The sequence below is a fragment of the Alphaproteobacteria bacterium genome (genome assembly GCA_024244705.1).
In the GTDB taxonomy this organism is placed as follows: domain Bacteria; phylum Pseudomonadota; class Alphaproteobacteria; order JAAEOK01; family JAAEOK01; genus JAAEOK01.
In genome coordinates, this window is sequence record JAAEOK010000052.1 from 55,894 (window position 1) to 113,564 (window position 57,671).

52 protein-coding genes, 1 tRNA gene and 1 pseudogene (2 of these 54 only partly in view) are annotated in these 57,671 nt (G+C 62.0%); 15 read left to right on the forward strand and 39 right to left on the reverse strand.

All coding sequences use genetic code 11. The features are described 5' to 3' along the window. On the forward strand, positions 1 to 51 hold the final stretch of the coding sequence (locus GY791_08755) for a hypothetical protein (GenBank protein MCP4328510.1). 282 nt of this gene lie to the left of the window's left edge; 51 of the gene's 333 nt are visible here — the last part of the coding sequence; its start codon lies beyond the left edge, outside the window; its stop codon occupies positions 49 to 51. Positions 52 to 57: 6 nt separating this feature from the next. Here GY791_08755 and GY791_08760 read toward each other — a convergent pair whose 3' ends face one another. The 5 genes from GY791_08760 to GY791_08780 form a co-directional block, all read right to left on the reverse strand. Next, entirely contained in the window at positions 58 to 1,095 is a 1,038-nt protein-coding gene (locus tag GY791_08760) for a TPM domain-containing protein (GenBank protein MCP4328511.1), read from the reverse strand. Then, complete coding sequence (locus tag GY791_08765; protein MCP4328512.1) at positions 1,070 to 1,396, reverse strand: LemA family protein; 327 nt, start codon at positions 1,394 to 1,396, stop codon at positions 1,070 to 1,072. The genes GY791_08760 and GY791_08765 overlap by 26 nt, the downstream gene beginning before the upstream one ends. Then, on the reverse strand, positions 1,393 to 2,529 hold the full coding sequence (locus tag GY791_08770) for a glycosyltransferase (protein MCP4328513.1): 1,137 nt from the start codon (positions 2,527 to 2,529) through the stop codon (positions 1,393 to 1,395). Before GY791_08770 ends, GY791_08765 begins: the two co-directional genes overlap by 4 nt. A gap of 67 nt (positions 2,530 to 2,596) precedes the next feature. Further along, positions 2,597 to 3,358, reverse strand: a complete 762-nt coding sequence (locus GY791_08775) for a methyltransferase (protein ID MCP4328514.1) — start codon at positions 3,356 to 3,358, stop codon at positions 2,597 to 2,599. Next, a complete protein-coding gene (locus GY791_08780; GenBank protein ID MCP4328515.1) occupies positions 3,351 to 3,569 on the reverse strand; it encodes a DUF2007 domain-containing protein in 219 nt (72 codons plus the stop codon). The genes GY791_08775 and GY791_08780 overlap by 8 nt, the downstream gene beginning before the upstream one ends. A 108-nt stretch (positions 3,570 to 3,677) precedes the next feature. Between GY791_08780 and GY791_08785 the strand changes: the two genes are divergently transcribed. Both GY791_08785 and GY791_08790 read left to right on the forward strand, forming a co-directional pair. Next, a complete protein-coding gene (locus tag GY791_08785; protein ID MCP4328516.1) occupies positions 3,678 to 4,700 on the forward strand; it encodes a polyprenyl synthetase family protein in 1,023 nt (340 codons plus the stop codon). 78 nt (positions 4,701 to 4,778) lie between these two features. Next, positions 4,779 to 4,855 (forward strand) — tRNA-Pro (locus GY791_08790). A gap of 796 nt (positions 4,856 to 5,651) precedes the next feature. On the opposite strand, the gene GY791_08795 is transcribed toward GY791_08790, so the two are convergent. Both GY791_08795 and GY791_08800 read right to left on the reverse strand, forming a co-directional pair. Continuing rightward, positions 5,652 to 7,037, reverse strand: a complete 1,386-nt coding sequence (locus tag GY791_08795) for a tryptophanase (protein MCP4328517.1) — start codon at positions 7,035 to 7,037, stop codon at positions 5,652 to 5,654. Positions 7,038 to 7,218: 181 nt separating this feature from the next. Then, positions 7,219 to 7,431 (reverse strand): annotated as a pseudogene (locus tag GY791_08800) (hypothetical protein). Between the two features lie 397 nt (positions 7,432 to 7,828). Here GY791_08800 and GY791_08805 point away from each other — a divergent pair. Next, positions 7,829 to 9,160, forward strand: a complete 1,332-nt coding sequence (locus tag GY791_08805) for a sodium-dependent transporter (protein MCP4328518.1) — start codon at positions 7,829 to 7,831, stop codon at positions 9,158 to 9,160. A 15-nt stretch (positions 9,161 to 9,175) separates the two neighbouring features. Here GY791_08805 and GY791_08810 read toward each other — a convergent pair whose 3' ends face one another. From GY791_08810 to GY791_08840, 7 genes are all read right to left on the reverse strand, one after another. After that, the gene (locus GY791_08810) at positions 9,176 to 9,949 is read right to left on the reverse strand and encodes a hypothetical protein (GenBank protein ID MCP4328519.1); all 774 of its coding nucleotides are present in this window, start codon (positions 9,947 to 9,949) and stop codon (positions 9,176 to 9,178) included. Positions 9,950 to 10,213: 264 nt separating this feature from the next. Further along, positions 10,214 to 11,164: a pyridoxal-phosphate dependent enzyme gene (locus GY791_08815; protein ID MCP4328520.1), complete on the reverse strand. Its 951-nt coding sequence runs from the start codon at positions 11,162 to 11,164 to the stop codon at positions 10,214 to 10,216. A gap of 117 nt (positions 11,165 to 11,281) precedes the next feature. After that, positions 11,282 to 12,202, reverse strand: coding sequence for an NAD-dependent epimerase/dehydratase family protein (locus GY791_08820; protein MCP4328521.1), 921 nt, complete (start codon positions 12,200 to 12,202; stop codon positions 11,282 to 11,284). Then, positions 12,175 to 12,990, reverse strand: a complete 816-nt coding sequence (locus tag GY791_08825; protein ID MCP4328522.1) for a DUF547 domain-containing protein — start codon at positions 12,988 to 12,990, stop codon at positions 12,175 to 12,177. The genes GY791_08820 and GY791_08825 overlap by 28 nt, the downstream gene beginning before the upstream one ends. A gap of 56 nt (positions 12,991 to 13,046) precedes the next feature. Continuing rightward, positions 13,047 to 13,754: a glycosyltransferase family 2 protein gene (locus GY791_08830; GenBank protein ID MCP4328523.1), complete on the reverse strand. Its 708-nt coding sequence runs from the start codon at positions 13,752 to 13,754 to the stop codon at positions 13,047 to 13,049. A gap of 33 nt (positions 13,755 to 13,787) precedes the next feature. Beyond that, on the reverse strand, positions 13,788 to 14,558 hold the full coding sequence (locus tag GY791_08835) for a ferritin-like domain-containing protein (protein ID MCP4328524.1): 771 nt from the start codon (positions 14,556 to 14,558) through the stop codon (positions 13,788 to 13,790). Positions 14,559 to 14,562: 4 nt separating this feature from the next. Further along, entirely contained in the window at positions 14,563 to 15,267 is a 705-nt protein-coding gene (locus GY791_08840; GenBank protein MCP4328525.1) for a DUF3047 domain-containing protein, read from the reverse strand. A gap of 277 nt (positions 15,268 to 15,544) precedes the next feature. Here GY791_08840 and GY791_08845 point away from each other — a divergent pair, with 277 nt between their 5' ends. Then, the gene (locus GY791_08845) at positions 15,545 to 16,177 is read left to right on the forward strand and encodes a hypothetical protein (GenBank protein ID MCP4328526.1); all 633 of its coding nucleotides are present in this window, start codon (positions 15,545 to 15,547) and stop codon (positions 16,175 to 16,177) included. Positions 16,178 to 16,212: 35 nt separating this feature from the next. Here GY791_08845 and GY791_08850 read toward each other — a convergent pair whose 3' ends face one another. Further along, on the reverse strand, positions 16,213 to 16,854 hold the full coding sequence (locus GY791_08850; protein ID MCP4328527.1) for a protein-L-isoaspartate(D-aspartate) O-methyltransferase: 642 nt from the start codon (positions 16,852 to 16,854) through the stop codon (positions 16,213 to 16,215). Between the two features lie 300 nt (positions 16,855 to 17,154). Here GY791_08850 and GY791_08855 point away from each other — a divergent pair, with 300 nt between their 5' ends. Further along, on the forward strand, positions 17,155 to 19,806 hold the full coding sequence (locus GY791_08855) for an MMPL family transporter (protein ID MCP4328528.1): 2,652 nt from the start codon (positions 17,155 to 17,157) through the stop codon (positions 19,804 to 19,806). Here the strand turns inward: GY791_08855 and GY791_08860 are convergent. The 6 genes from GY791_08860 to GY791_08885 form a co-directional block, all read right to left on the reverse strand. Then, complete coding sequence (locus GY791_08860; GenBank protein ID MCP4328529.1) at positions 19,798 to 20,790, reverse strand: NAD-dependent epimerase/dehydratase family protein; 993 nt, start codon at positions 20,788 to 20,790, stop codon at positions 19,798 to 19,800. The genes GY791_08855 and GY791_08860 overlap by 9 nt on opposite strands. Before the next feature lie 40 nt (positions 20,791 to 20,830). Continuing rightward, positions 20,831 to 22,600, reverse strand: coding sequence for a hypothetical protein (locus tag GY791_08865; protein ID MCP4328530.1), 1,770 nt, complete (start codon positions 22,598 to 22,600; stop codon positions 20,831 to 20,833). A gap of 18 nt (positions 22,601 to 22,618) precedes the next feature. Next, positions 22,619 to 23,587, reverse strand: a complete 969-nt coding sequence (locus tag GY791_08870; protein ID MCP4328531.1) for a flippase-like domain-containing protein — start codon at positions 23,585 to 23,587, stop codon at positions 22,619 to 22,621. Beyond that, positions 23,588 to 25,171, reverse strand: a complete 1,584-nt coding sequence (locus GY791_08875; GenBank protein MCP4328532.1) for a hypothetical protein — start codon at positions 25,169 to 25,171, stop codon at positions 23,588 to 23,590. Next, entirely contained in the window at positions 25,168 to 26,142 is a 975-nt protein-coding gene (locus GY791_08880) for a glycosyltransferase family 2 protein (GenBank protein MCP4328533.1), read from the reverse strand. The genes GY791_08875 and GY791_08880 overlap by 4 nt, the downstream gene beginning before the upstream one ends. 107 nt (positions 26,143 to 26,249) lie before the next feature. Then, a complete protein-coding gene (locus GY791_08885; GenBank protein ID MCP4328534.1) occupies positions 26,250 to 26,675 on the reverse strand; it encodes an acyl-CoA thioesterase in 426 nt (141 codons plus the stop codon). 136 nt (positions 26,676 to 26,811) lie between these two features. Between GY791_08885 and GY791_08890 the strand changes: the two genes are divergently transcribed. Further along, complete coding sequence (locus tag GY791_08890) at positions 26,812 to 27,270, forward strand: rhodanese-like domain-containing protein (protein ID MCP4328535.1); 459 nt, start codon at positions 26,812 to 26,814, stop codon at positions 27,268 to 27,270. Positions 27,271 to 27,444: 174 nt separating this feature from the next. Beyond that, entirely contained in the window at positions 27,445 to 28,365 is a 921-nt protein-coding gene (locus tag GY791_08895) for a DMT family transporter (protein ID MCP4328536.1), read from the forward strand. Between the two features lie 72 nt (positions 28,366 to 28,437). Here the strand turns inward: GY791_08895 and GY791_08900 are convergent, their stop codons facing one another. The 9 genes from GY791_08900 to GY791_08940 form a co-directional block, all read right to left on the reverse strand. Beyond that, positions 28,438 to 29,157, reverse strand: a complete 720-nt coding sequence (locus GY791_08900) for a hypothetical protein (protein MCP4328537.1) — start codon at positions 29,155 to 29,157, stop codon at positions 28,438 to 28,440. Between the two features lie 58 nt (positions 29,158 to 29,215). Further along, positions 29,216 to 30,073, reverse strand: coding sequence for a formylglycine-generating enzyme family protein (locus GY791_08905; GenBank protein ID MCP4328538.1), 858 nt, complete (start codon positions 30,071 to 30,073; stop codon positions 29,216 to 29,218). A gap of 1,450 nt (positions 30,074 to 31,523) precedes the next feature. Next, positions 31,524 to 31,961 (reverse strand): universal stress protein, encoded by a 438-nt coding sequence (locus GY791_08910; protein ID MCP4328539.1) that lies wholly within the window; start codon positions 31,959 to 31,961, stop codon positions 31,524 to 31,526. A gap of 11 nt (positions 31,962 to 31,972) precedes the next feature. After that, entirely contained in the window at positions 31,973 to 34,573 is a 2,601-nt protein-coding gene (locus tag GY791_08915) for a TRAP transporter permease (protein MCP4328540.1), read from the reverse strand. 91 nt (positions 34,574 to 34,664) lie between these two features. Then, complete coding sequence (locus GY791_08920) at positions 34,665 to 35,633, reverse strand: TAXI family TRAP transporter solute-binding subunit (protein ID MCP4328541.1); 969 nt, start codon at positions 35,631 to 35,633, stop codon at positions 34,665 to 34,667. A gap of 141 nt (positions 35,634 to 35,774) precedes the next feature. Continuing rightward, on the reverse strand, positions 35,775 to 36,752 hold the full coding sequence (locus tag GY791_08925; protein ID MCP4328542.1) for a TAXI family TRAP transporter solute-binding subunit: 978 nt from the start codon (positions 36,750 to 36,752) through the stop codon (positions 35,775 to 35,777). Between the two features lie 111 nt (positions 36,753 to 36,863). After that, entirely contained in the window at positions 36,864 to 37,715 is an 852-nt protein-coding gene (locus GY791_08930; GenBank protein MCP4328543.1) for a 3-keto-5-aminohexanoate cleavage protein, read from the reverse strand. Beyond that, positions 37,712 to 39,049, reverse strand: coding sequence for an aspartate aminotransferase family protein (locus GY791_08935; GenBank protein ID MCP4328544.1), 1,338 nt, complete (start codon positions 39,047 to 39,049; stop codon positions 37,712 to 37,714). Before GY791_08935 ends, GY791_08930 begins: the two co-directional genes overlap by 4 nt. Next, entirely contained in the window at positions 39,046 to 39,927 is an 882-nt protein-coding gene (locus GY791_08940) for a MurR/RpiR family transcriptional regulator (protein ID MCP4328545.1), read from the reverse strand. The genes GY791_08935 and GY791_08940 overlap by 4 nt, the downstream gene beginning before the upstream one ends. 209 nt (positions 39,928 to 40,136) lie before the next feature. On the opposite strand from GY791_08940, the gene GY791_08945 reads away from it, so the two are divergent. Continuing rightward, a complete protein-coding gene (locus GY791_08945; protein MCP4328546.1) occupies positions 40,137 to 40,652 on the forward strand; it encodes an adenine phosphoribosyltransferase in 516 nt (171 codons plus the stop codon). A gap of 30 nt (positions 40,653 to 40,682) precedes the next feature. Further along, the gene (locus tag GY791_08950) at positions 40,683 to 42,785 is read left to right on the forward strand and encodes a tetratricopeptide repeat protein (protein ID MCP4328547.1); all 2,103 of its coding nucleotides are present in this window, start codon (positions 40,683 to 40,685) and stop codon (positions 42,783 to 42,785) included. 23 nt (positions 42,786 to 42,808) lie between these two features. On the opposite strand, the gene GY791_08955 is transcribed toward GY791_08950, so the two are convergent. From GY791_08955 to GY791_08965, 3 genes are read right to left on the reverse strand one after another with little or no spacing between them, the layout of a single operon-like run. Then, entirely contained in the window at positions 42,809 to 43,609 is an 801-nt protein-coding gene (locus GY791_08955) for a creatininase family protein (GenBank protein MCP4328548.1), read from the reverse strand. After that, positions 43,606 to 44,553: an EamA family transporter gene (locus GY791_08960; GenBank protein MCP4328549.1), complete on the reverse strand. Its 948-nt coding sequence runs from the start codon at positions 44,551 to 44,553 to the stop codon at positions 43,606 to 43,608. Before GY791_08960 ends, GY791_08955 begins: the two co-directional genes overlap by 4 nt. A gap of 54 nt (positions 44,554 to 44,607) precedes the next feature. Beyond that, positions 44,608 to 46,869, reverse strand: coding sequence for an AsmA family protein (locus GY791_08965; protein MCP4328550.1), 2,262 nt, complete (start codon positions 46,867 to 46,869; stop codon positions 44,608 to 44,610). 234 nt (positions 46,870 to 47,103) lie between these two features. On the opposite strand from GY791_08965, the gene GY791_08970 reads away from it, so the two are divergent. From GY791_08970 to GY791_08980, 3 genes are all read left to right on the forward strand, one after another. Continuing rightward, complete coding sequence (locus GY791_08970; protein ID MCP4328551.1) at positions 47,104 to 47,940, forward strand: trypsin-like peptidase domain-containing protein; 837 nt, start codon at positions 47,104 to 47,106, stop codon at positions 47,938 to 47,940. Positions 47,941 to 48,435: 495 nt separating this feature from the next. Continuing rightward, positions 48,436 to 49,425: an alpha/beta hydrolase gene (locus tag GY791_08975; GenBank protein MCP4328552.1), complete on the forward strand. Its 990-nt coding sequence runs from the start codon at positions 48,436 to 48,438 to the stop codon at positions 49,423 to 49,425. Between the two features lie 130 nt (positions 49,426 to 49,555). After that, on the forward strand, positions 49,556 to 50,062 hold the full coding sequence (locus GY791_08980; GenBank protein MCP4328553.1) for a hypothetical protein: 507 nt from the start codon (positions 49,556 to 49,558) through the stop codon (positions 50,060 to 50,062). A 146-nt stretch (positions 50,063 to 50,208) separates the two neighbouring features. On the opposite strand, the gene GY791_08985 is transcribed toward GY791_08980, so the two are convergent. The 4 genes from GY791_08985 to GY791_09000 all read right to left on the reverse strand — a co-directional run bounded on the left by GY791_08985 (position 50,209) and on the right by GY791_09000 (position 53,676). Then, entirely contained in the window at positions 50,209 to 50,703 is a 495-nt protein-coding gene (locus tag GY791_08985) for a hypothetical protein (protein ID MCP4328554.1), read from the reverse strand. Between the two features lie 110 nt (positions 50,704 to 50,813). Beyond that, the gene (locus tag GY791_08990; protein MCP4328555.1) at positions 50,814 to 52,427 is read right to left on the reverse strand and encodes a HAMP domain-containing histidine kinase; all 1,614 of its coding nucleotides are present in this window, start codon (positions 52,425 to 52,427) and stop codon (positions 50,814 to 50,816) included. Next, positions 52,363 to 53,103, reverse strand: a complete 741-nt coding sequence (locus GY791_08995; GenBank protein MCP4328556.1) for a response regulator transcription factor — start codon at positions 53,101 to 53,103, stop codon at positions 52,363 to 52,365. Before GY791_08995 ends, GY791_08990 begins: the two co-directional genes overlap by 65 nt. A 3-nt stretch (positions 53,104 to 53,106) precedes the next feature. Beyond that, positions 53,107 to 53,676, reverse strand: a complete 570-nt coding sequence (locus tag GY791_09000) for a hypothetical protein (protein ID MCP4328557.1) — start codon at positions 53,674 to 53,676, stop codon at positions 53,107 to 53,109. 349 nt (positions 53,677 to 54,025) lie between these two features. On the opposite strand from GY791_09000, the gene GY791_09005 reads away from it, so the two are divergent. Next, positions 54,026 to 54,340, forward strand: a complete 315-nt coding sequence (locus GY791_09005) for a hypothetical protein (protein ID MCP4328558.1) — start codon at positions 54,026 to 54,028, stop codon at positions 54,338 to 54,340. On the opposite strand, the gene GY791_09010 is transcribed toward GY791_09005, so the two are convergent. Next, entirely contained in the window at positions 54,309 to 55,454 is a 1,146-nt protein-coding gene (locus GY791_09010; protein MCP4328559.1) for a DegT/DnrJ/EryC1/StrS family aminotransferase, read from the reverse strand. The two genes, GY791_09005 and GY791_09010, sit on opposite strands and share 32 nt — an antisense overlap. A gap of 237 nt (positions 55,455 to 55,691) precedes the next feature. Between GY791_09010 and GY791_09015 the strand changes: the two genes are divergently transcribed. Then, the gene (locus tag GY791_09015) at positions 55,692 to 56,843 is read left to right on the forward strand and encodes a cyclic nucleotide-binding domain-containing protein (protein MCP4328560.1); all 1,152 of its coding nucleotides are present in this window, start codon (positions 55,692 to 55,694) and stop codon (positions 56,841 to 56,843) included. A gap of 72 nt (positions 56,844 to 56,915) precedes the next feature. On the opposite strand, the gene GY791_09020 is transcribed toward GY791_09015, so the two are convergent. After that, positions 56,916 to 57,671: the 3' portion of a tetratricopeptide repeat protein gene (locus GY791_09020; GenBank protein ID MCP4328561.1), read on the reverse strand. It continues 2,601 nt past the right edge of the window; the window shows 756 of its 3,357 coding nt (coding positions 2,602-3,357); its start codon lies beyond the right edge, outside the window — the gene reads right to left on this strand; the stop codon is at positions 56,916 to 56,918.

The following is a 57,671-nucleotide window of genomic DNA, read 5'->3' on the forward strand; positions in this document are numbered from 1 at the left end:
CCGCCGAGCGATCCCGACTGGGCCGAGGAACCGGAGTCCGACGCTTCCTGAGAGGCTCTAATTGGCGGCCTTCGGAAAACCGTGGCGGTCGAAACGCCAGTCATCGAACGCAAACATGTAAGGGTGTTCGGCGTCCAGATCGAAGCGCCAGGCATTGGTGCGGCCGAAGCGGATCGCGCGCTGCATCATGGTGAGATCGAGCGCCCAGGAATCGTCGACCCGCTCGAAGAAGAACGGCGCGCATGCGCGTTCACCGGGCGGATAGCGAACCACCGCGTAACGGCCGTCATCGGAGTAACGCAACGCTTCGGCCGGACAGCGCCGGTAGATGCGGGCCACATTGTCCATCTGCGCCGGGGTCATGACCCAGTCGTTCAACATGCGCCGGGTCGCCTCTGTGTAGATGTCGAGGCCGGGGTCGTCGTTGCGCGCCGCCATGGCGTCGAAATAGACCTGAAGCGTCGCCGACGGTGTTCGCCCCGCCTCGGCCGAAGCCTGCTGCGCATCCTCGGGCGCCGCTCGGGCCCCCGCGCCGAGGCGCGCCGCGGTGGTCGCACCGCCACCACCGCTGCCGACTATCCAGGCCTCGCCTTCGAACCCTGCGTTATCGGCGGCACGCTGGGCGCGGGTGATGACGAGCTCGGTGGTTGCCAGGATTCCGTCGGCGACCCGGCCGCGTTCGAAAAACGGCACCATCTGCCGGTGTTCGACATAGGCGGCAAAAGCGTCCGGAAACACGCCTTCCAGCGCATAGCCGATTTCCAAGCGAAGGACGTCCTGATCGGCGTCGACGATCAACAGCAGCGCGCGGCCGCTCTCGCTTCGGATCGTCTCCGCCAGTTCCTCGAAATGGGCCACGGCGCTGCGGTTGATATCGCCTAGGCCGTTCGCGGTGACGACCCGATAATCGATATCGTGATCCTTGAGCAGGTAGTCGTGATATTCGGCGACGCGGGCCCGTTGATCGGCCGACATGAGAGCCGCGTCGTCGCGAATCAGCTCGGATGACGTGGCCGGCCACAGCCACCAGAAGACGGCCGCGAGCGCCAGCAGCGCACCGAGCGCGACGCTAATCGAAATCGAGATCCGGCGCATTCCGCGCCTCTTCCTCGGATCTGAAATAGGCCTTGCGCTGGAAGCTGCCGAGGGAAGCGACGAGATTCCATGGCAACATGCGCAGGGTCGAATTGTAGTCGCGGACCGCGTCGTTGAACCGCATACGAGTGATGTTGATACGGTTTTCGGAACCTTCGAGTTGGGCCTGCAATTCGAGGAACTGATCGGAGGAGCGCAATTCGGGATAGGATTCGACGACCGCGAACACGTTGGCCATGCCGCGTCCGACCGCGGTCTGAGCCTCGTAAAGCCGCCGTAGCAGCGTCTCGTCTTCGATCACCGGCGGTCCCCTCTTGGCCCAGGATCTCCGAGGATTCCTGCTGCGCCGTGATGAGTTCCTCCGAAATGTTCGACGATGCGGCTCCGCGCACCCGCCGAGCGTGCCGCCTTGTGAGCCGGCGTCAGTGCCAGCGTGAGAGCAAAAGCGCGGACCAGCGACTCGACATTGCCGGGCGGCGTCACCTCCCCGTACGCACCAACAAGCATCGCAGCGTCACCGACGTCCGAAACAATGCACGGTAAGGCGCAGGCCATCGCCTCGGCCACCGCATTGGGCATGCCTTCGCCGTAGCGCGACGGCAGGCAGAAGATATCGAAGGCGTTGTAGACATCCGTCATGTCTTCGCGGGGGCCCGCCCAGATCAATGCCGGCGTGACACCGAGACCATCGGCTTGGTGGGCGAGTTTGTTCTTGAGGGCGGGGTCGCCGTCGCCGACGAAAGCCAACCGTAGCCTCGGTTCCCCGCTAATCAGCCGGGCCGCGGCATTCAGAATTACGTCATGGCCCTTCATCGGGTCCAGGCGGGCGACGACGCCGATAACGATGTCCTCGTCGGACAGGTCCCACTGCGCGCGCGTTCGAGATCGGGCGTCACGATCGGGATGAAACCAGTCGGTGTCGATACCGTTCGGAACGACGCTAATTCGATCGGCGGGAAATCCGCGCCTTATGGCGTCGTCGCGCCCGACAAACGAGTTTGAAATAATCGCGTCCGGCATGAACGACAGCCAACCTTCGGCGCGCCGGAATATGGCGCCAACCCGGCCATAGGCGCGCGACGGCATGTCCGAAATGAGCAGTGCCCAGATCAGCCGCATGCGCGGACGAAAACACCGAACAAACGCCCCCAACACGTTGGGCACGTCGAGATGGGTATAGAGGATCGTGGGATTTTCTCTGATCATGGTGCGAATGAAGCGGAAGGAGAACCCGATAACGTCGAGGCGCCCCTTTTTGTCGAGAGAAACGACTTTGATACCCGATGCCGCAAGCGTCGTGAAAAACGGCCCGCCCGGATAGAACGTTACGACCGTGACCCGCGAGCCAGATTCGGCTAGGGCCTGGGCGAGCTGGGTCACCTGCCGTTCAGCCCCGCCGATGCCGAGGCTGCGGATCAGAATGACAATGCGCATCGATCGGAACTTCGGCAGCGAAAGCGCGATTGTCGGCCCTGAAACGAAGCGCCCACGATTCCGCCCGTTACAGGATCAACGCGGCGGCGTCGCTCAAAACGGCGGCGGCGGCGGCGGTATATCCGTCCCCGTCATCGTGCAGCACCAAACCGGCGGCCAGCCGGGTCGGCGTCCGGATGTCCTTTCGACCGCGCACGATGACGCGACGCGCAGCCGGCGCGGCGGCCTTGGGCCACAGCGGAAAGACGACGATTTCGCCGAGTTTCCCGTGCATGGCGGCGAGCAGATCGTCGAGGCGGTCGGCGCGGTGGATCACCGTGATGCTGCCGCCCGACCGCGCCATCAAAATGCAGAACCGGAGCCATCGTTCGAGGTCGGCCGCGCCTTCGACGTTGGCCTCGCGGCGCCCGGCATAGGGCGAGGCGGTGACCTTCCCGGCCTCGAGATAGGGCGGATTGGACAAAACATGGCCGAACGTGCCCGGCGCCAGGCGGGGCGGCGGCCGCGTTAGGTCGCCAAGCACGGCATCGACGCGGTCCCGCGCATTGTTCAGCAGAATATTATCGGAGGCGAGGCGGAGAATATCGGGGTCGATCTCGAGCCCGGTGACGCGGCAGGCCGGCACCCGGTGAGCCAGGCACAGCGCGGCGGCACCGACGCCGCAACCGACATCGAGCACGCGGTCGCCGGCACCGGCCTCGATCGACGCCGCCAGCAGGACCGGGTCGATCGCTACCCGATAGCCATCGCGCGGCTGGCGCAGGCGCACGCGCCCGCCGATCAGCGTATCTTCTGTAAGAACCGGCCGGCCGCCGCCCGGCTTAGACATCTTGCCCATCGGGGCGAGCGTCTTCGAGGATGTGCCGGGCTCGTGTGAAATCGTCGTCGCCGACCATGGTCCGCCGCGGCAGCGCATTGACGCTGCCCTCGAGAATGCTGGTATGGGTGTCCAGTACGATGGCCTCGATGTTCTCCGCCGACAGCGTGGCGACGACCCAGGACAGCAAGACAGGATCGTTGGCGCGAATAATTTCCTTCATTTGGGCCCTTTCGGCAGGTGGCGGTACGGAGGATGGGCGCTTGACCGACTACGGCGACGCTTTATGCTCCTTGCGAGGGCTCGGCGCGTCAAGGCGGGGAATACGGATTTGGCGGTTATCGTAAAATTCGACGGCGAACGCAATAAGGACCAGCGGCCCAGCTTGGACGCTTTGACCACGTTGACCGAAGCCGACCTGGTGCGGGTCAACGAAATCATCCTCCGCCGCATGCACAGCCAGGTCGAGCTGATCCCGCAACTCGCCGGTCATATCATCGCCGCCGGCGGCAAGCGCCTGCGGCCGATGCTGACGATTGCCGCCGCCCGGCTTTGCGGCTACGACGGCGACCGCCATCTCGGCCTCGCCGCGGTGGTCGAGTTCATCCATACCGCGACCCTGCTGCACGACGATGTGGTCGACGAGAGCGACCTGCGCCGCGGTCTCGCCTCGGCCAATGCGGTGTGGGGCAACAAGGCCAGCGTGCTGGTCGGCGACTTCCTGTTCAGCCGCACGTTCCAGCTCATGGTCGAGGACGGCTCGCTCAAGATTTTGGAAATCCTGTCGAGCGCGTCGGCGATCATCGCCGAAGGCGAAGTGGCGCAAATGATCACCGCCAACGATACCGAGACCAGCGAGGCCGCCTATCTCGACGTCATCAGGGCGAAGACGGCGACCCTGTTCGCCGCCGCCTGCCGGGTCGGCGCGGTCGTTGCCGAGCGCCCCAAGGTCGAAGAGGAAGCACTCGAAATCTACGGCCTCAATCTCGGCATCGCGTTCCAGCTCATCGACGACGTCATCGACTTCTCATCGTCGCGGGCGGCGATGGGCAAGGATATCGGCGACGATTTCCGCGAGGGCAAGATCACGCTGCCGGTGGTGCTCGCGTTTCGCCGCGGCAGCGACGAGGAACGCAAGTTTTGGCGGCGGACTCTCGAGGACCTCGACCAGACCGAGGACGATTTGGCCCATGCGATCGCCTTGATGGAGGGCCACAACGCACTCAAGGACACGGTCGAGCGCGCCACCCATTACGGCGCCATCGCCCGCGACGCCCTCGGCATCTTCCCCGACAGCGAGATCAAACAGGCGCTGCTCGACGCCATCGACTTCTCCATCGACCGCGCCTATTAGGCCGACGACAATCGGTCACCGCGACGGGGTGACGAGCCTTGCGGCGCCATCGCCGCGGCGCTATAACCCGGGCCCGGTCGGAGTGTAGCTCAGCCTGGTAGAGCACCGTCTTCGGGAGGCGGGGGCCGGAGGTTCAAATCCTCTCACTCCGACCAAAATTTCCTCGAGTTCTAATATTATTATCAATTGGTTAGGTCTAGGTGCAGATATTCAATCAGGCCAAAGCCACCAATAAGCAACCAGCAATGCGTGAATTGGCGAACGCTCTTGGGGTCGCTTGTCGCTATTGAGCCGAGGAATGGGGAAGCCTGAGGGCGAGCGGATCCGAAGTGAAAAATGAACACTAAGGACTTTGCCCGCTGAATTGCGGCAAGCCATCGAAGAAATTGAGGCAGACGGTGCCGAGGCGATTACCTGCGACAACTTAATTGCCTATCTTGAGAATGTTCAAGATTCCGAGCACGTCGATCCATCTCCGGCCAAAAGTGAGCAGTACAAGGCTCGCCTTCGACAGTGGATAGAGTATGCATGAGCCGACTTACTATGCGAGCTGTAGCGGCCTGCGCGTTGACACGACATATGGCACTATACAATCGCCGTCCATCGCAATCGACCTGAGTTCATTTGGCACTGTCGCTGGGCTACCAACGCAAATACGGGCGCTAACCAGTTCCACTATTCCTTTCGGTTGTATTCGAGTCTTTCTCATTGGACTGAGATCGAAGATCAAGGACCGCTCGCCAGAAGAAACCAAGGGAACGTCCACCCACGGCGGCCATAATGTAACCCGATATGATCGGCGGCTATCTGCCTTGGGCGTCGATCGTCGCAGGTGGCATTGTGAGAATGTTTCCAGTTCCCGCGTTATGGGCTGAAATCTCTGCCTACGTAGTCGGGTTCGATATTCTCATGCTCGCAGGCGGCTACATTCTTAAGATCATCCTATCCGTCTCATTGGTCTGCTTGAACCGGCCTCAGGTTGGCCGTGAAATGCCGCAGCGATGCCGGTTCCCAAGTAATTTCCAGTCCCGGAACATTGCCGATGTTGTTCCTCAGTTCCTCGAAACATTCCACGATGTAATCGGCCTGGGCCTGCGTGTAGACGCGGCGCGGCATGGCCAGCCTGACCAGTTCCATCGGCGCCGGTCGTTCACTGCCGTCCGGTTGGCGGCCAAACATGAAGGACCCGATTTCCACCGCACGGATGCCGCCCTGGATGTAGAGTGCAACAGCCAGGGACTGCCCAGGATATTGAAGCGCCGGGATATGCGGTAACATCTTTTTCGCGTCGATGAAAATGGCGTGGCCGCCCGGGGGTTTCATTACTGGCACGCCCAGTGCCTCCAGCCCTTCGTTGATGTACTGGATGGAGCGGATCCGGTACTGCAGATAGTCCTCATCGATGATTTCCTGCAACCCGATGGCCAGGCACTCCATGTCGCGGCCTGACAGGCCGCCATAGGTCGGGAAGCCCTCGGTCATGATCAGACGCGTGCGGGCCCGCTCAGCCCACTCGTCGTTGTTGAGTGCCAGCCAGCCGCCCATGTTGGAAAAGGTGTCCTTCTTGGCGCTCATGGTCATGCCGTCGGCATAGGAAAACATTTCACGCACGATTTCCTTGACCGGTTTGTCCTGGTAGCCCTCCTCGCGCAGCTTGATGAAGTAGGCGTTTTCCGCGAAGCGTGCGCTGTCGATAATCAGCGGCTTGTCGTACTTGTCGCAGATAGCCTTCGCGCCGCGGATATTGGCCATGGAGACCGGCTGCCCCCCGCCCGCGTTGTTGGTGATGGTTATCTCGATCATCGGGACGCGGTCCGCCTCGGCCGCCAGCAGGCGTTCCAGCCTGTCGAGATCCATGTTGCCCTTGAACGGATGTTCCAGCCCCGGATCCAGCCCTTCTTCGATCACGAGATCCCGCGCGTCAATGCCGGCATCCTCGAAATTGGCCCGCGTGGTGTCGAAATGCGTATTATTGGGAACGATCTTTCCCTCGCCGTGCCCCTCGGCGATGATGGAGGTAAGAATATGCTCGGCGGCCCGTCCCTGGTGGGTCGGGATCACGTGCTTGAACGGCATCAGATCCTTTACCGCTGCTTCGAAGCGGTAGTACGACGGTGATCCCGCGTAGGACTCGTCACCCCGCATCAGCGCCGACCATTGCATGGTACTCATTGCCGAGGTCCCTGAATCGGTAAGCAGATCGATCAGAACGTCCTCGGACTTCAGGGAGAACAGGTTGTAGTCCGCTTTCCGGATGAGTTTCCTGCGCTCCTCGACCGTGGTCATCCTTATCGGCTCGACGGTCTTGATCCGGAACGGTTCGATTATGGTCTTCATTGCATGCTCCTCTGAAAATGCAACGGTATTTCGCACGCTTTTCATGTAAACGGCGGTGACAAATTAGTCCACGGAAGTGGCGGGAGCTGGCCAGCCGCGGGCCGAGTAAGACTCTGCCACCTATAGCCTTCACTCCTCTTGGGGATGGTGATCTGCCCCCACGTTAAGTCCCACTCACTAGTTTAGACCAGTCCCGGTTATAGAACAGGTGGTGGGCGACCAAATCCGCCGGCAGCGGGATATCGATCAGAATGTTGCCGAAATTGTCGGATTGCGGATCGACGTTGATAATGGCGATCCCTTCGCGGCGCGGCTGGGGGACGATCGCGTTCTTGAGCGCCTTCAGCGATTCCGGCGATTTGGTTTCGTAGTTCATCATTGCGAGTATCTCGGCGTCCGAAGTCGCAGACAGCGTCAGACCCGCGGCGCATGTCGCGACGCCGAGAAATCTAGTGATATTCATAATTCCTCCAAGTCTTCGATTGAACCAATCCGCCACAACTCATGCGATGAATGCGGCGGCATTCTCCGTGGCCGACCCTCCATTTAGGCATAGCGCCTAGAAAACCGGCTCTCAATGCGTCCTGCTCATCGGCTTCGCTTGGTGGGATGTCCCGCCGCACCCGCTGATTTGGGCTCAAATGCTTGCATGTGGGTGAGCCTAACGGATGACGCCCTAGGCTGAATCGACATTCAACGCATTCATAGCATTGCCATAGCTCACTGTGGGCTGCTAGCCTCGTTGCGGGGAACGCGTGGATGTGACGCCGTATAATACAGGGAGACGAGCTATGGCGGCACGACGCGAACATTTCGGCTCACGGCTCGGCTTCATACTCGCCGCCGCGGGGTCCGCGGTCGGCTTGGGCAATATCTGGAAATTCCCTTACACGACCGGCGCCAATGGCGGCGCCGCATTTCTCGTTCTCTACCTCGCCCTCACCTTTTCGATCGGCCTCAGCATCATGCTCGCCGAATTCGCCGTCGGCCGGGCGGCCGAGCGCAATCCGGTCGGTGCCTTCGCCAAACTCAAGGGCGGCGCCTGGCCGGTCGTCGGCTATCTCGGGGTCGCCGCGGGATTCATCATCCTCTCTTTCTATGGCGTGGTCGCCGGGTGGACCATCGCCTATATCGTCAAGACAATCACCGGCGAGCTCAGCTCGAGCGATCCCGAGCATCTCGGCAATATCTTCGGCGGGTTCATCTCCAACCCGCTGGAACCGGTGGTCTACCAGGCAATTTTCATGGCGCTGACCGTGGGCGTGGTGCTCGGCGGCGTGCATGGCGGCATCGAACGCTGGTGCAAGGTCCTGATGCCCTTGCTGTTCATCTTGCTGCTCGTTCTGATCGTGCGTTCGCTGACCCTGCCGGGTGCGGCGGCTGGGCTTTCCTTCTATCTCGAGCCCGACCTCAGCGAGATCACGGCAGAGACGTTCAACGCCGCCTTGGCGCAGGCCTTCTTCTCGCTATCGCTCGGCATGGGTGCGATGATCACCTACGCGTCCTATCTGTCGCACAAGGAGAACCTGCCCGGATCGGCGATTTGGGTAACATCGCTCGACGCCACCGTGGCGATCTTGGCGGGCCTCCTGATCATGCCGGCCGTCTTCGCCTTCGGCTACGATCCCGGAGCCGGGCCGGGACTCACCTTCATCACCCTGCCGGCGGTCTTTGCCCACATGCCCTTGGGCGAAATGTTCGCGGTGCTATTCTTCTTGCTGCTGACCGTCGCCGCACTGACGTCGTCGGTCTCGCTGCTGCAGGTCGTCGTCGCCTATTTCGTCGACGAGCGCGGCGTCGAGCGCCATCGCGCGGCGATAATATTCGGCGTCATAATCTTCGCCATCGGTGTGCCGTCCTCGTTGTCGCTCGGCGTTTGGAGCGAGTTCACGATCGGCGGCAAGGCGTTCCTCGACCTGATGGACTATGTGTCATCGAATCTGATGCTTCCCATCGGCGGCTTTTTCATATCCATCTTCGTCGGCTGGGTCGTCTACCCGAAGATTCTCGCGGAGGCCACGAACCAGGGCGAGAAACCATTCCCATTAGCGCCGCTCTGGGCCTTCATCTGCCGCTTCGTCGCGCCGGTGGCGATCGCCTGGATCTTGATCAGCGGATTGTAGAAGGGCGCGTCAGCCTCAGCGGATTTCCAGGCTCGAAGTCTCGTTCCGCCGCCGCGCTTCGACCTGGAATAGGTCGAGTGGATAGAGACGCTCGATAATCGCCGATGTCGACAATGGCTCGGTGATCAAGATCGTGTCAGGGTCCTCGCGCGACACGTTCGCAAGGATGTTGCGCGGCGGGCGCAACGGCGCGTCGATCCAATTGGGATCGAATGAAATGTAAACTGTCCGCGACGGCGGCAGTTCGAGCTCGATCCATTCGCGATAGCCGGACAGCGCGAGGCGCCGCGACGGCGGCACGTCGACGCCGACCCATTCCCGATAGCCGGAAAGCGTGAGACGCCGCAGTGGCGGCGCCACGACCTCGACCCATTGGCGATGGCCGGACAGTACGATGCGCCGGACACTCGGCATCGCGACATCGACCCAATGTCGAAGACCCGACAGCGCGATCGACTGCGGATCCCGCAGCGGGCGATCGGCGGGTAGGCTGCGCCGTGGGCCAACGGTGATCTTGAGCCCGTCAATGACGGCGATTTCACCTCTTTCGACCGGTCGAGCGCTAACCCTGATGCGCCTGCCCACGGGAAGATCCAGCGGCGGTGGCGTCAGCACGCCAACCACCTCGCTGGGCGCGGCGCGCACCGACTCTCCACCGGCAATCGACGACTGGGCCGCCGCGATAGACGCGGCAGTCGTCACCAATAGAACGATGGCTACGGACAATAGCCCTGTTTCGAGGCGGCGCTGCATTACCGCATCAACCCTCGTTTCCGAACTGTCCGACATGCTCCGGCGCGCGACACCCACCGCACCGCTACAAGCTTGCCGCGCTGGTCAAATGGTTGCGTTAACCAAGGCAGATGACAATCCACCGGCAAGGCTATCGAAATTCGAAACCAAACGAAACCCCGCAGCGTCCGTTCACAGCCTTGTCATATTCTTGTCCCCGATCGCTCACCGGCACCTTACAAGCGCCAAGCCAATGCTCGGGCCTCGGGTGTCCGATCACCATTCCCGTCGATATGGTTCATCGGCGATCGGTTCGGTGGGCTATGCGATGCCGTCGGACCCGGCTCCGCAGACCACCGCGGCGACGACCGCGTCATCCGGAAGCACAACCTTGCCCGATTGCAGCGCCGCCACCGCGGCCGCACCCGAAAGCTCGGCGGCGATGCCCATCTCGAACCACAGCCAGCGGGCCGCCGCGCGCATCTCGTCGTCGTCGACGAGGACGATCTCGTCGACATAGGATCGTATGATGTCGAGATTGATTTCCGCGCTCCGCCGCGGCGCGAGCGTTCCGGCCTCGGTCTCGATTTGCGACAGGGTCGTGAGCGCGCCCTTATCGACGCTGGTCTTGAGAGTGGGCGCGCCCACCGGCTCGATGCCGATGATCTTGATACCCGGCTTGATCGCCTTGGCGGCGATGGCGATCCCCGAGATCAAACCGCCGCCGCCGATCGCCACCAGCATGACATCGATATGCGCCGATTGTTTGAGCATTTCCCGTCCGACCGTGCCCTGACCGGCAATCACCGTGGGGTCGGCGAAGGGATGGATATAGGTCAGGCCGTCACGCTCGGCGCGGACCAGCGCGGCTTGCTGGGCATCGTCCCAAACCGCGCCTTCGATGACCACTTCGGCGCCCCAGGCGCGCAACTTGTCGATCTTGGCGGCCGGCGTATTGTGCGGCAAATAGATCACCGCCGGGACGCCGGAGGCGTGACCCGCATAGCCGACCGCAAGACCGTGATTGCCGCCGGAGGCGGTGATGACGCCGCGCCCGAGCGCGCCCTCATCGAGGCTCAGGATCGCGTTGTTCGCGCCCCGCGGCTTGAATGAGCCCGTCACTTGCAAGCACTCGAGCTTCAACAGCAACTCGCCGGTATGAAGCGGGTTGAGGGCGAACCGGTTGCGCAGACACGGTGTCCGTCGAACGCGATCCATGATCCGTTCGGCGGCCGCCTCGATATCGTCCAGGGTAATCGTTTCAGCTGCCATCGTTTGAGCCGCGCTCCAGCGTGATCTTGTTCGATTTAGCGATCGCTGTTTCTGCCACGGAGCCCGGCCGCAGCCAAGGACCGATTCTCAATTGTCGCGGGAGATGGCTGGCGTTGGCTATCCCGGGGCCTCGGCCGCACCGACTTCGCGCAAGATATCGCGGCGGCGGGGGCGCCACCCGAGCTCGCCCTGCGCCTTCGCGCCGGACACTTGCTGATCCAAGGCGTAGCCTGCGGCCCAGCCGCCCTTTTCGCGAACGAATTCGGCGGTCGATCGAACCGCCACATCATTGGTCAAACCGAAACGGCCGGCGATCGATCGCGCGATGTCGACGACCGCGACCGCCGGCTCCGCGACGCCCAGGTAATCATGACCGGCACGGCCGCGCTCGAGCGCCAACCGGTAGAGGACGGCGAGGTCGTCGCGGTGCACCATCGGCCAGCGGACACCCTCTGTGCCGACGATCCGGATCGGTCCACCCGCTCGCGCATCTTCGAGAAACATCGAGATCACGCCGCCGTCCCGGTCATAGACCATGGCCGGGTGAACGATTACGGCGTCAACGCCGGCGCTCGCGACAAGAAGGTTGCGATGTTCCACCATCCAGGCGAAATCGCGGAGGGGCTCGAATGGCGATGTTTCGTTGATGACCTCCGCGCCATCGGCACCGTAGAGCCAGACGCCGCCGGTATAGAGGATGCGGGGGCCGGGAGCCCCGCGACCGAAGTGTTCGAGAAGGCTATCGACCAGCCGGCGGTCGGCCGCGGCCATCTCGGAATCGAACGTCGCCGCCGTGTGGACGACCGCGCCGACGGCACCGACCCGCGGCAACCAAGCGGCCGGTTGTCGCATGTCGCCGCGAACGATTGTACATCCCTGCCGCTCCAACCTCGTCGCCGCGGCGGCGCTACGCGCCAGCGCAACGACGGCATGGCCATGGGCTTTGAATTCTGCGACTACCGCCGCGCCGATATAGCCGGTTCCGCCCAAGACGAGAATGCGCATCGCCATCAGTTCGCCGCGTCGTTCAGGTCCCAATCATATTCGTGACCGTCGATGTCATCGTAGCGTGAGAGGGCAACGCCAAGCTCGGGTGTGGCATAGGTCGCGAGGTGCGCGATGATTTCGGCGTTGTCACGGCCAAAGTCCTCGGCGAACCAGACATAAATACTCGAGACCACCAATTCCCCGTCCTGCAAATGCGCCCCGCGCGGCGAATTGACATAGGCGCGCGCACCGTCGTCGAGCAATTCCTCGGCATTATCCGCGGTAAACGCCCTGCCCTGCAAATTGGGGCAGCCAACCGAGGCGCAATTGAGCGCGTAGTGAATGCGAGGATCGCGCCAGATCGGTCGCAGGATGCGGTGCTCGATGTCATTGAGGGTCACCGCCTCGCCCTCGATCTTCACCAACGCTTTGTCCCACGGCCCATCCGCCAGCCACCCCGGAGATATGTCGATATCGAGGATCGTCGTGACCGGATAATGCTCGAGCACGACACGCACGGTCAGGGCGTTATACAGGTTTATCCAAGAGGCGCGCTGCTCCGCCCGATTGAGACGACTGACCGGGACGGCGGCCAATTGCCCGACATAATCAGCCACGGCGTCGCGGTCCGATGGGGTGACCGCGCCATAGGCGAAACGCGTCAGGCCGTCCTCGGCCGGCCGCGTATAGGTGGCCAAAATTCGACTCCAGGTACTGTGGTCGACGCGCGCCGCCGATGTCCGATCGTGGGCGGTCCAGCGTTCCCACAAATCGGCATCCGGCGCGAACAGCGCCTCGATCGACGTGAACCCGGCGTGGACCACGAGCAGCGACGCCATGGCGGCCGCGCGTGTCGCACCGCGTCTCAACGTTCGAAGCATTTGCCGTCGAGCGCTCACGACACTGGTCCGGCCGACGACCGCCGGCGATCCGAATCATAGATTCGCGCCAGTCGGTGGGGTGAGACATGGAGGTGGAACAGCGTGTGAATCCACAGCCAGCCGGCGAATATGGCGATCGGATTGCGCCCGGCGAAGCGCCGTGAAGACGTCACCAATGGCGGCGAATCGATACAGCAAGTCGGGCCCGCGCGCTCGAGGCGGCGTACGAGGTCATAGTCCTCCATCAGCGCGATTGGCCGGATACCGCCAATCGCATCATAAACCCGCCGCCGCAGGAAGATCGCCGAATCGCCATAGTAGATGCCGTGGCGTCGGATCCACCCATAGAAGCCGGTGAGCCAACGGCTGAACCGTTCGTCGCCATCGAACTCGAGTCGGAAATTTCCGCCAACAAGGTCCGGGTCGGTGGCGAGGGCTGCCGCGACTTGGGCCAGGCCGCCACGGGGAAATCGGGAATCGGCGTGCAGAAGCAGCAGGATATCACCGCGCGCGGTCCCAACGCCGAGGCGGAGTTGCTGGCCTCGGCCGGCCGGGCACCGCAGCACTGTCGCGCCGTGGCGGCGAGCGACCCCGGCCGTGTCATCGTCGCTGCCGCCGTCGACGACGATGATCTCGTGGGGTTCCGTTTGTCCACCGAGCGACGGAAGCAGGTGGCGCAGGTTCGCGGCCTCGTTGAGGGTGGGAATGACGATTGAAATCATCGTGTCCGAACCTGCTCGTGCAATCGCCTGATCCTATATGAAGACACGCTTGTCTTCCGCTGCGATCAGGCCGATTTCGATCAAAGTTTCGACCTGTCGTGTCCAGCGTTCGGTCAAATAGTCACGCGCGAGGTAGCGGCCAAGCCGCCACCGACCGAATACGGCAGAAGCGCAATCCCACCATAGGGAATGCACCCAAAGAAAGATTTCAAGGCGTTCGGTCCGCGCCAGATCCAACAGGCGATGGCGGAGATAAATCCTGCCGAAGGCCACGTGCCGGGCCTCGTCGCGGGTGATCCGGGCCGCGATTTGCGAGAACAGCGGACAGCAAAACGCAGCGCACAACTCGCGCTGCATTTGCAGCGCTTCGCCCTCGACGACGATATGAAAGGCGACGATCGGGCCCAACCAGTTGCCCTCCCAATTGCGGCTTCGATTCAATACTTCGGCGACTGCGGGATCGGTCGCCGCAATATCGCCGAGGCGTTGCAGGTACGATTCATAGACGCTGGCGTGGCGACGCTCATCGCCGATTTGAAGCATGAGCAATTGGCGCGCGACCGGTTCCGCCATATGCGATTGCAGGCCGCGGCAGATCTCGATCGTGGCGCGCTCCCCATCGAGGAAATGGCTGATGACGGCGGCATAGTGTTTGCGCGCCAGCCAAGAAGGCGGTTGCACGGGCAGATCCCAATCGATATCCGCATCCGGCCGCCACTGACCGTTGCGCGCATTGATCAGAAGCCGATCCGCGACCGATGATTTCGCTCCCGGCACAAAGGGGACGTCGGCGCCGACCGCCACGGCGTCAGCGGTCCGCGAAGACGATGTCGACGACCGACCCGCGCGACCGCCCACCCAAATCGTCGGTATCCGCAGACAACGCAATGAATTGGGCGGCGGGTACCCGAATACCGAACGCCATTTCGAAATCGGCGGCAATATCGACCTGTTCGGCCAGCCAGCGGCCGCCCGGCGCTTCCGGGCCACGCAGCACGACCATCATACCCTCCGGACCGGTATGAGGATTAACCAACTTGCGCCCCGCTCCGCCGTTGCCGCCCCAAACATAGGTGAGGACCCTACCGGCGAGGGGAACGCCAAAGATCTCCGACTGAACCCCGAGCAGAAGGCGATCGAACAAATTCGTATCGTCCGGTTCCGGCCCAAACCAGACATGAAGCGCCAGCGGCCGGTCGTCCGCGCCTTTCGCCGACAGGTCCGAAAGGCCCGCATTCTCGTCTACCCGCCAGCGCCAACTCAAGTAGCGCCGCGTTGCGTCCTCCGAAGAAATCGCGCGGTAAAGGAGCGCGCTGCTATTCTCGGCGACCAATTCGATACCCTGCGCGCTACGGCCCACGAAACGCGACGCGGGAATGCCGGGAAACGTCAGCACCTGCCACCCGCTGCTCCTCAAATCGGATCCGCTCGGCAGCGTGCCGGCGACGACGCCTGCGCCGAATGAGAGACCGGCAACGAACGCCAAGCCGGCCGCGGTCAATCTCCGTGTCATGGCGCGCCTTTTCTCGATTGTCGGGAGCCTCGATATATGGTTGCGTGCCGCAGATCGTAGTCACTTCTGCTTCACATTCCTGCGAGAGGCCGAGTGGCGAATTGCCGAGATTTCTAGCAACAGGCGTTTACGCCTCCCGCTATACTCACCGTGACCGCCGCGGACGAACACGATATGACGATTTCCGATCTTCAGTTTAGAACTCCTGCCAGTGCCGATTTGCCAATGGCTAGCGACGGCGGCGACCGTCACCGAGGGCCGTGACCCGATGCGTAAATTGACGCCACTGCTCCTGCTGTTGGTGTTCGCGGTGGTGCCTTCGCGGCTCGTCGTCGCGACGCCATATACGGAGAATTTCACGCTCTATATCCATTTTGGCGAGACGCCCGTGGGTACCGTCGAATTTCAATTCGAGCAGCAGGCCGGACAGCTGACCGTCCATTCGAAATTGAGCATCCTAGAATCGAAGGGCGACGAGGTGGTCTATGAACGAACCGAACGACGGCGTGAAATTTGGCAGGACGGCAAAGTGCTCGCGTTCACCAACGATATCGTCGAAAACGGTACCGCCAGTCAGGTTACCGCCATCCGCATCGGGTCGCGGGTCGCGATTACCGGCCCCAACGGAACCGCCTTCGCGCCGGCCAATAGTGTACCGGCGACATTCTGGTCGATCGATACGGTCAACCGGTTTTCAGTCTATGACGTTCAAACAGGCGACGTGTTACTCGCCGAAACGATAAGAATGCCCGCCGCCAGTCAGCGCATCCGCGGCCAGAACGTGAAAATGCAACAATTCCTCGTGACCGGTGATCTGACGCGAAACCTGTTCTATACGCCGGACAATCAGTGGGCCGGGATGCGTTATCTCGGCCGCGACGCGCGCCTGGTAAACTATTTGCTCCAATAGTCGCCGTCCCGGCCGCGGGCGGCCCAACGCAGGCGTCAGGTCCGCCGCCCGCCTTGGAAGGGTGAGAAACGCACCGGCAGAACTTTGCGGCGGGTCACGTTTCCCGCCTTATCCTTCGACAAGACGGTGAGGTGCTGTTGACCGTCCGGCGGTCCGATCGGCACCACCATTCGACCGCCCGGCTTCAGTTGCGCGATCAGGCTTGGCGGCACATCGACCACCGATTCCTTGATTAGCATGGCATCGAAAGGAGCCGCCTCGGACCAGCCGTCATAGCCGTCGGCAATTCGAATATCCACATCGTCATAACCGAGATCCAGCAGAACATTGGCCGCGCGTTCGGCCAACGCACCGACGATCTCGACGCTGAACACCTCGGCGCCGAGCTCCGCCAGCAGCGCCGCATGGTAGCCGGCGCCGGTACCGGTCTCGAAGACCCGATCCCCCGGTTGCACCTCGGCGAGCTCGGTCATCAATGCGATGATATAGGGCTGTGCGATGTTTTGCTGATGTCCGACCGGTAAGGGCGTGTCGAGATAGGCCAACGGCGCCAGATCTTCCGGCACGAATCGGTGGCGCTCGACCCGCTGCATCGCCTCGAGCACACGCTCCCCCGGTGGCTCGACCCCGGCCTCGCCGTTGACCACGGCGGCGTGCATCTCGATGATCGCCACCATACGCTCCCTGAGGTCGCCGTAATCCAAGTCGGCCTGCGCGGATAGCGGTCCGGAAACCCCGCATACCAATGCCCCGGCAACAAAGACAGCCTTCGCCAAGTGCCGCAATTCGGCCCTCCCAAAGTCGCAACATCGAAAAACGACATGGTTACACAGGGCTATTAATTCCACACCGAATCCGGTCAAACAAGGCTTTCGCTCGACAACGACGAGAGGGGTATGGAACGGCGGCTTGCGAACGTGTAGAACGCGGACGCCGGGGATCGTCGGCACTTTTCCCTGTACGCCTTGGAGACAGATTTGTACGACCGCGCCGAGAGGCTAATAGCCGCATTGCTGACCCGCTGGGTTGGGCTGGTTATTCGATTCCCCTGGCCGGTCGTGGTGCTGTGCCTTGCGACGACGATCGGTTGCGCGGTCTATACGGCGAATAATTTCGGCGTCAATACCGACCCCACCGACATGATTTCCGAGGAACTGCCGTTCCGGCAGAACCACAAGATCTATCGCGAGGCGTTCGACCAATTCAGCAACCCGATCACCGTCGTGATCGATGGCGCGACGCCGGACTTGGCGGATTTGGCCGCGTCGAGGTTGGCCGCCCGGCTGGAGGCCGATACGACCAATTTCGTGGCCGTCGATCAGGCCGGCGGCGACCCCTTCTTCGCCCGCAACGGGCTGCTCTATCTCGACGAGGAGGAACTCTACGATCTCGGCGACCGGCTGACCGCCGCTCAGCCGCTGCTCGCGGAATTGACCACCGATATGAGCCTTCGTGGCCTGTTCGATATTCTGACCGAGGCGGCCGATCGTATCGTCGACGGCGACGTCGAATCGGCCGACGGTCTCGGCCCGATCATGGACGAATTGACGACCGCCATCGACGGAAAATTGGACGGTGATACCGTCTATTTCTCATGGCAAGACGTGATGTCCGGGAAAACGGAAAAGACCAGCGATCGGCGCCGTTTCATACTCGTCGAGCCGGTGCAGGATTTCGGTCAATTGCGCCCCGCCAGCGCGGCGATCCGGGAAGTGCGGAGACTGGCGCAAGACCTCGATCTGACCGCCGAACACGGCGTCACCGTTCGCCTGACCGGATCGACGGTCCTCGGCGACGAGGAGTTGAAGGGGATTTCGAAGGATGCCGCGCTCGCCGGGATGATCTCTTTCGTGCTTGTCGGGCTGATCCTGTTCGGCGGGCTGCGATCGCCCAAGATCGCGCTGGCGTCGCTGATTACGATCTTCGTCGGTTTGGTTTGGACGGCGGCATTCGCCGTCGTGGCGGTCGGCGACTTCAACATGATCTCGATCGCATTCGCCGTGCTCTTTATCGGTCTTAGTGTCGATTTCAACATCCACTTCGGCTTGCGCTATCGCGAGGGACTGGTCGAAGAACGCGCGCCGAGCGCCGCCTTGGTCAAGACCGCCGGCGACGTCGGCACGGCGGTGACCGTCGGCGCCGTCACCACGGCGATCGCGTTTTACGCTTTCATCCCCACCGACTACACCGGCGTATCCGAACTCGGCGTGATCTCCGGCTCCGGCATGATCATCGCTCTGTTCGCCACCATGACGCTGTTGCCGGCGCTGCTGGCGATCATGCCGACGCGCCCCTCGACCGCCGAGCGCTCGGCGCCTCGCGGCGAGGGCTTGAACCGGACGCTGGTGCGCTTTTCGGGCCCGATCTTGATCGTCGCTCTCATATTGTTTGCCGGCGCTGTCATCGAATCGACGCGGGTCAGGTTCGATTTCGATCCGATAAACCTCCGCGACCCGAATACAGAATCGGTCCAAACCTTCCGCGATCTGCAAATGGAATCGGCCTCGTCGACCTATACCATAAAGGTTCTCGAGCCGGATCTCGAAACCGCCGAGAAACTGGTTGGTCCGCTCGAGACGCTGCCGACGGTGAAGGATGTTGTAACCTTGGCCAGCTTCGTCCCCCGTGATCAGGACGAGAAGTTGGACATCATCGATGGCATCTACCTTGCCTTGCTGCCGGTCCTGAGCCCCCAGATCGCGCCGAAGTCCGCCCCGACCGCCACCGAGCAAATCACCGCGGCCGCCGATTTGAGGACTGCGCTCGAGGGTCTGGCCGGATCCGGCGAGGCGGGCGACTTGGCGGCACCGGCGCAGCATTTGGCGACGGCGCTCGGTCGGTTGGTGCAACGGGCGGAAGCCACGCCGACTGTGATCACCGACTTGGATGCGACGATCCTCGCCACTTTGCCGTCACAACTCGATCGCCTGCGGGATTCGATGCGCGCTGCGCCGGTCACCTCCGACGATTTGCCCGATTCGATCCGTGACGCTTATCTCGCCGCCGACGGACGGGCGCGGATTCAGATCTTCCCGACCGCGAACGCCGCCGAACCCGAGGCATTGGAGGAATTCGTCAGGGAAGTCTTGGTCGTTGCGCCGAACGCGACCGGCGGTCCGGTCCTCATCGTCGAATCGGGAAAGGCCGTTATCGACGCGTTCATCCTGGCGTCTGTTGTCGCCACCATTCTGATCTGCTGTCTTCTGCTCGTGCTGTTGCGCAGCCTGGCCGATACGGTGCTGGTACTGATGCCACTGGTGTTGGCTGGATTTCTGACGCTGGGAACGGCGGCGCTCCTCGACATGCCGTTCAATTTTGCCAACGTCATCGTGCTGCCGCTGCTGCTCGGACTTACTGTCGATGGCGGAATTCACATGGTGATGCGGCGGAAGGGGCTCAATGTCGGCCAAGCGCTGATGCAAACGAGCACGCCACGCGCGGTCGGACTCAGCGCCCTGACGACGATATGTTCGTTCGGCAGCTTGGCGATATCTTCGCACCAAGGGACTGCCAGCATGGGCAAGCTCTTGACCATCTCTCTCACCTACACGCTGATCGCGACCCTGATCGTCCTGCCGGCACTGCTCGCCTTACGGGAACGATTGCGCAGCCGGGCGGTCTCAGCGTAGATAGCCGTTGGAGCGAAACCAATCGATGGCGTCGCGCAACGCCAAATCGGCCGCGCGCGGCCGATAGCCCAAGACTTCGGTCGCCTTGTGCGATGAAAAGAACATGCGATGGCGAGCCATGCGGGCGCTGTCGATGGTAACCAAAGGTTCCCCCGTCCGAAACAATCGGGCGGCGGTCTCGGAGCAATAGGCGACCATCATGACGAAGCCGTGAGGTAGCTTGATTCGCGGCGGCGCCCGCCCCGTGAGCGCGGCAATGCGCTCGAGGATTTCGCGCAACAGCAGGTTTTCTCCGCCGAGGACGTAATTCTCGCCGATTTCCCCCGTCTTCATCGCCAGGACGTGGCCATCGGCCACATCGTCGACATGGACCACATTGAGGCCGGTATCGGTATAGGCCGGCATCCGACCGGCGGCCGCGTCGACGATCATTTTCCCGGTCGGGGTCGGTTTGATATCGCGCGGGCCGACCGGGGCCGAAGGGTTAACGATGACCGCCGGCACGCCCTGTTCTTCGACCAGCGACTTCACCGCGGCCTCGGCGACGAACTTGGACCGTTTGTAGTGGCCGATCATATCGTCGATCGATACCGGCGTCGCTTCGTCGGCCGGCGACCCGTCGGCGGTATGTCCGAGCGTCGCCACGCTGCTGGTATAGACGATGCGCTCGGCACCGGCTTCGGCGGCCGCCAGCAATAGGTTGCGCGTACCGTCGACATTGATGGCGTATATCCGGTCCGGGTCGGGTACCCACAGGCGATAGTCGGCGGCGACATGGTAGAGGCGGCGGCAGCCCTCGACCGCATTCTTGAGCGATCCCGGATCGCCCAAATCGCCGATGACGGGTTCGACATCGAGGCCATCGGTATTCCGCGTGTCGCTCTGCGGCCGCACGAGAACGCGCACGCTTTCACCGTCCGCCAAAAGCCGCCGCACGACTGCGGAACCGACAAATCCGGTCGCTCCTGTAACGAGGCTGGTCATGGCGTATACATAGCGATTCCGCGATCGCCGCGAAATGCCTTCATCGTCGAACCTGCTCGCGCATACAGGTCGCGTCGACCAGCAACATGGTGCCATCGCGCGCCGCCAAACAGAGCGGCGCCAGCACCGCCATTATCGGCGCCGATCCGGCGGCGGTGCGCCGCATGGCCGCTTGATGAGCCCTCGGGAATTGCTCCGCCCACCATGCCGATTCGAGTTGCGCGATGTCGAAAGCGCCCTGATCGATAAGCCAGTAATCGACCGGGTAGTCGCGGAAGAAGCGCCGCAGGAGGGCGGGATTGGCCGCGTATTGTGTTTCGGCGATGCGTCGGCCCTTTTCCCGAAGCGACGAATAGTACCCGAGGTGATAGGGAATCCCGTATTCCGGTCCGAACAGAATGGCGCGCGAGGCGAACGGCGGCACGTTGTCGACGGCGGCTTCGAGTGAGGCCACGGTGGTCCCTTTTTCGGTCTGCGACAGGAACTCGTAAAGCGCATGGTGGCGGCCGGTGATGTAGAGCCGCTGGCCCATTTTCATCGCCACATAGGGCATGGTCAGGATCACGGCGATTGTGGCGGCGATTGCGAGTCCGCCCAGGCACCGTTCCATCCATTGCCGGCCCCGCGCCCAGTCGACGGATTTCAACAGGAGCAGGTAAACGCAGGCGCCGAACGCTATGTCGAAGGCAATGCGCAGACTGTGTTGGGTATAGCGATTGGGCAGGTGGAGCTGGAATAGAACGATGTGCGCGGCGGCGAAAAGGATCAGCGAAACCAAAACAAGGCGCGGCAACACATAGATATCCGTACCGATCCGTTGCGCGACCTGGCCGCTGCCGGAGGCCCGTAGGTAGAGCGGCAGCGCCAAGACGATCAGAAACACCAATATCGGGGCCACAGTCGCCGAAACACCGAGAAGTTGGCGATCCTTGAGTTGGCACCATTCGATCGGGAACAACCCGGCGCGGAGACCGCAGGTCCAGAATCGCCAGCGATCGGGATCGAAGAACTCGGCCCTGCCGCCGACCCAGAACTCGGGCAGGTCGCGCGCCGCGGCCGCGCTGATGACCGGACCATAGACGGCACTCTGCAGCGCATAGGGCGCCAGCACGACCACCGCGGCAGCGACGCCGAAGGCCGCGACCCGTCCCTTCGATAGATCCCGGGTGAGCCGCGGCACGCCGCGCCGGAAATCGATCAGCGCGAAGGCCGCGAGCCCGGCCGCAATCAACGCCATCTGCGGGTAGAACAAGCCGAGCAACAGAACGGTCACGGCGACGCCCCACCCCGACTTCTTCAAGAAGTAAAACAGGAAAGCCGCAAAAATCGGGTAGAGGAATGCGCGCGGTGTCGCGCTCGACAGATTATCCATCAACCAGGCGTTCTGGGACAGGGTCCAGGAAATCAGAAACCCCGCCGCGGGCACCGGAATCAAACGGCAGCCGAGGCCGAACCCGTAACCGGCGAAGACCAGCCCGAGCACCATCGGCAGCACCTTGGAGACCACGATCGAGTCAAATCCGGCCGCGGCCGCCGCGCGATAGACCCAGGTATAACCAACCGGCGCCACCGACCGGAAATAGTCGGCGATGGGATCGATCGGAAACAACTCGGGATCGCTAAACCGCAGCGCCCAGACCACGTGTTGTCGGGCATCGTCCTGGATGACAAAAGGGGCGGAGAAGGCCTCGGTCATGGCCACGCCGCCGCCGACTGCGGCGACAGCAAGACTCAGTGCGAACCAAACCGTGTAGCCGGTCCGGTCGGTCCGCGCCATCCAATAACCGACGGCGTCACGCATACCGCTCACGGATGCCTCCCTATCCCGCTAATGTCCACCGGCTCCGGACGTGCCCGATTTATGGGCGCGCAGGATGGCGAGATAGGCGCCAAGAAACGGCAGGCCGGCGATCGCCGGCAGGACATAGCGCAGGGTACAAAGCACACCGAGAGCGGCCGCCACCGGCGCCGCCATGAAGGGTGCGAAGAAGAAGATCAGCGCGGCGTCGCGGGTACCGATGCCGGCGAAAGTCAGCGGCAGCAGGCCGGCGAGGATGGCGAGGGGGGCCAGGGCCAGATTGTCGAGGAAGGGGACGGCGGCGTTGAGGGCCAGGATGAGCAACCATATCTGCCCCAAATGCATGAACCAAATGACCAGGGAGACGGCGGCGATCAACGCGACCCGGCGCCGGTCGCTCCAGAAATAGGCATGCATGGCCTCCCAATCCTCGGCCAAGCCGGCGGCGGCGCGGCCGATCGGCGCCGGTGCCTTGGCGCTTACGATGAGGAAGAAGCCGGCCGTGATCCGGCTCGACGCCAGCAGCGTGAGGCCAAGTGCCAGACCGCCGGCGACTCCGACGGTCATGACCCAGAAAAGGGCGTCCTTGTCGGCATAGAGCAACAACCCGAAAACGCACCACACCAGCAGCGCCAGCATGTCGCAGGTCTTCTCGAACACGACCAGGGCCACGGCCAGCGAGCCGGTCATGTGTCCGCGGTCGCGGATAAACCAGGCCTTCGCCAAATCGCCCATCTTCGATGGCAAGACGAGGTTGAGCGAGCTCGCGGCGAGGGTCAGGCGCACCGCCTCGGCGAGATCGATGTGCGCGCTATCGGGAACCAGGCGGGTGAATCGCCAGGCCGTCACCGCCGTAATCGGCGCCAGCGCCAAGAGGCCCGCCGCCAGCCAAAGCAGGTCACTGGCAACGAGCGAGGCAACCAGCGCAGCGAAATCGATGCGCCAGTATATGATCCCGAGAATCGCCACGCTGACGGCAATGGAGATCAGCCGTTTCATCTAGAAGCTCCGCTCGACGACCAGGGTCTCGCCGGCGCCCAGGCCGCGCACCTGATCGGTAAGGTCGCGCCATGGTTCGAGCTGTCCGGCCTGGTAGATGCGACTCATCACGACGTGGATCGAGGTCTGGTGGCCGCCGATCCCGGCGGCGACAATCGGCGTCCAATCCTGGACCGAAACCTCGTCGCGGACGGTCAGCCGATCCTCGCGCCAAGTGAGTACGCGGCGGAACGACATCGGCGCCGCGCGTCGGCCGGTAATCAGCAGGCGTTGCAATAGACGGCGCACGCCATCGGGATGAACTCGGCCGACGGTTACCATGAGAAGTCGCAGCACCATGAGCTTGAAAATCGTCATTCGCGGCTGCTTCGCCCACGCGAACCGGCCCGATATTTCGATAGAGTCGGTGTCCAGCAAGGTTTCGTAGTTATCCACCATGTGGGCAACCGCGGTCGCGCCTCCATCGAACTGCAGCGAGATCTGGGTGTCGCTGGCGACCAATTGACCGTCGCGGAAATACTTGAAGACACCGCCCTTGTTGAGCGCCAGGAACAACGCCGAGGAGCCGCGGCGCTCGGCCATCAGGCCGGCATCGGGAAAATGCCGGCGGCCTTCCGCCGGTGCGCCAGGAACCGGGCGCTGGTCCACGAAGTCGCGCCAGGCCAAAAGGAAGTTCCAGCAATGATGGCCGATAATGTGATCGTCGGCGAAGCATGCCTGGCGGCCGGCCTCCAGCCCGGCGAGAAAGCGGTCGTTGACGGCCAGTGCCTCGGGCATCCAGCGACCCGCCAGTTCGAACCCGTGGGGAAAGAAATTGTAGGTATTTCGGCTGCCGTATTCGCCACCGAAGGACCCGTCGGGATGGATCCAGGTGGCCGCGAAAGCGACCGCCTTTTCAATCGCCGAACGAACGTCGCCGCGGGGCGCCAGCTCGTGGATACGCGCGAGCACGGATATCGTCAGCGTCAGATATCCCGGGTCGCAACCGTCGTACTCATGGAACCACCCTTCGTCATCCTGCCACGAAAGGAGCCGTGCCAATCGTGCCTCGAAGGGCGCGTTCCAGCGGTCGTCCCCGGTCAGATTACCGAGCAGCGCCAAATTGAGGGCGATCAAGGCCTCATGGTTGCTCAGGCGGCCGCTCTCCCGGTGTTTCGCCAGCCAAGCTCCGCGGCGGCGGAAGAAGCTCTGGAGTTCGTCATTGCGAAGGTCGAGCAGTCGATAGGATTCCACCGCGGCGAGCAGCGAAAACGCCGTCGCGCCGGCAGCGCGTTCATAGGGGTAATAGTCGTCACAGGAGCCATCGGCGTGGGCATGGCGGGCGGCGAAGCGAAGGCCGGCGACGGCCCAATCGCGCACGGATTCGTTCTGGTAGTAGGCGTTGTTCGGGACCGCCGTATCCCAGGCCAAGGCCAGCGGATAGATGAATTCCTGTGCCATCCCGCTGGGGAAGTCGATGATCTTGTATTGCCAGTAGTTGCGATCGAAACAGCCGTAGGTCGGACTATGCGGATTGCGATCCTGGAGGGTCAGGATTTTGGGAATATCCGCGAGCGCGGCCGCGGCGAACGAGTCACGGCTCATCGTGCGGCATCTTCCTCGTCTGCCGCCTCGTCGGCCAATTCGGTGCGGCGGCCGCGCAGTTGGATGTCCTCGAGTAGACTCCGGTTGACCGACATCACGTCGGCGATAAGACCGAGAATCCACAGTGAAAAGCCCATCGTCAGAAGAATCGCGGCGAGCACCAAGCTCGGTGTATGCGCCCGTTCGGTGCCGCCGATCAACAACACCAGATAGCGCAGTCCGATCAGGAAGCCGAGGCAGAACGGAACGCTGCCAAAAGCGAAGAAAAAACGCATCGGTTTGTAGATCATGAAGATCCGCACGATGATCATCATCGATCGCGCGACGTAACTCGGAATGCTGCTGAACAACCGCGACGGTCTCAGATCGGCGTTGGTGCGGACCGGCACCGAGACAATTTCCATCCCCCGCTGGCCGGCCTGAATGATTGTTTCCAGGGTATAAGTGTAATTATTGAAGACGTTCACCCGGAGCGCCGCTTCGCGGCTGTAGGCACGGAAACCGCTCGGCGCATCGGCGATGTCGGTATTGCTGACCATCCTCACGACCCAGCTGCCGAGGCGCTGCAGCCGTTTCTTCAGCACCGAGAAATGCTCGATGTCGTCGATCGGCCGCGCGCCGACCACGATGTCGGCGTCCCCGTCCAGGATCGGTTTGACCAGTTTCTCGATATCAGCCGCGCGGTATTGGTTGTCGGCGTCGGTATTGACGATGATATCGGCCCCGGACCGCAGCGACGCGTGCAGCCCGGTCATGAAAGCCCGCGCCAAGCCCTGATTGCGGCCAAGATCGACGATGTGGTCGGCGCCATGCTGCCGTGCGACCTCGACCGTCCGGTCGGTACTGCCGTCGTTGACAACCAGCCACTCGACTGAATCGACCCCGGGTACCGCGCGCGGCAAATCGTCGAGGGTCACGCCAAGCGTGGCTTCCTCGTTGTAGCAGGGAACCTGAATGACGAGTTTCGTCATGGGGCCATCAAATTCATCGCGGGCTCGGGAATCATGGCTACGGAACGGCGACGGGTCGTCTGGTTTTTAGCATGGCGCCCGCGGCGGATCGAGCCGCCACGTCCCGACTACTCGGCGGACAATTTGGTTCGGACATCGCCCGGTATCGGCGCCGAGCGTATGCCGGCTTCGCGGTCCGCCGCGCGCACCACCCAGATTCGGGTCTCCCGGCCTTCGACCGCCAATCGGCCGTTATTGTGAATTCGGTGCAACACCGTGAAAACCTTCTCCCGCCAGTCGTCGACCCAGGTTTCGATCTCGATGTGATCGCCCATCTTGCAGGGCGACTTGAAGTCGGCCGAGGCGTCGAGCAAGGGAACGCCGGCGAACCCGCCGTCATGCGCCTCGAACGTGGTTTCCCAAGGCATTCCGGCGAGGCGGAACATGTTTTCCGTCGCCTGATCGAACCAGATGAAATAGCGGGGATAGAAGACGATCTGGGCCGGATCGCAGTCGCTGAAATGGACATGTCGGGATAGGAAGGCGCGAAACATGGGCCGCTCGCAAGGACTTGGGGTTTTCTGAGAAATCCGGTCGATCGCCTTCTATCACAGCTGCCGGGCAATCACCAATCGGTGATGGCGCGGATGTTCCCGGCCGCTTGACAGTGTGCCAAGCGGGCAACACTCTATGCCGATGGTAAATACGATGCGCATGGCGCACTGGTTTCTTGCCGTCACTGCGGCGCTGGTGCTGTTTACCTCGGCCGCCGCTGCCGCGGAGCCAAAATTGAGCGCCCCGGACGCCCAAAAACTCGCCGACACGGGGGCGATCACGATTGTCGACGTGCGCTCTCCCGTCGAATGGCGCCAGACCGGGATTCCGGCCGGTGCCCTGGCGGTGACCATTCACGATCCGCGCGGCGAGGCCGGCTTCGTCGAAGCGATCCTGACCGCCGTGGGCGGCGATCGAAAGTACCCGATCGCGTTGATTTGTGCCTCCGGCGTCCGGTCGCACCGAGCTCGGCAATGGCTCGTGGCGGAGGGATTCACGAACATATCGGATGTCAGCGAGGGGATGCTGGGCCGCGGCGACGAGCCTGGATGGTTGCGACGCGGACTGCCGACCGAACCGTGTCCTGTTTGCTAGGATCGATTTTCCATTGTAGTAAACGGATCCGATGGCGATCCAATTCCGCCCCCAAGCCGGTGGGTAGACTCTAATTAGCGCCGAATCACTGCCAACCGTCCTGTCGCCGCAGCCTTGGCGATGACGTTGGCCCATTCAACCGGCCCCGCTGACCCGAGAGGACGGCGCCTGATCATGTCCACTCCCCCTCGCCCGTTGATAGGTTGGCTTGCCGCATGCGGCTTGCTCCTGATTTGGTCGGGCTGGGTCGTGATCTCGCGGCTGGGCGTCACGCAAACACTTACGATCTATGACATGGCGATGCTGCGCTTCGCGGTCGCCGCGATCGCGGTCGCTCCTTTCCTGGTGCACTATTGGCCGCGAAATCTCGTCTGGTGGAAGATCGGGGTACTGAGCTGCGGCCCCGGCATCCCCTATGTCCTGTTCGCCTTTGCCGGAATGAAATTCGCCCCGGCCAGTCATGCCGGCGTCCTGATGAACGGGACGTTGCCGATCTTGGCCGCGATCGTCGGCCTGCTGTGGCTGAATGAACGGCCTGGTCATTGGAAGATCATCGGCATGATCATCATCCTGTCCGGCTGTCTCCTTATCGGATGGGACCGCAGTTCCGTCGGCATCGAACCGGATGCCTGGATCGGTCACCTGTTCTTCGTCGGCTCCGCACTCATGCTGGCCGGCTACATGATCGCCACCAAGGCGTGGCACGTGACAGCGATGCAGGCGCTGGTCGTGATTCCGGTCGTCAACGCCGTCTTTTACGGCCCGATCTACCTGGCTTTTCTGCCCACGACGATCGGGGCCGCGTCATGGGCGGAGATCCTGCTTCAAGGACTCTATCAGGGCTTGGGGCCGAGCATCCTCGGTGTCGTGTTCTTCACCACCGCGATCCGCGCGATCGGCCCGACACCGACCGCGGCCGTAATGGCCGGCGTACCCGGATTGGCGGCTTTGATGGCGATCCCGGTGCTCGGCGAGTGGCCGAGCCTGTTCGCCTGGATCGGCCTCGGTCTCGCATCCGTGGGTATCCTGCTGACCGCCGGTTGGCACCCGGCTCGACGGACACGAGCGCGTGTAGTCGAACCGATTTCACGTTGAATCGCAGGAATATGAGTGCGAGCCCGGCACGACATCGCGCCGGCGCCGGCATTCGGGACCGGCGGCGGGTGCCTATTTCGTCTTCAAGGCCGCGGTCACCGCATGGACCTGAGCGTCGATCGATACCGCGGTCTTCGACGTGATTTCCAGGGTCCGATCCTCATAGACCGATTTCTTCGGATCCTTCGGGGTCCACGCTGCCACCGCGGCGTCGCGCTGGCGCACCAGGTCGGCGATTTGGGGCCGGAAGAGTTGGACCATCCCGGTAAGCCAGCAATTGACCGGCCATGTTCCCGGATTGACGAGATCGATTTCGAAGCAGTCAAGCAGACGAGTGACGTCGCTGGCGGTATACCAAATTTCGCCGGTCACCCAGCGGTTGGTGGTGAAGAGCGAGATCGGCAGGCCGTAATTGTTCATCGATATGGCGATCAGATGGCTGAGTGCATCGTTGGCATCCTCCGGCGCCTCGAAATCGGGAACCATCGCCGGCTTGATGTCGTCGGGCATGCCCTTCGGTCGTATGAACGTGTGGAAGTGGCCGTGCTCGCCCGGACGCTCCTCGGGCGGATGGGAGTGGTAGTAGTACTGCGATGCGGAATCGCGGTCGTAGACGTCCCCCGGCGGATAGTGGTCCCACTGCAGGAACTCACCCTCGTGGCGTAAGAGTTCGCCGACGATATTGTCGCCGCTCTTGGCCAGGACGCGGATGCAATCGACCACTTCCTCGCCCGCCACGGCCATGCGTTCCAACTCCGCCTTGCCGAGGTGGCTGAAATCGAGGTTGTCAATCACAGCCGGGGTCGCTGGCTCCGATGGATCCAGTTCGTTTGCTGTCGTGCTCATATCGCTATTGTGCCGAATGACCGGCATCCAAGACAAGTCGGAAACCAACCAAGATATGCTTGATATCCGTTGGACGGGAATGGCGACCCGCCGGGCGGCAAACGCCGCACCCCTTGTCGTCCCAGGATCCACCCTTGACGATGTAGCGGCGATCGCCCTTGGGGGTCGCGGTCCATTCATAGACCTGGCCCGCGGAATCGAGGACGCCATAGGGACTGACACCCGCCGGAAAGGACCCGACCGGCATCGTGTCGAACGGGCCGAGATCATGGCTGTTCAGGCGATCGGGCTCGAAAGTATTGCCCCACGGGAAATACCGTCCGTCGGTGCCGCGCGCCGCTTTCTCCCACTCGGCCTCGGTCGGCAATCGCCATTGCATGCCTGTCTTGGCCGAAAGCCAGTCGGCGAAGGCCACCGCATCGGCATGGGAAACCATCACTACCGGGTGGTCCGCACGCCCCGGCGGGGGCGCCGGGCCGGTCCAGGCATGACGGCGGGTTCGCTCGTAGGGATGGATGAGCCTATAGCCGCGCCAGGTATCGGCGTCGACATTTGGCCAATTGTGGCCGGTATCGCGGACGAAAGCGGCGTACTGGGCATTGGTGACCGGCGTTTCGGTGATGCGGTAGGCGCCCGTATCCGCCGTGCCTAATGGTTCGTTTTCGTACCACTTGCGCTCCCGCGTGACACGATGGCCGTAGGCCGCTTCATCAAGCAAATAGGCGCTTTCGCGCTCGGCCCGGTCGGAGCCGTAGACGAATGGCCCGGCCGGCACCGCCACCGTCGCCGGCACCGGTGGTTCGGCCACCGGGGCCCGAACCGGGGCGAACGCCACGACCACGAGCGTAGCGGCCGCCAGCATTGATCGGCGCCATTTCGGCGCTGGCATTGGGATTCGAGGCATAATCCTACAATCGGACCTTCGATGTGGGTTTTCCACTCAACTAGATGTGAGCGAACGTGAAAACACCTGACCACAAGATCGCCCTACTATTCGAATGTCTTGAATCGCCCTTGGGACCGGATCGAGGTTTAACCGCGGCCGAGCCGGGTGCGTCACAACCGGGAGGTAGAGGTGAAGGATTACAAACACAGCCTGCTTTCATCGACCAAGCTGCCGGTGCTGGCCGGTGCCGGCGCCCTTATCATCACAGTGACGGCCCTCGCGGTGATGGCGCCGCTGCCGGCGGCAAAGGCCAACCCGGCCGCGTTACCGGTGCAGATAGCGTCGTGCAATCCCTGCAACCCCTGCGCAGCCAATAAATGCAATCCGTGCAACCCTTGTAATCCGTGCAATCCCTGCGCTGCGGCGAAATGCAATCCATGCAACCCTTGCAATCCGTGCAACCCATGTGCAGCGGCAAAATGCAATCCATGCAACCCTTGTAATCCGTGCAACCCCTGTAATCCCTGCGCAGCCGGCGGCGCGAAATCGGCGTGTGTGGTGCCGCGGCTGGCGGCGAACCCCTGCGCAGCGGCAAATCCGTGCAATCCTTGTAACCCGTGCAATCCGTGCGCGGCGAAATGCAATCCGTGCAACCCTTGCAATCCGTGCGCGGCAGCGAAATGCAATCCGTGTAATCCATGCAACCCGTGCGCCGCGGCGAAGTGCAATCCTTGTAATCCATGCAATCCGTGCAACCCCTGCGCAGCGTCAAATCCGTGCAATCCATGCAATCCTTGCAACCCCTGCGGCGGCGCCGCCGTCGGCGCGGAGATCACCGACGAAGAGGCCGTCGCCGTTTACGATTGCCTGCGCAAGGAATTAAAGGCGTCCTATGCCAAATCCGGCGTCGCCGCGGCGAAGACCTATCAATTGTGGCCGTCATACAATACCGCGCCCTACGTATCGGACACCCATGGCGGACGCTACGTGAACAATTACGGCAGCCCCGACGCGCCGGTCTATGCCGAGTACGAAGGCTTGGTCGAGATGCCGGTCGGCGCCGAGTTGGCCAAGGATAGCTTCTCGGTCGCCGGCGACGGCAGCGTCAGCATGGGGCCGCTGTTCCTGATGGAAAAAATGCCCGCCGGCTTCAACGCCGAGTCTCAGGATTGGAAATACACGATGATCATGCCGGGCGGCGCGATCTTCGGTGTCACCAACGGCAACAATTCGGCTGGCATGACGTTCTGTTTCGAGTGTCACATCGTGGCCGAGGATCACGATTCGATGATGTTTCTTCCCGAAGAATACCGGAAGAAATAGTCAGCCCGAACCTTACCTCCAGGTGACTTGGGCGAACCTCGGTTCGCCCATTTTTTTGTCACCTAGAGCAGTTTCAAAGAACTCGGAGGTTGGTCGAACGGTACTAATGGCCCTCGCCGCGGATGATCATGACCGAGCAATCGGCATGGCGGGCGACCTTCTCCGCATTGGGACCGATAAGGTAGTCCCTGAGCTCCGGGCGGTGAGACCGCATCACGATAAGATCGGCGTTGACCTTCTCGGCGGTCTCGACGATCTCGTGGTAGATGTTGCCGTCGGCGATGATGCACTGGACCTGGATATCGTCGGGCACGGCTTCCTTGACCAACGCATGGAGGTGTTCGTCGGCCTGCGCGGCCATCTTGTCCTCGTAGCCCTCCGGGAAGTACTGGCCAACCATGGCCAGGCCGAAATCGGGAACCACATTCAGCACATGCAGTCGGGCGCCGAATGTGCGGCACAGTTCGGCGGCCACCGGCAGCGTGCGTTGCCCCGCCTTTTCGGAATTGAGGTCGAGCGGAACCAGAATATCCTTGAACATGCCTAATCTCCCTATGCCGTGGCCGTTTCGGCAGGTTCTTTGCGGCGCCGGCCGCGTTGCATCAAGACAATGAGGACCAGAACGATAAAGGCCGGAATGTACATCCACTCCTTGGCCATCCGGTCGCTTGCCACCAGCACACCGGTGATGGCGAAGTCCCACTCGACGCCGGCCTTTTCCGCCGGGCTGCCGAAGCCGATATTGTCGACCAGAATCTGACCGTCCTCGTCGAGCAACTCGAGCCCGGCGAACATCAAGCGCTCCTCGCCGGTCCCGGGCGGGCCAAGAGGCAGGATGACCTGCTTTCTGACGCGAACGCCGTCAGCATTTTCCCCTTCGATGTCGAGGCGGATATCCGCGTTCGGCGGCTGATCCTCGGCAATCTCAATGACGTCGGTCGGCGGGACCGTGGTGAACGGCGGCTGGATCATATCCATCCAGAAACCGGGTCGGAACAAGGTGAACGCGATCACAAGCAGTATCACGGATTCGTAGATTCGACTGCGCGCTATGAAGAAGCCTTGAGTCGCGGCCGCGAATATGAGCATCGCCAGTGTCGCCGTTATCACGGTGAGGACGAGGTCGAAGGGCCCATCGATACCGATCAGCAGCAGCTTCGTGTTGAAGATGAACAGGAACGGCAGCGCCGCGGTGCGCAAGCTATAGAAGAAGGCGGTAAACCCAGTCTTCATGGGATCGCCCCCCGACACCGCCGCCGCGGCGAACGACGCCAGCCCCACCGGCGGCGTCACGTCGGCCATGATACCGAAATAGAACACGAACATGTGAACGGCGATCAGCGGTACGATCAACCCCGACTGCGACCCGAGCTCGACCACGACGCCAGCCATCAACGACGACACGACGATGTAGTTGGCCGTCGTCGGCAGACCCATGCCGAGGATCAGGCTGATGATTGCGACGAAGAAGAGCATCAGGATCAGGCTGCCGCCGGAGATAAACTCGACGAATTCCGCCATCACCAGGCCGACGCCAGTCAGCGTCACTGTGCCGACGATGATACCGGCGGCGGCGGTCGCAATGGCGATGCCGATCATGTTGCGGGCGCCGGCGATCATGCCTTCCCAAAAGTCATTGACGCCTTCTCGAAACGCGGCCGCGGCGTTACCGGCCTTACGGAACATCACCTTCAGTGGCTTCTGGGTCAGCAAGATGAAAATCATGAAACAGGTCGCCCAGAACGCGGACAGCCCAGGCGAATAGCGTTCGATCATCAGGAACCAAATCAGGATGATGACCGGCAATAGGTAATGCAGCCCGGAGCGAATCGTTGGGCCCGCCTCGGGCAGCTTGACCACCGGCGAATTCGGATCGTCGAGCTCGAGTTCGGGAAAACGGGCGCCATACCACAACAGGCCGATGTAAGCGACGAACACGCCGATCGTCACGATCAGCGCCGCGCTGTCGGGCGCGAAATCCTTGATCCAGCCGATCGTGTAATAGACCGCGAACGACAGGATGATGATGCTGCAGACCGAGATTCCGGCCGATATCAGGCCTTGGACTACAGTTCTCTGAATCGGCTTCTCGAGCGCCTGCATGTTCGCTTTCACCGCCTCGAGATGGACGATGTAGACAAGTGCGATATAGGAGATCACCGCCGGAAGAATGGCGTGCTTGACGACCTCGATATAGGGAATGCCGACATACTCGACCATGAGGAACGCCGCGGCGCCCATGACCGGCGGCATGATCTGGCCGTTGACCGAAGACGCGACCTCGACCGCGCCCGCCTTTTCGGACGTGAACCCGACTCGCTTCATAAGCGGAATCGTGAATGTCCCGGTCGTCACCACGTTGGCGATCGAGGACCCCGAGATCAACCCGGTCATGCCGGAGGCGACGACCGCCGCTTTTGCCGGCCCGCCCCGCAAGTGGCCGAGCAGGGCGAAGGCGACCTTGATGAAATAGTTGCCGGCGCCCGCCTTGTCCAACAGCGCGCCGAACAGGACGAACAAGAAGACGAAGTCGGTCGACACGCCGAGCGCGATACCGAAGACGCCTTCGGTCGTCAGCCACAAATGGTTCATTGCCTTGGTGATCGATGCGCCCTTCCAAGCGATCACCTCCGGCCCCAAGTGGCCAAAGAAGATGTAGGCCAAGAAGACAAGGGCAACGACCATCAGCGGCGGGCCGAGCGCGCGACGGGTCGCCTCGAGCAGCAGGACGATGCCAACTGCGGAGACGATCAAATCGAGCTCGGTCGGCTGGCCGGGCCGGGCCGAGATCTGGACGTAGAAGATGTAGAGGTAGGCCGAGGTGAACGCGCCGACCAGCGCCATGCCCCAATCCTGGATCGGAATGTAGCCGCGCGGCGACCGCTTCAACGCCGGATAGGCGGCAAAGGCGAGGAACAGGGCCAGGGCGAGGTGGATGTAACGCGCCTGGTTCGAATTGAAGATGCCGAAATTGAACATGAACGGCAGCGGCGAGGCGATCCATAGCTGAAAAATCGACCACGCGAAGGCGACCCATAGCAGAAGCTTGCCGACGGCCCCTGCCGGCGATCGGGCGCCGGTGTCGGTTTGAGCGATAAGGTCTTGAAGTTCCTCGTCTGAGGCTTGACGGCCGGTCGTATTGTCGTCGCTCATGATGTCTCCCTGTTTCCCCTATGCGGCGGGTGTTCCTGCCGTCTTGCTTCGTTCACCTCGTCGGCCAGTATAGTGCCTCGATCCGAGTTCGTCACATCAGTCCTGCTTCGCGGAAATAGCGTGCCGCCCCCGGGTGCAGCGGCGCCGACAACCCGTCGACCGTCATTGCCCGTGCCTCCAGGGCGGCGAACGCCGGATGCAGGCTCTTGAAGGCGTCCAGGTTGGCGAACACCGTTTCAACTATCGCGTAAGCCACGTCGTCGGGCAAATCGGCCGATGTCACGACAGTCGCCTTGACTCCGAAAGTCGTCGTTGGGTCCGGATTACCGGGATAAAGACCACCCGGGACCGTGGTGTAGGCATAATACGGGTTCTCCGCGACCAACTTGTCGATGACCGCGTCCTTGACCTCGACGATGACGGCATCGCAGAGTTCGGCCGCCTTGCCCACGGCGCCATTCGGATGGCCGACCGTGTAAACCATGGCCTGGATGCGGTCGTGGCACAGCGCCATCGACATCTGAAAGGCGCCAAGGGCGTCGGCCATGCTGAACGTGTCCGCGGTCCAACCCTTCGCGGCCATCACCACTTCCATCGTCGCACGCTGCCCGGACCCGGGATTGCCCATGTTGACCCGTTTGCCGGACAGGTCGTCGAGCTTGGCGATCCCGGCGTCTCGGCGCGCGACCAACGTAAGTGGCTCGCCGTGGACCGAAAACAGAGCCCTGAGGCCGTTATCCGGTCCCGCCTCGGCGAATGGCCCGGTCCCGTAGAGCGCATGGAACTGCCAATCGGATTGGGCCACGCCAATCTGGAGGTTGCCGGCGCGCAGGTTTCTGAGGTTAGAGATCGATCCGGCGGTCGGCGGCGATTCGCATGCGATTTGCCGCGCCGCCGTGAATTTGCCGAGCATATGGCAGATTGCTCGTCCGACCTGAAAATAGACACCGGCCGTACTGCCGGTGCCGATCTTGATCGATTCGGCGGACGCGGGCGCGGACCCCAAGGCCAGACCGGCCAGAAGAATTATGATTGCGGTAAGTCTTAGCGCGGCAGTCATGACGGTTGCTCCTTACGGCAAGGACATCCGATACGACCCCAAATAGCGCCGACCATCTTGGTACAATGGCCGGCGGCGGTCTCAATACAGTTCAAAAAACGCAGGCGGGACGGCGCCTGGCCGTCCCGCCCAAAAGAGTGGTTACATCATTCCCTTTTCATCGAAGTACTTGGCCGCACCGTCATGGGTCGGCGCAGAGTTGCCATCGCGAACCATGTCGTTGGGTTGCAAGTGCTGGAATGCCGGGTGCAATTTCCGGAAGTCATCGAAGTTCTCGAAAACCGCCTTGACCACCTCGTAGACCACCGCGTCCGGCACGTCGGTCGAGCTGACGAAGGTCGCCTTCACACCATAGGTCGGCGTGTCGTAATCGAGGCTGTAGGCGGCGCCCGGAATCGTCGCCTTGGCATAGTACGAATTTTCCTCTGCCAACTTGTCGACTTCGGGGCCTTCGATCGGCACCAGTACCGAATCGCAGGAACTCAACGCCTCGGAGATCGAACCGCTGGGATGGCCGACCGGGTAGAAAAAGGCGTCGATCTTATTGTCGCAGAGAGCCTGAGACTGTTCGGAAGCCTTGAGTTCCGAAGCCAGCTGCAGATCATCCATGGTCCAACCCATGGCGTCGAACAGGACTTCGACCGTGGCCCGTGTGCCCGACCCAGGGTTGCCGACATTGACCCGCTTGCCTTTCAAATCACCGAGCGACTTGACGCCGGAATCGGCGCGCGCCACCAGTGTCATCGGCTCGGGATGGACTGAAAACACCGACCGCAACTTCTCGTTGGGGCCTTGATCTTCGAATTTGCTGGTCCCGTTGGTGGCGTGGTATTGCCAATCGGACTGGGCTACGCCCATCTCCAACTCACCGCCGCGGATCGCGTTGAGATTGAACACCGATCCGCCGGTGCTCTCGACCGAGCAACGGATGTTGTGTTCCTTGCGGCCCTTGTTGACGAGGCGGCAGATGGCGCCGCCGGTCGGGTAATAAACGCCGGTTACACCGCCGGTGCCGATGGTAACGAATGTTTGCTGCGCCGAAGCGCCGGTGACGCCGCCGATGGCGGTCGCACCGGCGACCAGGGCTGCGGCGAATGTCGTGGTTAGCAACTTGTTCATAGTAAAGGGTCCTCCCTAACTTCCTCACCTCGAAAATATCGACGCCGGTGTGGCGCCATGTGCTCCCTCAAAAGATCGCTCGGGCGTCTCTCGAAGGTATTTGCCTCCCTATCAGGCGGCAACCGTGAAACTCTCGCGGATGAATTTCGCATCGGCGATAGGACGCCCGATGAGTTCCGCACCCTGACGGTCCTGAGCGACGAGCGCCGAATTGTCCGGTGCAAACGATCCGTCCGCCATATAAAGATTGTTCTCAAAGCCGACGCGACTATGCCCGCCAAGCGTTGCCGCCGTCAACGCACAAGCGTTTTCGCGGGCGCCAAAGGCGCACACCGCCCAGTCGCCCTCGCCGGGCCAGGCGGCAAGAAACGGCAACAGATCCGCTGGGTTCGACTGCTGTTCGCGGCTGTATCGGCCGAGGACGAAAAGCACGAAATGCCGGGCACCGGGGATGATTCCGCGTCGCCGGAGATCGAGGAACCGCATCACGTCGTCGCTCGAATAGAGGATGAATTGCGGCATCACCGCCTCGCTTACCAACCAGGCAAAGAATTCGGCAGCCGTGCCTTCGGCGTCCGCGTCGGCGACCAACTCGCGGATTGCGATCGACGCCGCCTCCGGCCGCACGTCCCGGACCACGGCCATTTGTTGCGCCGGCGCGAAGCGGCCGACCGCCTCGGTCGTGATTTGCACCACCAATCCGTCTCCCACCTCCCGCCGGATCGCCGCCGTCGCCGTGCGATAGGCATCGGCATCGAGCGCATGGTCGCCGTTTGCGTCGCGGATGTGGAGGTGGATCATGGCCGCACCCTGGTCACGGCAGGCCGCGGCCGTCGCCGCGATCTCGTCAGGCGTCATCGGGAGCCGCGGATGGTCAGACTTGGTCCGGCGCGCCCCGTTCGGCGCGACCGCGATGATGAAGGGAGACCACCTCCCCTCCGAATGGTCGCGGTGCTCGGTCATGAACCGGCGCTCGCAATAGCCGCATCGATCGAGTCGCCGAGTTTTTCGGCGATTTCGTCGACATGGGTCCGGTCGATGATGAACGGCGGCGCCAACAGGATATGGTCGCCGGAGGTGCCGTCCACGGTGCCGCCGGCCGGGTAGCACATCAAGCCCCGGTCCATGGCTTCACGCTTGACCCGGGCATGGAGCTTGAGCGCCGGGTCGAAGGGCTGCTTGGTGGCCCGATCGGCGACCAACTCGACACCACGAAACAAACCGCGGCCGCGAATGTCGCCGACATGATGGTGGTTGCCGAGGCGGGCGGTCAATGCGTCGACCAGCGCGTCACCCTGAAGCCGCACATTGCTGAGCAAATCATCCCTGTCGATCACTCTCTGAACCGCCAGCGCCGCGGCGCATGCCGTCGCATGGGCCATATAGGTATGGCCGTGATGGAAAAAGCCCGAACCATGATAGAAGGCATCCGCGAACCGCTGATCGAGGAGGACCGCGCCAATGGGCTGATAACCGGCGCCCAAACCCTTCGCGCAGGTCACCAAATCGGGCACCACGCCATCCTGTTCGAATGCGAACAGCGTGCCCGTCCGGCCCATACCGCACATCACTTCATCGAGGATCAGCAGGACGCCGTATTCGTCGCATATCTCACGAATCCGCTTGAAGTAGCCAGGCACCGATGGGACCACGCCCGCCGTCGCGCCAACGACCGGCTCGGCGATAAAGGCAGCCACCGTGTCGGGGCCGAGGCGCTCGATCTCAGCCTTCAATTCGTCGGCGACGCGGAGCCCGTAATCCTCGCTACTCTCCACCGTCGTACGATAACGGTATTCGAAGCAGGGCGAGATATGCGATGCGAAATCGCCGAGAATCGGCAGGAACATCTCTCGTCGCCCAAGGTTTCCACCGGTTGCAAGCGCGCCGAGCGTATTGCCGTGATAGCTCTGCCAACGCGCGATGACCCGGCGCCTCTGAGGCTCGCCGATTTCGACAAAATATTGCCGCGCCATCTTGAGCGCGGCCTCGACCGCTTCCGACCCGCCGGAAACGAAATAGACTTTGCCCAAACTGTCGGGCGCCTTTTCGATCAGCAGATCGGCCAGATCCTCCGCCGGTCGGTTGGCGAAAAATGATGTATGGGCATAGGACAGAACGTCGACCTGATCCTTGATCGCGCGGATGATGTCGGGATGGCTATGGCCGAGGCAGGACACCGCGGCACCGCCCGACGCGTCGAGATATTTTGCGCCGTCGACGTCATAGACGTATGGACCCTCGCCACGGGCAGCGACCCGCGGCACGACATGGGAGTGGCGGTGGAGAATATTGGTCATTGCGCGCCGATCCGCGACGGCACGTCGTCCCAATAAGCGTCGAAACTGGCGAGTTGACGTTCGCGCTGTGCCAATTTGTTCAGCGCCTTATCACCACCGCCGGCGATCACCAAAGCGACAAGCGCCTGCACCACCGATTGGGCGGCGCTGATCGATTGGAAAAAAGACGGGCTGTCACAGCGGACCAGCAAGGTCTCGGTTGACGGCCCGTTCAGCGGCGATAACCGGCCATCGGTGATCGCGATGATGCGTGCGCGACGGGCGGCGGCGTAGTTTACGACGTTCACCGTTTCGCGGGTGTAGGGGGAAAAGCTGATCGCCACCAGGACATCGCTGCCTTCGATATCGCGCAATCCGTCGGCCAGGGTTCCGCCGACTCCGTCAATGAGGACGACGTCGTCGCGAAACATCGATAGCGAATAGTGCAGATAGAACGCGATCGGAAAGCACCCGCGCAGCCCGACCAGATAGATGCGACGGGCCGAATCGAGAAGCCGCGCGCACCGTTCCAGGTCCGCGCCGCGGGCCTCGCCGAACGAGTCGGCGACATTCTCGATCTCGGTCTTCGCGATATCTTCGAGTATCTTTCGGCTTTGCTGCGTTTGCAGGTCACGAGCCTGATGGCTGTAACGCGCGTGGATGCCGCTGAGGCGATCCCGGTAGATGTCACGCAAGGCATCGAAGCCTGGATAGTCCAGGCGACGGGCCAGCCGCACCATGGTCGTCGGATGAACGCCGGCGCGCGCGGCGAGGCGACGCATCGTGTAGAGCGCGACATCGTCGGGCCGATCCAGGACATAGCGCGCCGCGCGCCGCAATTGCGGGCTCAATGTACTGTAGATCGCTTCGAGTTCGCGGTTGACCGCTTGATAGGACATTGCGGTTCGTGTGCCTACTCCCTGGTGACGGCAAGCCTATAACAGGAAAATCCGTCGATGCAACGTTTGTCTCATAATTGTTACAAGTGTTGCAATTGTGGTTCGGCGCCAGAGGAGACAACCGACGATTCGGCGTCGATCGCAGGCTGGCTGAATGCGGGCGAACTTGATATGACGATGCGGTAGCGGATCCCTGGGAGGCGACCGAAATGGACTTGAAGGCCCACATTCGCGGCATTCCGGATTTTCCGAAGCCCGGGATCCTGTTTTACGATATTTCGACGCTTTTGGCCGAGCCGCGCGCCTGGACCTATACGGTCGAACGCCTTGGCGACGAGATCGGCCCCTATCGCGCCGACCTATTGATGGGGATCGAATCGCGCGGATTTCTCGTCGCCGCGCCCTTGGCGCTGCGCCTCGGTTGCGGGTTTGCGATGATACGGAAACAGGGCAAATTGCCAGGCGAGACGATTTCGCACACCTATGACCTCGAATATGGCACCGATACCATCGAGATTCAGGCCGACGCCGTCCGCCCGGGCCAGCGGATCGTTATTATCGATGACTTGATGGCGACCGGCGGAACGGCGAACGCGGCGGTTTCGCTCATTCGCAAGGTTGGCGGCGATCCCGCCGCGGTGGCCACGATTATCGAGCTCACCTTTCTCAACGGTCGCGACGCTCTCGATATCCCGCTACACACCCTGATCACCTATGACCATTGACATCCTTGCGGCGAACGCCGCCGGATCCGCTTGAGCGACGCCAAGACGCACATGGCCGAGGGCGTGCGGCTGCGCCGGGAGGGGGATTTGGACGCGGCTGCGGCGCGCTTCGAATTGGTGCTCCAGGATAATCCCGACGATGTCGCCGCCCACAATTTGCTCGGCGTTGTTGCCGTGCAAAAGAAGAACCTGGGCGAAGCGCGTCGATACTTCGCGCGGGCCGCCGAATTGGCGCCCGACGATCACGGCATCCGTCTCAACCTCGCGATGGCGTTGTGTCAGGACGGCGATCTCGATTCGTCGATCCATGAGCTTGGCCGGCTCACAGGCCCCGACTCGGGTGCCGCCAACCTCTATTTCACGCTGAGTCGTGAATTCGACGCGCACCACCGTCCCGAAGACGCTGTGAGATGCCGAGAGAAACTTATCGAGATACCGGCAACGCCGCCTCGGCTGCTCCATGACACCGTCCTCGACGCGATTGGCCAAGGTCAGCACGACACCGCCACCCGCGCTTCGGAACGGTTGGTCGAGGACGGATTTCGTAATGCCGGTGTCTATTGCAACTACGGGGCCGCGTTGAACGGCGCGGGCCGCACCGAGGATGCGTTGGCGGCATTCCAATCCGCGGCCCGCCTTGATGCCACCTTGTACGAAGCACCGGCAAATCTGGGCCCGCTCTATTATGGCCTTGGACGGTACCGGGAAGCGATCGCCGCATTCCAGACGGCGCTGCGGTTGCGACCGGACGACGCCAATGCGCGGGCGCGGCTGGCCCATACGAGACTGGCCATTTGCGACTGGACCGATTGGGCGGAGTCCGCGCGGTTCTTCGAGGGATTGGCGGAGCTCGACGATTCCGGCGTATCGCCCTTCACGGCAATATTCTGGCCCATGGCGGAGCAGGATCGACTGAAAATAGCCACCCGATACGCCGAACGTCTTGAGCGCGAGGCAAAGCACCTGACCGCGATCGTGGCGACACCGATACGGAAGACGACCAACGATAAGATTCGGATTGGCTACATGTCGGCCGGATTCGGCGACCATGCGACGGCGCATCTGACACGCACAATGTTCCACCACCATGACCGGAATCGATTTCATATCACCGGATTCCCGATGGTGCCCGATGACGGCAGCCAATACCGCAAGGACATCGCCGCCGGTTGCGATTCCTTCCACGATCTCGCGGGCTTGTCCGACCACGACGCGGTGCGACGAATCGCGGCCGCCGATATCGACATCCTGGTTGATCTCAACGGCTATACGCGCAACGCACGGCCGCGCCTTCTCGTCGCGCCGCTGGCGCCGATAAAGGTCAGCTACCTCGGCTTTCCGGGAACCATGGGGGCTCGGTTCATCGACTATCTGATCGGAGACCCAATCGTAACCCCGGCATCGAAGGCCGCCGCCTTCGCGGAGAAACTCGTCCTCCTGCCCCATACCTATCAGGTCAATGACGACCGTCAGCCGGTGGCGGATTCACCATCGACCCGGGCCGAGGTCGGGCTTCCCGACGGTGGCGTGGTCTTCGCCACATTCAACAGCCCGCGCAAGATCGAGCCGGCCATCTTCGGCCTGTGGGTGCGTATCCTGAAGTCAGTCCCGGGCAGCGTGCTTTGGGTCTATCGCCCGGCGCCGGACGTCGAGGCGTGCCTGCGCCGAGAAGCCGAAAAGTCGGGCGTCGGGCCGGAGCGGCTCGTCTTCGCGCCGCCGCTGCCGAAGCCGCAGCACCTTGCCCGTCTCCGGCTCGCGGATCTGTTCCTCGACACCCACTTCTACAGCGGGCACACGACCGCCAGCGATGCCCTGTCGGTAGGACTGCCGGTGCTCGCCTACCCGTCCGACAGCTTCGCCGGACGGGTCGCCGCCAGTCTTCTTCATGCCATCGGCCGGCCCGATCTCATTGCCGAAACCGCTGATGACTATGTCGACCTGGCAGTCCGCCTGGCGCGGTCGCCCAACGCATTGGCGGAAATGCGGGCAGACCTGTTGGCGCGAAAGGGTGACGCTCCGCTCTTCGATACCGCGCGCTTTGTCCGTAATCTCGAACGCGCCTACGAGGAAATATGGCGTATCCACCGCGCCAGCGAAGAGCCGCGACAGATCGTCATCGAGGATGGCGGCTAGGTGGAATGGTTCGGCCCTCCCGGCTAGGTAGTCTTCAGAACCGAACCCGGGTCTATGCGGTCGACCTCGTTCAGGACGGCGAGGAACTGCCGCGCCGCATCCTCGATCAAGGCATGTCCCCGTTTGGCGTCGGCATCCGCGGCGTCACCCACCGCCCCGGCCGGGTTTACGTCCTGGATCTCCCACGCGAAAGCGGCCTTGCCATCCGCCACCAACGCCGAATGATCGTCGCCCATCGTCGCCAGCGTGGATTCGAAGCGCCTGGCCGCCGCCATGTCGACGTGCTCCGGATCGAGGGCCAGCATGATCGAGGTTTCGATGGCTCCGCCGTGAATGCCTTCGCGACGCTCAGACTCGTCGAAATGGGGACTTTCGCGCCATATCCGATAGCAATGGTGCGACACGACGAATAGGCCATGGGCGCTGCGCAATTCCTGTGCCACCAATGCGGTCAAATTCGATTGTCCGCCATGGCTGTTGAACAATACCATTTTGCGGACCCCGGTTCGGGCGACCGCCTCACCGATCTCGACCCACAGGCGCAAGAGTGTCTCGGCCGATCCGCTCAAAGTCCCGGGATAGCCGCCGTGTTCGATACTGAGGCCGACGGGTAGCGTCGGCAGTATCAAAACAGGCAATCTTTCGGGCGCCAACTCCAGGGTCCGGTTGATCACCCCATCGGCGATCTTACGGTCGGTCGACAGCGGCAAATGAGGGCCGTGCTGCTCGATCGCGCCAAGGGGCAAGACAGCGATCTGGCGCGCGAGGTCCAGGGCCGCGAAATCCGCCGTCGTCAAATCCTGCCAATAATGCGTTGCCGTCATGCCGTCGCCTTGCCGCCCCTGCGGTTGGTCCAGACCCATTCCAATGCCACCGATCCGCAGATCACGCAAATGGCCAATATCTGGGCAATGGTCAATAGCGTGCCCAGGAACACGACGGCCAGGAACGACGCAATGACGGGCTTCATGAAAAACAGGTAGCTGCCACGGGTGATATCCGGCACCGCTGCCAGCCCGCCGATCCACAGGAATTGGGTGATCGTCGTGTTCCACACCGCGATCGTGATCAACGCGACAGCGTCACCGGCCGGACGGTCGAACAAGGTCGTCGGATCGACCCAGGTGCCGAAGACCGCGCCGACAATCAGCCACAGGCCGAGGGCGCCGATCATCATCGTCAACGCGGTCAGCCGCAAGGCGCCGAACTCCCTGATCAGCGGGCGGACCAGTACGGTGTAAGCGGCGACCAGAGCGGCGCAGGTCATGGCCAGGAAGATGCCGACCAGATTGCCCGACGAGCCGGCCAATTTAGCCAGGTAGCCATCCGTCATCAGCAACGCGATGCCGACGATCGCAGCCGCGCCGCTGATGATCTTGGGCGCGGTGATCGGCTGGCGGTTGACCCACGAATTGACCAGCGCGACGAAGATCGGGATCGTGGTGACGATGGTCGCGACCGCCGGCACGGTGGCGAAGTCGAGCGACCAGTGAAACACCAGATAGCCGGCGGTGATGCCGAGCAACGACAACCCTGCTATGCGCAGGCCATGCTCGCGCAATGGTGCCAGAAGATCACGGGCCGACGGCAAAGCCAGCGCAACGACCACCAACCCGGCGCCGCCGAGAAGGAATCGCCAAACCGACAGTTCGGGCCCGGCGACGTGAGTCAGTTTCTGAACGAATTCGGTCGAGGCGTGCCCGCAAACGCCGACGAACACGGCGCCATAGGCGACCGCCGCATGACGATGCCACAGCGACGTGCCCAAATCCGGTGGCCGTTACCTACGCGTCAACGCCCGGCCGGACGGCCGATGCGGCACCTAATCGCCGCCGAACAGGCCCTTTATCACCTTCGAGGTATCGTCAACGACATTGGGGGCCGGTGCCGCACCGGAGCCCTCGGTCGTCGCCGCCTCCGGCGTTGCCGTAGCCGGTGCGGTCGTCGCCGTCTCCGGGGTTGCGGCAGCCGGCGCCGGCGCCTCAGTGGTGCCGCCACCAAGCAGTCCCTTGACAACGTCTCCGGCGCTCGGTGCCGCGCCTTCGGTGGCTTCGCCTTCACCTCCGAGCAAGCCCTTCACGACGTCGCCGGCTTCCGGAGTGGCACCGGTGCCCTCTCCATCGCCTCCGAGCAAACCCTTTACGACGTCGCCGCCGACGGCCCCGGCGCCACCTTCGAGTACGCCCTCGAGCCCGGCACCGCCTTCGAGGGATCCGCCCAAGGCGCCGAGGGCACCCTTGGCCAACTCCTCGGGATCGCCGATCGCGCCCAAGATGTCCGGGGTATAGCTCAGGTCGCTCCACGGACCGCTGATGATCACCGGAACCGCGACTCCCTTTAGGTCCGTCGCTCCGCCCTGGCCTTCGGTCGACGCGACCAGCTTCGGCGTCACTTTGTAATTCACCGTCCGCGCCGGAAGATCGGCGGTGCCGGCACCATCAACCCGGAACAAGGGCGACGACATGTTGAGATCGTCGTTAGTCAACATGCCATTGACGATGACGAAGGTCGCCGACAACTCGGAGAAGTCGGTCTTCTGTTCCTCCTGGGCGCCGGCGTCGAGAAACGCCGAGGTTACATTGCGCACCATGGCGCCAAGGTTGAATCCCTTGATCGCGCCATCGCGGAAATCGAATGCCCCGTTGCCGTCCAGGTTCTTGACCATCTGGCGCTGAGATATGCCATTGGCATCGAGGGCAAAACTCAAATTGCCCGATCCGCTGAGACTGTCATTGCCCATGGCGTCGGACAACAACGGTTCGGCCTGGATCCCGCTCATGGCAAAGACCTTGTGCACGGCGGGGACGTCGCCCGATGCGTCGAGGACGAATTTGCCCTGTCCCTGACCGCCATAGAGCGCCAATTCGGTCAAATCGCCGGTCATCTTGCCGCCCGCATTCGTCAAGGTGAGAGCGCTTTTCCCGATCGTGATGTTCTGCGCCTTTATGCCCTTGGCGGTGAGGGTGAAATTTGCGTTGAAGGCTTTCAGCGCACTGAAATCCAGCGGCTCGTCGCTCCAATCCGCGGCCGCTCCCGACGAGTCGCTCGCCGCCGCCTCGTCGCCTGAGCTCGGCGGCATATAGGGATTGAGATCGAGCTCTTCGAGATCGAGCCGGCCCTCGATGCTCGGCACGGCTCCGCTCGCGTCGATGGCCAGCTGGCCGGTGCCCTTGATCTCGTCGAAGGCGATCGACGCATCGCTAAACGAGGCCTTGGCGGCGGACGCAGCCATCTTGCCCTTGATATCAAGGAGACCGAAGCCGGACCCTTCCGGCATCGGGTTGCCGACCCAGCCCATCAGTTTGCGCACCGACGGGACGTTGAGACTGACATCGCCGGCCGCGCCGGCTTGGTCACCGGCGGTAATGGTGCCTTGGTAGTCCAATTTCACCGGCGCCGCGGCAACCGCCAGCTTGGCATTGGTCGAACCACCTTGCATGATCGAGTTCAAGGAATCGGCGTTCAAGGTGATGTCGATCTTCTCGCCCTGCCATACCATCGAGCCGTCAACCGAGAAGGGTGCGTTGATGTTATCGAGTTCAACGGTCACGTTGACGTCGGACAACACCTGTTCGGTGCCGGTCTTGGCGTCGAAGTAGCTGACCTGTCCATTCTCCAAACGCACGTCGCCGAGGCGGATTTGATCCAAACCCGGCGCGCCGGCGCCGCCTGAACTATCGGCGCCCGCCGCCGACGGTGGGACGATTTGCCAGTTCGGCGTGCCGTCGGGCAGCACTTCGAGATTGATGACCGGATCGATCAGGATGAATCGATTGATGTCCAACTCGCCACTGATCAAGGGGAACAGCTTGACGTCGATCTGCAGCTGCTTGAGCGATGCCATTTCCGAAGTTCGCGCGCCTTTCGCGTTACCGAAAGTCACGTCATTCACCTCGAGCGCGACATTGGGCAGCAGCGACACGCTCACCTCGCCATTGATGGCGAATTCGCGGCCGGTTCGTTCCCGGACCTGATTGGCGATTTCATCCTTGTAGGTATCGATCGGAATGAAACTCGGGATGATCAAGACAGCCGCGATCAAAAGGACGATGATGACGCCCAATGCGATCAGTAGTTTTTTCACTTCCGCCTCCGTTGGGGGGTGTAGGAATTTGGCGGCATGCTAGCATTTAATATGCGGCGCGGTGTCGAATTTGTCGGCCCGAAAATGTGACAAGTTTATAGCCTGTGGGCCGCAGAAATCGGCGCCTAACTGTCCAAAGGCTCTTGATTACAAAGGCTTGCGGTAGTAACCCTCACCGGCTCCAATGGTGCCGCGGCGCCGTGACGCACCGGCGAAATGGGTCAAGGGGGGCCGATGTCCGCGCCTGAACGAAATGGATACCGGCGCAGCTTCAAGCCGACCCTCAGGGTGCTCGCGGCCATTCTGTCGGTTCTCGCCGGGATGGCGCTTGCCGGCTGCAACGGCGGCGCGTCGAAATCGAGCGACCGGGCGGCGCCGGTCACGCTCGCCTATCCCTATGGCGAAGGCGGTACATATCTATTTGCCGGCTATGACCGCATCACCGCCGAGGCAGCGCGCAGCTTCGTCACGATCACCATCCTCGCCGACCGTGCAACCGTAGATCAGACCGGCAGCGAACTTGTCAGCTCGGCGAGCGGGACCATCGTCGATGCCGGCGGTTTGATCGTCACCGCGGCGCATATTGCGACGAATTCCAAATACCGCGCTCGGGTCACGACAATCGACGGCACGGTGATGGAGGGTCGTGTTATCGCCCTCGATCGCGACCGCGAGCTCGCGGTCATCAAGGTCCCGCCGAACCCGGGTTTGACGGCGGCGACCTTTGCCGATTCGTCGACCCTGGCGCGGCGCGACCATGCTGTCGCGATCGGTGCCCCGAGACGGCACACCGGCGCCGTTTCGCTTGGCATTGTCCGCGAACCGCAACTCGACTATCCGTTGGAATACAACGGTTACACTCTGCCCAACGCGATCGTCATCTCGATGGAAGTCGAACCGGGCCATTCCGGCGGGCCGGTGTTCGATAAGAACGGTGCGCTGATCGGCATGATCGCCAGTTTCGCCCTCGGCGATACGCGCAAGGTTCCCTACCAATCGCCGCGTATCGCCTTCGCGGTGCCGTCCAACGACATCGCGGCCTATGTCGAATCGGTTGCGGGTGGGCAATAGTAGAGGGTCGCGGGCCGCCGGGCCGTGTCCTCGGCCCGACGGCCGCCGGATCGTGTCCGCTCCTGAGCGTGATCGAGATTCATAATTCGATACTCCGCATATCGCGGGCGGGCGACAAGTGAACGTGGCGGATTTCGCACAAGGCCCGAAGCGGCGCGGTCGTGTTCCGTCTCAATGAACCAAAATCGGCGTTGACATTGCGTTTTTAGGTGTATATACACCAATAGTGATTTGCGCGATAGAAAGGCCTTTGGTGATGGACCTAGCGACACCGACCGATTGCACACGCGCCTGCCTCGGCAAGGCGGCTCAAAGGCAAACTCGTGTGGCATAGATTCTTTTACCGCTAAACGTGTAAATACACTCAAATTAACTCAGCGCTTTCAAGGAGATCCGACGATGCGAACCCTGAACACGTCCACCGCAGTTGAAACCCCGGAAGCGACCATTGTTGGAACCCCCACTCTTGATCGCTCACTCGAAAGCCAAACGGTCATGACCGATTCATCCGCGGTAACGGCCCGAGAGTGGTTCGCGCTCGGAACAAGAATCCCATATGATCGCCGGGCCAAAAAATTCTTGCGGCCGGGCGACGCGACGGCCTCGCCGGATGTCGTCCATGTATTTCGGCGCACCGCACAAAACGCAACGCCGAATAAAGACACGATTTGGACATCCTTCCTTCCCGGCTGGCCCGATGGTTCGTTCGGATGGGTGAAAGTCGACCGGCACCTGACCGGTACGCGGCCCGGGCCGAGGCTTTACGTCGAATATGTTGGACACGGTGAATCCGATAAGCCAAACGACTATCCCTATGGCACGATGGAGCGCGCCGATTTGGTCGAGGCGTCGTGGGAATCCGAGGGGATCAAGTCGACATTCATCGTCAGCTTCGACTACTCCTCCATTGTTGCGCTCGAGCTCCTCAGCCGCCAACAGGATCGCCTCGAACGAGGCGTTGACCCGGCCACCAGAATAGAAGGCGTTCTGCTGATCAATGGCGGACTGTTCGCCGAGGCGCACACCCACCCCTGGTTCACGACACCGGTGCTCAAATCGCCCCTCGGCGGGCTTGCGACATCGATGGCGCAACATTCGAAGCTCGCGTTCGGTGAGCTCATGAAGCCATTGTGGTCGAAGGACTACGGTGTGAAGCCCGACGAAATCAACGAATTGTATGACGCAATCGGACGGCGCAATGGCGTTTCCGCGTTGAGCAAATCCGCCGATTTTGTCGATCAGCATAAGCGCAATGCAAAGCGGTGGAACCTGGAACGCCTATTCCATGCGCTTCGCGGCACCGTGTCGTTCCATGTTGCCGGCAGCGAGGATGATCCATTCGAGTGGCGGCAGGCGGTGGTCGCGCGCGACCGTCTAAGCGCACACGGCCTCGACGTGCGGACCTTGCCGGGCGGGCATCTCACGACCTCCGAGCACCCCGAGCTCCTGGCGCAAATCATCCGCGAGGTGGGTCCGCGACCCTAGCCGTTGGTGCCCATTTCCGCGCCCGCCGGGCACCGAACTCATATGGCGCGACCAACGGCCGCCACAGACCGCCGTGATCGGGACCTCAGATCAACAAGAATCAGAAGGAACATTCGCCATGGAGAATCGAATGCAACGCGGGCCGCGCACCGTCTCGTTTTCGCGACAAGTGCTCTCCCGGGCGGCGATCATCGCGATCATATTTGGAACCGCCCTGGCACTGTTCAATCAAACGGAGGTGATTTTCGGCGCCGCTGAAATTCAGTGGCTTCCATTGATCCTCGGGTATCTGACACCGTTCTTGGTTGTGAGCGTGTCGCAGGTCCTTGGCATTAGAGCGGCGCGAGCGGCATCGATCTGGATCGTGGAAATTCGTGAAAGTTTCCCCAAGACTCTCATTTCGCACGGAATACCTGGGCGCGCGCTTGCCCTAAGCCTTGCCGTGGGCGGGATCAATACCGCCATCATTGTGAGCGAAATCGTGCTGGCGGGACGCGGTTACGATCAATTGCCGGTCGCGTTGATCCTTCAGGCTCTGATTCTGCCTCTGGCGTTCGGCGCCTTGTCCCAGGCCGTCGCCTACCGGCGCGCCGTCCGACAGCCGGACCGATTTGCCGCACTCGGCATTTCTCACTGAGAACGCACGATCAAACGGGCGCCCCTTCCAGCCCCGACCGATCCGGCCAGATTTCGGCCGCCGCGCAAGCAATCGCGAAGCCGGTTGACCTCGGAACCCGGACCAAAACTTGCCGCCGCCTGCGCGTTGACGGGTCGCCGACCGGCTCAGACCGGGGTGCGGACCACCTCGGGCGGCGCGGCGAGAAGTTGGCGAATGACATACGACAGGTCCGCCAACTCGACATTCCAGGAGTGGACCGCATTCATGAAAACGCGCGGCGCGTGGGATTCGCGTGCCTCCGCCTGGCCGATCAAGCGGCTCAATCGCTGGGTCATCAACTCGGTGATGTCCCGTTCCGCTTTCTCGAAGTTTCGCGCCCGGCGCGGCCCAATGTCGACAATAACGAAGGTGCTGGCATCCAATTGCAGGTACAGCCGCGCCGCGCCGGCCGCCTCGGCGCACAGCAATCGCGCCTCCTGCGCATCGACCCCTTCGAAGCGCACCAAAATAAACGTCGTGCGAACGCGGGTGGCTCCCAGACGCTTGAGAAACCGTCCAAGAACCGCCACCGCACGCGCCGGATTCAGGTCGCTATAATCATTGTCCGATGGACAGGCATCGTCGCCGGCATAGGTCCCGGTCAGGGCTTGGGCACACATAATGTTTGCATCTAGGTTTAATTGTTCAACTTAAACCCTAGCGGCAAAGGCGTAATTCGAGCTGAATCAAAAAAATGACACGGTCGTATCCGTGGCCTGGCCAAACCCGGTCAGCGAACGGCGAGAAAGCGCACGGTGACGCGCAAACCGCCGCCTTCGATGTTTTCGGCGCTGACTGTTCCCCCGACGGCAGTGACGTTTCGTTGCACGATCCACAGGCCAATGCCGTAATGCTGGTCGAGCAATTCGCCCTCCGCGGTGTGCTCATCCTCGGTCGAATCTGACCGGCTCGAATAATAGCGTTCGAAGATTCGGTGCAAGTTGGACGTTTTGATGCCCGGGCCCTGGTCTTCGATCACCAGTTCGACCATGCCGGCGCTGCGATGAAGCGAGACCTTCAGTTCCGAATCCAAGGGCGCAAAACTGATCGCGTTGTCGAGAATGTTTTCGACCACGGTTTCCAGCAAATCGGTACCGGCACGAACCACGACCCCATCGTCGATGGCGAGTGAAAGCGCCAGTCCGCGGCTGCTCAAGACCTCGCCATAGCCGCCCAGAATGCGGTTCAGCAGGGAGGACAAGTCGATCTCATCGCGCGGCGGATCGACCAAATCGGCGGCCGCCTCATCCATCCGGCGGGCCGATGAGACCAATGCGTCGAGCCGATCGACGGACTTTTCGATCATCGCAATCGCCCGCCGCTCGCGTTCCGCGGTCTCGCCGATGCTGCGCCGTAGGGGTTCGGTGCACTGGCGAATGATCGCAATCGGGGTCTTGAGCGCGTGCGCGTTCTCCTCCGCGGCGCGACGAATGTTGCGCCCCGAATCCTGGAGCGCCGAGACCAGTCGATCGAAATCCTCGGCCACGCCATTCAATTCGGGCACGCGGTTCTGATCGGCAAATCGGGTCCCGCTCACGCCTTCGCGGCGGATTTCGCGGGCCAGCCGACCGAACCGGTTGATGCTTCGCCATACGGCGATCAAGATCGTCAGCGTTACGACCACCAGAACCAAATAAATGGCCGCCGCCAATCGCACCTCGGGGCGGGTCCAATAGGGCTTGCCGATCGATTCGCCGAGAAACGCCGACGCTGAATGCGAGGTCAGGACCGCCCAGCAGCCGCGGGTCGTATTTACCGGCGTGATCGAAGTCAGGAACTCCTCGCCGCGCTCGGGCGTGGCGTAGCGCAACGCCAACGGCTCGCCGCCGCTGCAGCTTTCGGAAAGCCGGCCCAGCACGCCCTGCTCGAGCAGTTTGTCGCGCTCGTGCGTTAGCTCGGGGTTCGAAACCGTCGGATGGGTCGCGACATAATAGAACCCTTCCGCCGCCGAGCTGTCCGCCGGTCGAAACAGCACGGTGACGTTGGCGTGCTCGCCGGCGACGCGGCGCAACTCCTGTCTCAACTGATCGAGCGGAAGGTTGCCGTCAGGGCTCGACAACAAAGGCAGCAGCGCCTGACCGACAAGCCGTCCTTGCTCCTGCACCGACTGCAGGAGGAGATTCTGCTTTTCCCGGTCGGCATCGAGAAACTGCGCATAGATGATGATCGGCACCGATACCAGAATGATCAGGAGACCGGCGAGCTTGCCGCCTAGCGAACGGGGCGGCAGCACCAGATCGCGCAAGCGCCGCCGTTGTCGCGCGGTGCGTCCCGGCGGCTCAGTCCGGGACGCGCCAGCGATACCCGAAACCGGGATAGTTCTCGATTTCTGAGAAATCGTCATCCAGTTCCCTGAACTTTTGCCGAATGCGCTTGATGAAAGTCCGGACATTGGCCCGGAACCCCTCGGTCCCGTAGCCGGCTATAAAACCGCGCCCATGAACCAAGTCGTAGATTTGGCGGTAAGAGATATCCTTACCGGGCTCGCCGGCAAGCAACCGAACGATGGCGAATTCGGTCAGCGTCAGATTGACCTGGTTGCCCTGCCAGTAGGCGCGGCGAATATCGTAACGCAGCTCGAGCGGGCCGGCGCGAAGGCTTTCCTCGGCCTCGCCGCCGGTAGCCTCGCGACGAACGATGGGTTTGGCTCCATCGGTGATCAGCTGGATTCGTCTCAACAGGATCGAAAGACTGCGTGATTTTTCGACGAAATCGACGGCCCCGCCGGACAACGCGGCCTCCTCATAGACTTCGTCGCTCAGAACGGTAAGGAACACGACTGGGACCTGAATGTCGGCACGACGCAGGCGGCGCAGCACTTCGAGCCCGTCCATGCCCGGCATTTTCCAATCGAGCAATACGATATCGGCGCTTCTTTCCTCGGCAAAAAAATCGAGGACCGCCCGGCCGTCGGAAAAATCGATGACCTCGAACCCCTCATCGACCAGATTGGCGCCGAGCGACTCTCGGAACAGATCATCGTCGTCGACGACCACGACGCACCGGTTATCCATTTGCATTCCTCAACCTTCCCTTTTTTGGGGTTGGCGCCGGCTTGCGACCAGCATGGCATAGCACTCGCGTCCCTCGATCGCCGAACGCGGCCGTTCAACGATCTCGTACCGCAGGGCCTGGAAAACCTGGCTTTCCAGATTGAGATAGAAATAGACGCTGATGACGCAATCGTCTTCCGAGTAGTGCCAAATCTTAGCCGGCGGCACGTCCCGCTGCGCGGCCGGCGTTCCGAGCGTGGCCTTGACCTGCCGTTCGTTCCTGCCGATCAGTTCCTCGGGATCGGCGCCGTAAGCGTCATCGGCGGAAAACGCATCGGGACCTTGGGTAATCCCGAGATCGGGTCTCGGTTTCGGCACGATCGAAGGCGGCGGCGTCTCTTTCAACTCCTCCGGGTGGCGGTCGGCGAGCTCCGACGAATTGTCTTCATCTCCGCCATAGGCCACGATCGAACGAATATCCTCCTTCCAGCCCTCGCACCCCGCAAGCAACAGGATGGCGGCGACGGCGACGGCATGTTTCGCCGTGCCTCGCCCGCCGAACCGAGAGGTACATTCAGTGGAGTGCCGGTTGACGTTCACGAGGTTTCCATACCGCTGCACGAATGACTTGTCCGCATAAAACTTCCCTTAACCGAGACCGGCTATTCTATCGCTCTCGGCGATCTCCGCCAGAGGATATACGCGGGCTTCAGAAGCCCCATGTGGCGACTCGTGTTGAGTGTAGAAATGTTAAGAAATATCAGGGCCTGCCACAGTTTTGACACACACGACACGAACTCGATTTGGTTACGTTAGCGCACCCCATGAGCGGAGCAATCCAACCCTTCGACCCCACTTCGGCCCCGCATTACCTACCCGGTAATGCGGGGTCTTTTCTTTTCCCCGACGGTGCGAATCTGCGTCACCCAAGAACGATGGACCCTGAGCCATGGATATACAAATCGGCCACCGGTTCCAAAGCAAATCACCGCCCAATTATCTTTGGCAAGTGGATGGGCTCAGAACTGACTACCGTGGGCTCGCCCACGCCCGACTGATCCGCGTCGACGATCCACTCGATTCGCGTGTGATTTCCGCCGCCGCCTTGCAGAGCGACGACCTTTATGTCGCCCTCGACGCGATTCAACGCGAAGATGTCCACTCGCAGCCTGTTACACCTCTGCTGCGATTGTTCGGAACTTTCCTGCGATCGGATCTTATCCTCGCCTTGGCTAAGAAACCGCATGTCGAACCGCGTCTATGACGCGGTCCTGGGCATAGGAATCCAGATAGGGGTGCATCGGCAGGCTGAGAACCTCGCCGGCCAAGGAATCCGAAACGATAAGTTGATCATCGGCCCTCGGGAAGTCTTTGTAGGCCCGCTGCCGGTGGACCGGCGTCGCATAGTAGACGGCGGTTGGAATTCCGTGCGCGGCCAGATGTTGCACGATTTCCTCGCGACGAGACGAGCGAACGGTATATTGGGCCCAAACCGACATTACATCGTCGGGACAGCGCGGCACGCGCACGACATTATCGAGGCCCGATCGATACCTCTCCGCGATACGGTTGCGCGCCGCCAGTTCGTCATCGAAGATGGTCAGCTTCTGTAGCAATATCGCGGCCTGGATCGTATCGATCCTGCCGTTGATTCCGATCCGCGCGTAATCCCGTTGACCGCGATCCAGCCCGTGAACCGACAGCGATCTAATCTTGTCGGCGAGTTCGGCGTCCTGAGTGAAGACGGCGCCGGCATCGCCATAACACCCGAGCGGTTTTGCCGGATAGAAGCTGGTCGCGGTTATTTCCGCCAAGGTGCCGACCCGTTGACCGTGATAGGTCGCGCCAAAGCTTTGCGCCCCGTCGGCGATTATGTGGGCGCCGCAGGCCGCCGCGACCTTCCGCAGCGTGGCGTAATCCGCTGGCAGTCCGAACAGATCGACCGGAACGATCGCGGCCGGTCGCAAGCCCGCCGCCTCGGCCCGAACGATGCCACGTTCCAAGCTCTCGGCATCGATATTGAAATCCATATCCAAGACGTCGACGAAAACCGGCGTGGCACCGACCAAGGCCACCGCCTCCGCCGACGCAACGAATGTGAAGCTGGGCACGAAGACCGCATCGCCGGGTCCAATATCGAGGGCCATCAATGCCAGCACCAACGCATCGGTGCCGCTCGAACAGAGGATGCAATGGTCGATCCCGGCGCTGTCCATGAGCCGCCGCTCGAGCTCCGCCACTTCCGGCCCCAGTATGAATTGACCGTGGTCGACCACACGCTGGATCGCCGCCTCGATCTGTCCATTCAGACGGCGCTTCTGGGCTTGAAGGTCGATAAACGGCATCGGAGCCGTACGGAGCGGCGAAATATCGTTCATGTGGATTGGTTTCAAATGACGCAAACGCCCGATTCCTATAGCACTTTCCAAGCATGAACAAGCCATTAAGCGTGGCATCAACCGGCTGCGCCAAGCCACTGCCTGCGCGACGTGGGATTGCCGAGTGAACGTGTTGTGACTGCCGGCTGAGGCCGGTCCAATACCCGACTGGGCGCTCGAGGCTTGCCTTTCCGACGCCCGGCGTTTAACAGATTCGCATTCAATCCTGAGATGTCGATGATGGAAGAGGCACCGCAGGCGAAAATCCAGGCCGATGGCGTTCCCGCCGAAGGCGGCGTCTATATGGCGACGACGGATTCTGAAAAGCAGGCGGTCTATCAATTTCGCTATGACGTTTACGTCAGGGGCATGAACCGGCTTCGCACCGTTGCCGATCACGAGCAGCGGCGATTCCTAGAGGCGGAAGATGCGACGGCGCGCCAATACTATATCGTCGCCGATGGGCATATCGTTGCAACCCTTCGCCTTAGCAGCGGTGCCGATGCTCCGTTTTCTTCGCGTCAATTGCGGCAATACGACCTTGCACCGATTCTGAATAGGGTGACAACGGAGCGGCTCGCCATCGGCGAACGATTCATGGTGCGCGAAACCTATCGCGGGCGCGATCTCCTCCTCGAATTCATGACTCCCCTGTTGCGGTATGTAAATCAGCAGCGCATCCAGTTGGTTGTCTGCGACTGCGAGCCATTCTTGCTGGACCGGTATTTGGGGCTCGGGTTTCGACCCTATACCTCCAACAACGTGAACAGCCCTGAAATCGGATATCTGGTCCCGCTCGCATTGGTGGTCGAAGATCTCGATTACCTACAATCGATCCAATCGCCCCTGTGCGACATCCTTGAGGATTTTGACGATGACGAGTCGTCGTCGACGCGGAAGATCATCGCGACGGACACCACCGTGCTCAGTGAAAAGCTTGTTTCGCGCGGCGATTATTGGAAAGAGATCGTGCCGGCGCTGGAGGCATCCGGGAATGACCGGATTACATTCTTCGATGACCTGAGCAAACCGGAGATTGAGAAATGCCTGAAGCGAAGCACAACGATCGAGTGCCGGCAGGGCGATTACGTCGTTCGGAAGGGGACCACGGCGCGAAACTTGTTTGTCACGCTTTCGGGCACCCTCGAGGTGCGGGATAAGAACAGATTGGTCAACGTACTCACGACCGGCGACGTTTTCGGCGAGATCGCCTTCCTCCTCGGCGTGCAACGGTCGATGGATGTGCGCGCCGCAACCGACGACGTGCGTGTCCTATGTCTGAGCGAGAGTGTTTTGAGGTCCCTTATTGAGACCGATCCCGCCGTGGCGGCAAAGCTGGTTCAGAATATCGCCAAGGTTGTAAGCCTGCGCCTGCTCAGGAAGGGATGATAGGGGCCCGCCGAGCGTGGCCCCGGCCGATATCCCTATTCGGGCCGTCAAAATCCTCGTCGTCGCCACGCACTATACCGACACCCTGAGACCGGAACCAATGGCCCCGATCTCGCGATCGTAGAGCTGGCTTCCGGTGCGTGCGAAAATCGCCCGGGCGGCGTCCAACTCCGCCGCCGCCCTCCGGTCACCCTCCCGAGAATACAGCCGCGCGCGTGCGAGATGGGCGCGGCCCAGGTTTTGAATAGCGCCGACTTCTTCGAACGCCTCCAAGCTCTCGGCCAGACATTTTTCCGCGCGATCCAGGTCCCGAAGGCCCGGCGTTCCATAGATCTCGCCCAAGACCATCGACGTGTAGCCGAAATTGAGCCGGCTCGAAAGCCGGGTCGCGACGTCCATTGATTGGCGGCACGCCTCGACGGCTTCTTCGATTCGCTTCGCGCGCAGCAAGTGCTCGCACAGCCGGGTCAGGCCGAAAGAGATCTCCGGCAAAAATATGCCGCCTTGCGCGCCCAATCGAATGACATCTCGGAGTTCGGCGATCCCGGTATCGTATTTGCCGAGGTTGGCGGCATAGACCGTATTGAGAATCCGAATCCAAGTCTGAGCCTGAACGTCGCCCACTTTTTCGGCGAGCGTGCTGGCTTTGCCGAACTGATAAGCGACTTCATCGAGCGCACCGATCTCCATGTGGCGCCAGCCCAGCATGATGGAAGCCCAGGCGACCCGCCGCTCGTCCTTCATCTGCTCGCCGATTGCCAAGGCCTTGCGCCCGTAATCGAGTGCTTGATCGAAGCTCCCGGCCCAGAGATGAGCATTGCTCAGCAT

What these genes read in the sequence shown, in the direction of transcription:
- GY791_08775 (MCP4328514.1), bottom strand. Translation starts at nt 3,358, where the DNA reads ATGTCTAAGCCGGGCGGCGGCCGGCCGGTTCTTACAGAAGATACGCTG.
- GY791_08830 (MCP4328523.1), bottom strand. Translation starts at nt 13,754, where the DNA reads ATGATTTCAATCGTCATTCCCACCCTCAACGAGGCCGCGAACCTGCGC.
- GY791_08995 (MCP4328556.1), bottom strand. Translation starts at nt 53,103, where the DNA reads ATGCAAATGGATAACCGGTGCGTCGTGGTCGTCGACGACGATGATCTG.
- GY791_08915 (MCP4328540.1), bottom strand. Translation starts at nt 34,573, where the DNA reads ATGAGCGACGACAATACGACCGGCCGTCAAGCCTCAGACGAGGAACTT.
- GY791_08910 (MCP4328539.1), bottom strand. Translation starts at nt 31,961, where the DNA reads ATGTTCAAGGATATTCTGGTTCCGCTCGACCTCAATTCCGAAAAGGCG.
- GY791_08805 (MCP4328518.1), top strand. Translation starts at nt 7,829, where the DNA reads ATGGCGGCACGACGCGAACATTTCGGCTCACGGCTCGGCTTCATACTC.
- GY791_08945 (MCP4328546.1), top strand. Translation starts at nt 40,137, where the DNA reads ATGGACTTGAAGGCCCACATTCGCGGCATTCCGGATTTTCCGAAGCCC.
- GY791_08890 (MCP4328535.1), top strand. Translation starts at nt 26,812, where the DNA reads ATGCCGATGGTAAATACGATGCGCATGGCGCACTGGTTTCTTGCCGTC.
- GY791_08920 (MCP4328541.1), bottom strand. Translation starts at nt 35,633, where the DNA reads ATGACTGCCGCGCTAAGACTTACCGCAATCATAATTCTTCTGGCCGGT.
- GY791_08985 (MCP4328554.1), bottom strand. Translation starts at nt 50,703, where the DNA reads ATGTGTGCCCAAGCCCTGACCGGGACCTATGCCGGCGACGATGCCTGT.
- GY791_09010 (MCP4328559.1), bottom strand. Translation starts at nt 55,454, where the DNA reads ATGAACGATATTTCGCCGCTCCGTACGGCTCCGATGCCGTTTATCGAC.
- GY791_09015 (MCP4328560.1), top strand. Translation starts at nt 55,692, where the DNA reads ATGATGGAAGAGGCACCGCAGGCGAAAATCCAGGCCGATGGCGTTCCC.
- GY791_08930 (MCP4328543.1), bottom strand. Translation starts at nt 37,715, where the DNA reads ATGACCGAGCACCGCGACCATTCGGAGGGGAGGTGGTCTCCCTTCATC.
- GY791_08825 (MCP4328522.1), bottom strand. Translation starts at nt 12,990, where the DNA reads ATGGCGTCGCTGCTCGTGGTCCACGCCGGGTTCACGTCGATCGAGGCG.
- GY791_08875 (MCP4328532.1), bottom strand. Translation starts at nt 25,171, where the DNA reads ATGAGCCGTGACTCGTTCGCCGCGGCCGCGCTCGCGGATATTCCCAAA.
- GY791_08815 (MCP4328520.1), bottom strand. Translation starts at nt 11,164, where the DNA reads ATGGCAGCTGAAACGATTACCCTGGACGATATCGAGGCGGCCGCCGAA.
- GY791_08990 (MCP4328555.1), bottom strand. Translation starts at nt 52,427, where the DNA reads ATGACGATTTCTCAGAAATCGAGAACTATCCCGGTTTCGGGTATCGCT.
- GY791_08880 (MCP4328533.1), bottom strand. Translation starts at nt 26,142, where the DNA reads ATGACGAAACTCGTCATTCAGGTTCCCTGCTACAACGAGGAAGCCACG.
- GY791_08870 (MCP4328531.1), bottom strand. Translation starts at nt 23,587, where the DNA reads ATGAAACGGCTGATCTCCATTGCCGTCAGCGTGGCGATTCTCGGGATC.
- GY791_08955 (MCP4328548.1), bottom strand. Translation starts at nt 43,609, where the DNA reads ATGACGGCAACGCATTATTGGCAGGATTTGACGACGGCGGATTTCGCG.
- GY791_08840 (MCP4328525.1), bottom strand. Translation starts at nt 15,267, where the DNA reads ATGACACGGAGATTGACCGCGGCCGGCTTGGCGTTCGTTGCCGGTCTC.
- GY791_08975 (MCP4328552.1), top strand. Translation starts at nt 48,436, where the DNA reads ATGACCGATTCATCCGCGGTAACGGCCCGAGAGTGGTTCGCGCTCGGA.
- GY791_08925 (MCP4328542.1), bottom strand. Translation starts at nt 36,752, where the DNA reads ATGAACAAGTTGCTAACCACGACATTCGCCGCAGCCCTGGTCGCCGGT.
- GY791_08895 (MCP4328536.1), top strand. Translation starts at nt 27,445, where the DNA reads ATGTCCACTCCCCCTCGCCCGTTGATAGGTTGGCTTGCCGCATGCGGC.
- GY791_08905 (MCP4328538.1), bottom strand. Translation starts at nt 30,073, where the DNA reads ATGCTGGCGGCCGCTACGCTCGTGGTCGTGGCGTTCGCCCCGGTTCGG.
- GY791_08980 (MCP4328553.1), top strand. Translation starts at nt 49,556, where the DNA reads ATGCAACGCGGGCCGCGCACCGTCTCGTTTTCGCGACAAGTGCTCTCC.
- GY791_08970 (MCP4328551.1), top strand. Translation starts at nt 47,104, where the DNA reads ATGTCCGCGCCTGAACGAAATGGATACCGGCGCAGCTTCAAGCCGACC.
- GY791_08860 (MCP4328529.1), bottom strand. Translation starts at nt 20,790, where the DNA reads ATGACCAGCCTCGTTACAGGAGCGACCGGATTTGTCGGTTCCGCAGTC.
- GY791_08770 (MCP4328513.1), bottom strand. Translation starts at nt 2,529, where the DNA reads ATGCGCATTGTCATTCTGATCCGCAGCCTCGGCATCGGCGGGGCTGAA.
- GY791_08760 (MCP4328511.1), bottom strand. Translation starts at nt 1,095, where the DNA reads ATGCGCCGGATCTCGATTTCGATTAGCGTCGCGCTCGGTGCGCTGCTG.
- GY791_08850 (MCP4328527.1), bottom strand. Translation starts at nt 16,854, where the DNA reads ATGGTGGCGATCATCGAGATGCACGCCGCCGTGGTCAACGGCGAGGCC.
- GY791_08885 (MCP4328534.1), bottom strand. Translation starts at nt 26,675, where the DNA reads ATGTTTCGCGCCTTCCTATCCCGACATGTCCATTTCAGCGACTGCGAT.
- GY791_08935 (MCP4328544.1), bottom strand. Translation starts at nt 39,049, where the DNA reads ATGACCAATATTCTCCACCGCCACTCCCATGTCGTGCCGCGGGTCGCT.
- GY791_08940 (MCP4328545.1), bottom strand. Translation starts at nt 39,927, where the DNA reads ATGTCCTATCAAGCGGTCAACCGCGAACTCGAAGCGATCTACAGTACA.
- GY791_08795 (MCP4328517.1), bottom strand. Translation starts at nt 7,037, where the DNA reads ATGAAGACCATAATCGAACCGTTCCGGATCAAGACCGTCGAGCCGATA.
- GY791_08780 (MCP4328515.1), bottom strand. Translation starts at nt 3,569, where the DNA reads ATGAAGGAAATTATTCGCGCCAACGATCCTGTCTTGCTGTCCTGGGTC.
- GY791_09005 (MCP4328558.1), top strand. Translation starts at nt 54,026, where the DNA reads ATGGATATACAAATCGGCCACCGGTTCCAAAGCAAATCACCGCCCAAT.
- GY791_08810 (MCP4328519.1), bottom strand. Translation starts at nt 9,949, where the DNA reads ATGTCGGACAGTTCGGAAACGAGGGTTGATGCGGTAATGCAGCGCCGC.